General features: G+C 35.0%; 58 protein-coding genes, 1 tRNA gene and 1 riboswitch (2 of these 60 only partly in view). Of the genes, 33 read left to right on the top strand and 26 right to left on the bottom strand.

The genetic code is table 11. The features are described 5' to 3' along the window. A protein-coding gene (locus IV494_RS14125) for a type I restriction-modification system subunit M (protein WP_196080747.1) crosses the window boundary here: on the bottom strand, positions 1–71 show its 5' portion. It extends 2,398 nt beyond the left edge of the window; 71 of the gene's 2,469 nt are visible here — the first part of the coding sequence; the start codon lies at positions 69–71; its stop codon lies beyond the left edge, outside the window. A 141-nt stretch (positions 72–212) separates the two neighbouring features. After that, positions 213–908 (bottom strand): hypothetical protein, encoded by a 696-nt coding sequence (locus IV494_RS14120; RefSeq protein ID WP_196080746.1) that lies wholly within the window; start codon positions 906–908, stop codon positions 213–215. A gap of 105 nt (positions 909–1,013) precedes the next feature. Here IV494_RS14120 and IV494_RS14115 point away from each other — a divergent pair, with 105 nt between their 5' ends. Further along, on the top strand, positions 1,014–1,460 hold the full coding sequence (locus IV494_RS14115) for a DUF2493 domain-containing protein (protein ID WP_394368411.1): 447 nt from the start codon (positions 1,014–1,016) through the stop codon (positions 1,458–1,460). A gap of 49 nt (positions 1,461–1,509) precedes the next feature. On the opposite strand, the gene IV494_RS14110 is transcribed toward IV494_RS14115, so the two are convergent. The 4 genes from IV494_RS14110 to IV494_RS14095 all read right to left on the bottom strand — a co-directional run bounded on the left by IV494_RS14110 (position 1,510) and on the right by IV494_RS14095 (position 5,793). After that, positions 1,510–2,049: a YqiA/YcfP family alpha/beta fold hydrolase gene (locus IV494_RS14110; protein ID WP_196080744.1), complete on the bottom strand. Its 540-nt coding sequence runs from the start codon at positions 2,047–2,049 to the stop codon at positions 1,510–1,512. 60 nt (positions 2,050–2,109) lie between these two features. Continuing rightward, on the bottom strand, positions 2,110–3,030 hold the full coding sequence (locus IV494_RS14105) for a WYL domain-containing protein (RefSeq protein WP_196080743.1): 921 nt from the start codon (positions 3,028–3,030) through the stop codon (positions 2,110–2,112). Positions 3,031–3,238: 208 nt separating this feature from the next. Further along, entirely contained in the window at positions 3,239–5,137 is a 1,899-nt protein-coding gene (gene dnaK, locus IV494_RS14100) for a molecular chaperone DnaK (RefSeq protein ID WP_196080742.1), read from the bottom strand. 272 nt (positions 5,138–5,409) lie between these two features. Continuing rightward, positions 5,410–5,793 (bottom strand): c-type cytochrome, encoded by a 384-nt coding sequence (locus IV494_RS14095; protein WP_196080741.1) that lies wholly within the window; start codon positions 5,791–5,793, stop codon positions 5,410–5,412. A 135-nt stretch (positions 5,794–5,928) separates the two neighbouring features. Here IV494_RS14095 and IV494_RS14090 point away from each other — a divergent pair, with 135 nt between their 5' ends. From IV494_RS14090 to IV494_RS14055, 8 genes are all read left to right on the top strand, one after another. Continuing rightward, positions 5,929–6,432, top strand: coding sequence for a c-type cytochrome (locus IV494_RS14090; protein WP_196080740.1), 504 nt, complete (start codon positions 5,929–5,931; stop codon positions 6,430–6,432). Positions 6,433–6,466: 34 nt separating this feature from the next. Next, positions 6,467–8,464, top strand: coding sequence for a Sec-dependent nitrous-oxide reductase (gene nosZ, locus IV494_RS14085; RefSeq protein WP_196080739.1), 1,998 nt, complete (start codon positions 6,467–6,469; stop codon positions 8,462–8,464). A 150-nt stretch (positions 8,465–8,614) separates the two neighbouring features. Continuing rightward, the gene (locus IV494_RS14080; protein WP_196080738.1) at positions 8,615–9,199 is read left to right on the top strand and encodes a hypothetical protein; all 585 of its coding nucleotides are present in this window, start codon (positions 8,615–8,617) and stop codon (positions 9,197–9,199) included. A 41-nt stretch (positions 9,200–9,240) separates the two neighbouring features. Continuing rightward, positions 9,241–9,651, top strand: a complete 411-nt coding sequence (locus tag IV494_RS14075) for a nitrous oxide reductase accessory protein NosL (protein WP_196080737.1) — start codon at positions 9,241–9,243, stop codon at positions 9,649–9,651. A 7-nt stretch (positions 9,652–9,658) separates the two neighbouring features. Next, on the top strand, positions 9,659–10,885 hold the full coding sequence (locus IV494_RS14070) for a nitrous oxide reductase family maturation protein NosD (RefSeq protein ID WP_196080736.1): 1,227 nt from the start codon (positions 9,659–9,661) through the stop codon (positions 10,883–10,885). 68 nt (positions 10,886–10,953) lie between these two features. Then, the gene (locus tag IV494_RS14065) at positions 10,954–11,676 is read left to right on the top strand and encodes an ABC transporter ATP-binding protein (protein WP_196080735.1); all 723 of its coding nucleotides are present in this window, start codon (positions 10,954–10,956) and stop codon (positions 11,674–11,676) included. Positions 11,677–11,748: 72 nt separating this feature from the next. Then, the gene (locus tag IV494_RS14060) at positions 11,749–12,516 is read left to right on the top strand and encodes an ABC transporter permease subunit (RefSeq protein WP_196080734.1); all 768 of its coding nucleotides are present in this window, start codon (positions 11,749–11,751) and stop codon (positions 12,514–12,516) included. A 174-nt stretch (positions 12,517–12,690) separates the two neighbouring features. Next, the gene (locus tag IV494_RS14055) at positions 12,691–13,248 is read left to right on the top strand and encodes a fasciclin domain-containing protein (protein WP_196080733.1); all 558 of its coding nucleotides are present in this window, start codon (positions 12,691–12,693) and stop codon (positions 13,246–13,248) included. A 104-nt stretch (positions 13,249–13,352) separates the two neighbouring features. Here the strand turns inward: IV494_RS14055 and IV494_RS14050 are convergent, their stop codons facing one another. Both IV494_RS14050 and IV494_RS14045 read right to left on the bottom strand, forming a co-directional pair. Next, positions 13,353–14,567 (bottom strand): hypothetical protein, encoded by a 1,215-nt coding sequence (locus IV494_RS14050; protein WP_196080732.1) that lies wholly within the window; start codon positions 14,565–14,567, stop codon positions 13,353–13,355. After that, positions 14,567–15,163 carry a Crp/Fnr family transcriptional regulator gene (locus tag IV494_RS14045; protein WP_196080731.1) on the bottom strand — a complete coding sequence of 199 codons (597 nt, stop codon included), beginning with the start codon at positions 15,161–15,163 and terminating at the stop codon, positions 14,567–14,569. The genes IV494_RS14050 and IV494_RS14045 overlap by 1 nt, the downstream gene beginning before the upstream one ends. Before the next feature lie 109 nt (positions 15,164–15,272). On the opposite strand from IV494_RS14045, the gene ppk1 reads away from it, so the two are divergent. From ppk1 to IV494_RS14030, 3 genes are all read left to right on the top strand, one after another. Continuing rightward, entirely contained in the window at positions 15,273–17,336 is a 2,064-nt protein-coding gene (gene ppk1 / locus IV494_RS14040; protein ID WP_196080730.1) for a polyphosphate kinase 1, read from the top strand. Positions 17,337–17,382: 46 nt separating this feature from the next. Then, a riboswitch (cobalamin riboswitch) is annotated at positions 17,383–17,549 on the top strand. 30 nt (positions 17,550–17,579) lie between these two features. After that, positions 17,580–19,406, top strand: coding sequence for a TonB-dependent receptor plug domain-containing protein (locus IV494_RS14035; protein WP_196080729.1), 1,827 nt, complete (start codon positions 17,580–17,582; stop codon positions 19,404–19,406). Between the two features lie 10 nt (positions 19,407–19,416). After that, positions 19,417–20,469, top strand: a complete 1,053-nt coding sequence (locus tag IV494_RS14030) for an NHL repeat-containing protein (protein WP_196080728.1) — start codon at positions 19,417–19,419, stop codon at positions 20,467–20,469. Positions 20,470–20,568: 99 nt separating this feature from the next. Here the strand turns inward: IV494_RS14030 and IV494_RS14025 are convergent, their stop codons facing one another. Continuing rightward, positions 20,569–21,993 carry a CCA tRNA nucleotidyltransferase gene (locus IV494_RS14025; protein ID WP_196080727.1) on the bottom strand — a complete coding sequence of 475 codons (1,425 nt, stop codon included), beginning with the start codon at positions 21,991–21,993 and terminating at the stop codon, positions 20,569–20,571. Positions 21,994–22,215: 222 nt separating this feature from the next. Next, a complete protein-coding gene (locus tag IV494_RS14020; RefSeq protein WP_196080726.1) occupies positions 22,216–22,467 on the bottom strand; it encodes a hypothetical protein in 252 nt (83 codons plus the stop codon). Between the two features lie 218 nt (positions 22,468–22,685). On the opposite strand from IV494_RS14020, the gene IV494_RS14015 reads away from it, so the two are divergent. Genes IV494_RS14015 through IV494_RS14000 form a run of 4 tightly spaced genes read left to right on the top strand, consistent with a single transcriptional unit; the run spans position 22,686 to position 26,460 of the window. Next, on the top strand, positions 22,686–23,144 hold the full coding sequence (locus IV494_RS14015; RefSeq protein ID WP_196080725.1) for a GtrA family protein: 459 nt from the start codon (positions 22,686–22,688) through the stop codon (positions 23,142–23,144). A gap of 37 nt (positions 23,145–23,181) precedes the next feature. Continuing rightward, positions 23,182–23,907: a lysophospholipid acyltransferase family protein gene (locus IV494_RS14010; protein ID WP_196080724.1), complete on the top strand. Its 726-nt coding sequence runs from the start codon at positions 23,182–23,184 to the stop codon at positions 23,905–23,907. Positions 23,908–23,951: 44 nt separating this feature from the next. Beyond that, the gene (locus IV494_RS14005) at positions 23,952–25,400 is read left to right on the top strand and encodes an MFS transporter (RefSeq protein WP_196080723.1); all 1,449 of its coding nucleotides are present in this window, start codon (positions 23,952–23,954) and stop codon (positions 25,398–25,400) included. Beyond that, the gene (locus tag IV494_RS14000; RefSeq protein WP_230380194.1) at positions 25,363–26,460 is read left to right on the top strand and encodes a DUF3810 domain-containing protein; all 1,098 of its coding nucleotides are present in this window, start codon (positions 25,363–25,365) and stop codon (positions 26,458–26,460) included. Before IV494_RS14005 ends, IV494_RS14000 begins: the two co-directional genes overlap by 38 nt. A 354-nt stretch (positions 26,461–26,814) precedes the next feature. On the opposite strand, the gene IV494_RS13995 is transcribed toward IV494_RS14000, so the two are convergent. The 7 genes from IV494_RS13995 to greA form a co-directional block, all read right to left on the bottom strand. After that, positions 26,815–26,888, bottom strand: a tRNA-Met gene (locus IV494_RS13995). A gap of 55 nt (positions 26,889–26,943) precedes the next feature. After that, on the bottom strand, positions 26,944–28,227 hold the full coding sequence (locus tag IV494_RS13990) for a TlpA family protein disulfide reductase (protein ID WP_196080722.1): 1,284 nt from the start codon (positions 28,225–28,227) through the stop codon (positions 26,944–26,946). A 61-nt stretch (positions 28,228–28,288) separates the two neighbouring features. Continuing rightward, positions 28,289–28,513 carry a signal peptidase gene (locus tag IV494_RS13985; protein WP_230380189.1) on the bottom strand — a complete coding sequence of 75 codons (225 nt, stop codon included), beginning with the start codon at positions 28,511–28,513 and terminating at the stop codon, positions 28,289–28,291. Positions 28,514–28,530: 17 nt separating this feature from the next. Then, complete coding sequence (locus IV494_RS13980) at positions 28,531–30,564, bottom strand: T9SS type A sorting domain-containing protein (RefSeq protein WP_196080721.1); 2,034 nt, start codon at positions 30,562–30,564, stop codon at positions 28,531–28,533. Positions 30,565–30,653: 89 nt separating this feature from the next. Then, entirely contained in the window at positions 30,654–31,835 is a 1,182-nt protein-coding gene (gene clpX / locus IV494_RS13975; protein ID WP_196080720.1) for an ATP-dependent Clp protease ATP-binding subunit ClpX, read from the bottom strand. A 71-nt stretch (positions 31,836–31,906) separates the two neighbouring features. Beyond that, complete coding sequence (locus tag IV494_RS13970) at positions 31,907–32,296, bottom strand: HIT family protein (protein WP_196080719.1); 390 nt, start codon at positions 32,294–32,296, stop codon at positions 31,907–31,909. Positions 32,297–32,440: 144 nt separating this feature from the next. Next, positions 32,441–32,911 carry a transcription elongation factor GreA gene (gene greA / locus IV494_RS13965; protein ID WP_196080718.1) on the bottom strand — a complete coding sequence of 157 codons (471 nt, stop codon included), beginning with the start codon at positions 32,909–32,911 and terminating at the stop codon, positions 32,441–32,443. 100 nt (positions 32,912–33,011) lie between these two features. Here greA and IV494_RS13960 point away from each other — a divergent pair, with 100 nt between their 5' ends. The 5 genes from IV494_RS13960 to IV494_RS13940 all read left to right on the top strand — a co-directional run bounded on the left by IV494_RS13960 (position 33,012) and on the right by IV494_RS13940 (position 35,694). Next, positions 33,012–33,461 (top strand): hypothetical protein, encoded by a 450-nt coding sequence (locus IV494_RS13960; RefSeq protein ID WP_196080717.1) that lies wholly within the window; start codon positions 33,012–33,014, stop codon positions 33,459–33,461. 26 nt (positions 33,462–33,487) lie between these two features. Then, complete coding sequence (gene dtd, locus IV494_RS13955; RefSeq protein WP_196080716.1) at positions 33,488–33,937, top strand: D-aminoacyl-tRNA deacylase; 450 nt, start codon at positions 33,488–33,490, stop codon at positions 33,935–33,937. Between the two features lie 70 nt (positions 33,938–34,007). Continuing rightward, positions 34,008–34,514, top strand: a complete 507-nt coding sequence (locus tag IV494_RS13950; RefSeq protein ID WP_196080715.1) for a hypothetical protein — start codon at positions 34,008–34,010, stop codon at positions 34,512–34,514. Between the two features lie 10 nt (positions 34,515–34,524). Further along, positions 34,525–35,307, top strand: a complete 783-nt coding sequence (locus IV494_RS13945; protein WP_196080714.1) for an alpha/beta fold hydrolase — start codon at positions 34,525–34,527, stop codon at positions 35,305–35,307. A gap of 21 nt (positions 35,308–35,328) precedes the next feature. After that, on the top strand, positions 35,329–35,694 hold the full coding sequence (locus IV494_RS13940) for a DUF1304 domain-containing protein (protein WP_196080713.1): 366 nt from the start codon (positions 35,329–35,331) through the stop codon (positions 35,692–35,694). Between the two features lie 24 nt (positions 35,695–35,718). Here the strand turns inward: IV494_RS13940 and IV494_RS13935 are convergent, their stop codons facing one another. Then, a complete protein-coding gene (locus IV494_RS13935) occupies positions 35,719–36,726 on the bottom strand; it encodes a DHH family phosphoesterase (RefSeq protein ID WP_196080712.1) in 1,008 nt (335 codons plus the stop codon). A gap of 294 nt (positions 36,727–37,020) precedes the next feature. Here IV494_RS13935 and IV494_RS13930 point away from each other — a divergent pair, with 294 nt between their 5' ends. The 4 genes from IV494_RS13930 to IV494_RS13915 all read left to right on the top strand — a co-directional run bounded on the left by IV494_RS13930 (position 37,021) and on the right by IV494_RS13915 (position 41,486). Next, positions 37,021–38,418 carry a T9SS type A sorting domain-containing protein gene (locus tag IV494_RS13930; RefSeq protein ID WP_196080711.1) on the top strand — a complete coding sequence of 466 codons (1,398 nt, stop codon included), beginning with the start codon at positions 37,021–37,023 and terminating at the stop codon, positions 38,416–38,418. 465 nt (positions 38,419–38,883) lie between these two features. Then, on the top strand, positions 38,884–40,305 hold the full coding sequence (locus tag IV494_RS13925) for a T9SS type A sorting domain-containing protein (protein WP_196080710.1): 1,422 nt from the start codon (positions 38,884–38,886) through the stop codon (positions 40,303–40,305). A gap of 151 nt (positions 40,306–40,456) precedes the next feature. Continuing rightward, positions 40,457–40,615 carry a 50S ribosomal protein L34 gene (gene rpmH / locus IV494_RS13920; protein ID WP_074781389.1) on the top strand — a complete coding sequence of 53 codons (159 nt, stop codon included), beginning with the start codon at positions 40,457–40,459 and terminating at the stop codon, positions 40,613–40,615. Between the two features lie 160 nt (positions 40,616–40,775). Next, on the top strand, positions 40,776–41,486 hold the full coding sequence (locus IV494_RS13915) for a cell division ATP-binding protein FtsE (RefSeq protein WP_196080709.1): 711 nt from the start codon (positions 40,776–40,778) through the stop codon (positions 41,484–41,486). A 176-nt stretch (positions 41,487–41,662) separates the two neighbouring features. Here the strand turns inward: IV494_RS13915 and IV494_RS13910 are convergent, their stop codons facing one another. Both IV494_RS13910 and gltX read right to left on the bottom strand, forming a co-directional pair. Next, positions 41,663–42,619, bottom strand: a complete 957-nt coding sequence (locus tag IV494_RS13910; protein ID WP_196080708.1) for an acetyl-CoA carboxylase carboxyltransferase subunit alpha — start codon at positions 42,617–42,619, stop codon at positions 41,663–41,665. Positions 42,620–42,667: 48 nt separating this feature from the next. Beyond that, entirely contained in the window at positions 42,668–44,179 is a 1,512-nt protein-coding gene (gltX, locus tag IV494_RS13905) for a glutamate--tRNA ligase (protein ID WP_196080707.1), read from the bottom strand. Positions 44,180–44,263: 84 nt separating this feature from the next. Between gltX and IV494_RS13900 the strand changes: the two genes are divergently transcribed. The 6 genes from IV494_RS13900 (at position 44,264) to IV494_RS13875 (ending at position 50,387) form a co-directional block, all read left to right on the top strand. After that, complete coding sequence (locus IV494_RS13900; protein WP_196080706.1) at positions 44,264–44,608, top strand: phosphomannose isomerase type II C-terminal cupin domain; 345 nt, start codon at positions 44,264–44,266, stop codon at positions 44,606–44,608. A 63-nt stretch (positions 44,609–44,671) separates the two neighbouring features. Then, positions 44,672–45,493 carry a class I SAM-dependent methyltransferase gene (locus IV494_RS13895; protein WP_196080705.1) on the top strand — a complete coding sequence of 274 codons (822 nt, stop codon included), beginning with the start codon at positions 44,672–44,674 and terminating at the stop codon, positions 45,491–45,493. A gap of 42 nt (positions 45,494–45,535) precedes the next feature. After that, positions 45,536–46,960 carry a hypothetical protein gene (locus IV494_RS13890; RefSeq protein ID WP_196080704.1) on the top strand — a complete coding sequence of 475 codons (1,425 nt, stop codon included), beginning with the start codon at positions 45,536–45,538 and terminating at the stop codon, positions 46,958–46,960. After that, complete coding sequence (locus IV494_RS13885; protein ID WP_196080703.1) at positions 46,950–48,173, top strand: glycosyltransferase family 4 protein; 1,224 nt, start codon at positions 46,950–46,952, stop codon at positions 48,171–48,173. Before IV494_RS13890 ends, IV494_RS13885 begins: the two co-directional genes overlap by 11 nt. 4 nt (positions 48,174–48,177) lie before the next feature. After that, a complete protein-coding gene (locus tag IV494_RS13880; protein WP_230380186.1) occupies positions 48,178–49,305 on the top strand; it encodes a glycosyltransferase in 1,128 nt (375 codons plus the stop codon). Then, a complete protein-coding gene (locus IV494_RS13875) occupies positions 49,302–50,387 on the top strand; it encodes a glycosyltransferase family 4 protein (protein ID WP_196080702.1) in 1,086 nt (361 codons plus the stop codon). The genes IV494_RS13880 and IV494_RS13875 overlap by 4 nt, the downstream gene beginning before the upstream one ends. On the opposite strand, the gene rocD is transcribed toward IV494_RS13875, so the two are convergent. The 6 genes from rocD to pdxA form a co-directional block, all read right to left on the bottom strand. Then, positions 50,377–51,657, bottom strand: a complete 1,281-nt coding sequence (gene rocD / locus IV494_RS13870; RefSeq protein ID WP_196080701.1) for an ornithine--oxo-acid transaminase — start codon at positions 51,655–51,657, stop codon at positions 50,377–50,379. The genes IV494_RS13875 and rocD overlap by 11 nt on opposite strands. A 97-nt stretch (positions 51,658–51,754) precedes the next feature. Continuing rightward, positions 51,755–53,107 (bottom strand): acetyl-CoA carboxylase biotin carboxylase subunit, encoded by a 1,353-nt coding sequence (gene accC / locus IV494_RS13865; RefSeq protein ID WP_196080700.1) that lies wholly within the window; start codon positions 53,105–53,107, stop codon positions 51,755–51,757. 89 nt (positions 53,108–53,196) lie between these two features. Further along, complete coding sequence (gene accB / locus IV494_RS13860) at positions 53,197–53,691, bottom strand: acetyl-CoA carboxylase biotin carboxyl carrier protein (protein ID WP_196080699.1); 495 nt, start codon at positions 53,689–53,691, stop codon at positions 53,197–53,199. Between the two features lie 113 nt (positions 53,692–53,804). Next, a complete protein-coding gene (gene rpmF, locus IV494_RS13855) occupies positions 53,805–54,008 on the bottom strand; it encodes a 50S ribosomal protein L32 (RefSeq protein ID WP_039348787.1) in 204 nt (67 codons plus the stop codon). Positions 54,009–54,070: 62 nt separating this feature from the next. Then, entirely contained in the window at positions 54,071–54,595 is a 525-nt protein-coding gene (locus IV494_RS13850) for a YceD family protein (RefSeq protein WP_196080698.1), read from the bottom strand. 86 nt (positions 54,596–54,681) lie between these two features. After that, positions 54,682–55,773, bottom strand: a complete 1,092-nt coding sequence (pdxA, locus tag IV494_RS13845) for a 4-hydroxythreonine-4-phosphate dehydrogenase PdxA (RefSeq protein ID WP_196080697.1) — start codon at positions 55,771–55,773, stop codon at positions 54,682–54,684. Positions 55,774–55,881: 108 nt separating this feature from the next. Here pdxA and IV494_RS13840 point away from each other — a divergent pair, with 108 nt between their 5' ends. After that, a complete protein-coding gene (locus tag IV494_RS13840) occupies positions 55,882–56,478 on the top strand; it encodes a riboflavin synthase (protein WP_196080696.1) in 597 nt (198 codons plus the stop codon). Beyond that, positions 56,465–57,671 carry the 5' portion of a sensor histidine kinase gene (locus IV494_RS13835; protein WP_196080695.1) on the top strand. It continues 248 nt past the right edge of the window, so only the first 1,207 of its 1,455 coding nucleotides appear in the window; its start codon is at positions 56,465–56,467; its stop codon lies beyond the right edge, outside the window. Before IV494_RS13840 ends, IV494_RS13835 begins: the two co-directional genes overlap by 14 nt.

Here is a 57,671-nt window from a genome sequence, read left to right as displayed (position 1 = left end):
TCCATTCCGCCGCGTAATTCGTCACAACTCGCCCAAAGTGAGCGGTAGAGTTCTGTTTTTTTGATAGCCATTTAAAAAGTAAAAATTGAATTCTTATAGTTTATTTATAGAATTTGAAATTTAAGAAAAATTAAGATGGAATTCGAGGTCAAAATAATACAATAGTGTACAATTTTAACATCAGAAAAACCCGGCGGCTTTTATACCTAATATTAAATCTTTTTCTTGGTGAAAACATATTGCCATTTGTTATCGGTATACATCAAAGGATTTGAAGTCAACTTATATTTATCAGCAGGTAATACGTAACATACATCACCGTCGCTATCCAGAAGAAGGATTGAATTACCGACAATCTTTATGGTGCCAACAAAGTAAAAGGAGTCGCCATTAAAAGTGTCCCAACTTTCGGCGATGCTGTCTAATTTAAATTTTTGACCAATTTGTTCGGCGTAGGAATCAGCAAAATCGATGTAATCATACTGTATCGTTTTAACTAAACTTCCGACCTCTATACTGAAAACACCGGTTTTAATTTCCACTTCTTTGGTCCTCAAATGAATTCCTAATTTCTCTTCAAAATTTTTCTTGTCGGCTACACGGAACATTCTATTGCTTTGGTTGAGCTTTTCTACTAAAGCATCTGCCACGTAATCTACAAAATCTTCATCAATAAAATCCAAATGCAATTTGTACCAAGGATATTTGTCGTTCAGTTGGTCAAAAGCGCCATAAAAACTTTCGTGAATTTCCTGGCTTTCATTTCCTAAACCTGCCTCGAAAAGATCCTCTTCCGATGTTTCTAAAAAATAATCGAAACCTTCATTGTATCCTTTTTCAATACTACAAATTTTGATGCTTCCACCTTCCGCTAAAATTCTTAATCTTGTTTCTTTTTGATTTTCCATTTTTACTGATTTTAATGTTTATAATGATTAATTATCAGTAAAGATAATTGGTGATAACGCCAAAACGTGGCGTAGAAAAAAAATGAATAATTTCAACAAGTATCTATTTTAAGTGGAATCAGAGATTTTTTAAATCCTATTTCTAAATGGCCGTCAATCGTCTATTGGCACTGTTATTTTCGCTTAAAAGAAAGCATTATGAAAATAGCAATTATTGGTGGTCGGGATTTTAATGATTATGAATTACTTAAAAATGAATTGGCGAAATTCACTGAGGAAAATGAAATTTCGCTTCAGTGCATTGTATCGGGTGGCGCAAAAGGTGCCGATACTTTGGCGGAAAAATTTGCTGCTGAAATGGATATTGAAATGATTATTTTCAAACCAAATTTTGAAAAATATGGCCGTGGTGCTACGATTGTCCGCAATTCTAAAATAATTGAAAATTCAGATATTGTATTTGCGTTTTGGGATGGAAAATCAAAAGGAACGCTTGACAGTATTAAAAAAACGAAAAAACTGGAGAAAAAATTATTGATTATCAACTATTAGAATTTTGAAAACGAACCTAAAAATGCAGGATTTATTTGCCTGCATTTTTTTATGTTTGAGACTGAATATATTTCTCGATATGAGGAACATAGTTTTCAAATTTCAACAATCGATGGCTGTCATCAACATCGATTAATTCTACATTTTTTAATTTCTTCTGGTATAAAGGAATTAGATTTAAAACTTCATCTTTCTGCGTCGCAATAATGAGCGCTTCCTCAGGATTTTCTATTTTCCATAATTGCGAAATGAGATTTTTTGGAAATTCAATATCCCTAATTCTGTTCGAGATATCCAATAACGGACTGGTCAAAAGAAGAATTGTTTTTATATTATCTTGTTTCAGTTTTTCTCTTAATTGATATGCGAAGTTTGCTCCAGTTGAATCTCCCACCAAAACGATTTGATCAGTAGAGCCAGATTCTAGCCATTTTTTAGCCTCATTTAAAAGGGATAAAATATTGGAATTATTTTTCCATTCCACGAAATTATATTCGAATTGATCTTTGAAATATTCTTTAATATTTACAAATTTTCTGGAGTTTCGATCGGAACCAAGTCCATGGATGTAGAGGAGTTTTTTATTCATGATTATTATAAGTTGTTAATTCATTTACTAATTTTCGCAAATTTTTTTTGTTGCTTTAAGTTAATTATTTAATTGCATCGCTTGACCGAGGAACTCTAAATATTTATTTTTCACTTTATCTGGTTGCACAATCGTCAATCTTTCAGCGTGTGTCAATAACTCCTGGTAAAAATCGTAAGTCGGAATTAAAGTCAACTCAATTTGATATTCTTCGTTATTATCGATGAGAATTTTTTGAGAATGATGAATTGGTAATGATTTTACAAATCCCTTTTGATTTTGATTAAATGATAAAATGATTTTTTCAGGCTTTTCGCCGAGCGTAGAAACGATACCAAAAGAATTGACGAAAAGAGATTCAATATCGATTTCTTTCTTTGTGAAAGTTTTATTGTGAATATCGAGATCTGTAATTCGATCCAAACTATAAGTTTTAAGGATAAAATCTTTTCCGTCATCTTCATTCGCAAGAAGGTACCAACGGTTTCTGAATTCTTTAACAGCATAAGGTTGTAAAACTTTTTTATGAGAAGCAGTTTCCGAAAATTTCTTGTATTGCAAACTGATTGTTTTACAATTTTTGATGGCGTGAACGATCCCATCTAAATGATGAAGTCCAGATGCTTGTCTTTTTTCAAAAAGCATTATTTTGGAATGATCAACAGTTTGTTTGTATGCATTGATCAACATTAAATTTTCAAAAATACCTTGTGATTGCTCTAGATTTTCATCTTCTATAATTTGATAAGACATTGTTGATCTTTTGAACTGGGTTTCAATTCCAAAAACTTCAAAAAGTAAATTACGGTCTCTTTTAAAGGTTTTTTCACTAAAAGCCAAATCGTTATCGTACCCTTTTCGGTCATAATGTTGTGCTTCCAAATGATTTCTGACTTCTTCATAAGTAGCGCCAATATTCCTTTTGTCTTGAAGCAGATTTGAAATATACATCAATCTCAACATTTGATCTCTTTTTGCCATTTTGTTTGATTATAATACAAATGTATCAAATCAAACGGACGAAAGATGACTATTTAGTGTATTCGTAATTAATTTAAAATGGGAGGTGCTACAAAATACAGTTTTTATTAACTAATATATTAAATCATTAACGCGAGTAGAAAAAATTACTAAACAAAAAATTCCCCAGGTTAAACTCGGGGAATTTCTATTATAAAATTGAGAAGTCTTATTTCACTTCTTCGAAATCAGCATCCTGAACATCTTCTGTTCCTGAATTACCTTCTGGATTTCCCTGCGCTTGATCAGCTCCCGGTTGTCCTTGATTTCCTGCAGCGTACATTTCTTCTGAAGCAGCCATCCAAGCAGCATCTAATGCTTCAGTTTTCGTTTTTACACTGTCCATATCTTTTGCCTCGAAAGCAGTTTTTAATTCTGCGTGAGCAGTTTCTACCGCTGCTTTTTTATCTGCAGATAATTTATCACCGAATTCTTTCAGTTGTTTTTCTGTTTGGAAAAGCAATGCGTCTGCTTTATTGAAGATTTCAACTTCTTCTTTTCTTTTCGCATCAGAGGAAGCATTTTCTTCAGCTTCTCTTTTCATTCTTTGGATCTCATCATCTGAAAGTCCTGAACTTGCCTGAATTTTGATCGTTTGCTCCTTTCCGGTTCCTTTATCTTTTGCAGAAACACTCAAGATTCCGTTGGCATCAATATCGAAAGTTACTTCAATCTGAGGAACTCCTCTTTGTGCTGGTGGAATATCAGTTAGATCAAATCTTCCGATTTCTTTGTTGTCGTTAAACATTGGTCTTTCTCCCTGTCCTACTCTAATAGAAACTGCAGGCTGGTTATCACTTGCGGTAGAGAAAACTTCTGATTTTTTCGTTGGAATGGTTGTGTTCGCATCAATTAATTTAGTGAAAACTGAACCCATTGTCTCAATTCCTAAAGAAAGTGGCGTAACGTCTAATAAAAGAACGTCTTTTACATCTCCTGTTAAAACTCCACCCTGAATTGCTGCACCAATGGCAACAACCTCATCTGGATTAACTCCTTTCGAAGGTTTTTTACCAAAGAATTTTTCAACCTGCTCCTGGATAATTGGGATTCTGGTTGAACCACCTACCAAAATTACCTCATCGATATCTGAAATAGAAAGTCCAGCATCAGAAAGCGCTTTTTTACAAGGCTCCATTGAACGTTTTACCAGATCAGCAGACAATTGTTCGAATTTCGCTTTGGTCAAAGTTTTCACCATGTGTTTTGGACCTGTTGCAGTTGCAGTAATATACGGCAAGTTGATCTCAGTTTGTGGCGCAGAAGACAATTCAATTTTTGCTTTTTCCGCAGCTTCTTTCAATCTTTGTAAAGCGATAGGATCTGTTTTCAAATCAACACCTTCTTCCGTTTTAAATTCGTCTGCCATCCAGTTAATGATCACATCATCGAAATCATCACCACCTAAATGCGTATCCCCATTTGTTGATAATACTTCAAAAACACCGTCTCCCAGATCAAGGATTGAAACGTCAAATGTTCCACCACCTAAATCATAAACCGCAATTTTTTGATCTTTATGTGCTTTATCCATTCCATAAGCCAAAGCTGCTGCTGTAGGCTCATTGATAATTCTTTCTACGGTTAAACCAGCGATTTCACCTGCTTCTTTCGTCGCCTGTCTTTGAGCATCGTTAAAGTAAGCCGGAACAGTAATTACCGCTCTCGTTACTTCCTGACCCAAATAATCTTCAGCAGTTTTCTTCATTTTCTGAAGGATCATTGCAGAAATTTCCTGTGGCGTATATTCTCTGTCGTCGATTTTTACTTTGATGGTATCGTTTGGTCCGCTTACGACTTTATAAGGTACTCTTGAAACTTCTTTCGCATCATCTTTGAAATGTGTTCCGATAAATCTCTTGATCGAATAAACGGTTTTCGTAGGGTTTGTTACTGCCTGTCTTTTTGCAGGATCACCTACTTTTCTTTCACCATCTTCGGTGAATGCAACGATTGAAGGTGTTGTTCTTTTACCTTCTGAATTTGGGATCACAACCGGATCTTTACCTTCCATTACGGATACGCAAGAGTTTGTTGTTCCTAAATCAATTCCAATTATTTTACTCATAGTATGTATATTTTTTAGTTTTAAACTTTATTTGTTAATGCATTCTCCAAAAATATACCAAGCAAAAATTTATGACAAATTGACAGAAATTATTAAAAAGATCTTCATACAAATGAATGAAACTGCACTAAAATACTAAAACTTTTAGTACCGAAAAAACTTTTGGTCTTATCTAACCTGACAATTGGATCACCAAAAAAACCATTAATTAAAAACAAAAAAAAGACATCCTATACAATATAAGATGTCTGTTTGAAAGAATTGAGATTCTCTTATTTTTTTAGGGTAAGAATATATTCTACCATTTTTTTTGCGTTGTCGGGGCTCATTCCTTTGTGCGCAGTCATCGGGATTTCTCCCCAAACTCCTTTTCCGCCCTCTATAATTTTGGTTGCTAATTTGTCAACATCAGCTTCTGTATATTTAGCTGCAACTTCCTGGTAAGATGGACCTACTAATTTGGTATCCATTTTATGACAAGTTAAGCAGTCTGCCCCTTCAATAAGCGCCAAACCTTCATGTTTTCCTGCTGTTGCCGAATCCATCACTTTAACGGCAGGTTCTGGTAACATTACATTGCTTTCTTTACCTGAATCAACTTTTTTTCCGCAAGAAACAACTGCCAACATTGCGATTATCATTAAGTACTTGTTCATCTTTTTTAATTTGTTACAAAAATAGAAAATTTCTTGAATAAAAGTGAAGATAAATGTCATATAAACCGTATGACTCAGATCATACGCAGTTCTTGCCAAATCTTCCTACTTTTGAGTAATAAATATATTAAAGATATGAAAACATTAAAAACAATTGCACTCTCAGTGTTAACTATGGCGCTTTTCTCTTGTGGTGGTGACAAGAAAACAGATTCGATCCCATCCGGCTCTACAGCTTCGACACCAGCTGCGACTGATCAAAGCAGTGCAGAAATGGAAGCTACTGCAGCAAAATATGATCCAAACAGAGGTCTTGGGAAACATGAAAAAATCGACATCACTAAATTTGATCCTGCGATGGCTGCATCTGGTAAAAAGGTTGCTGAGGTTAAATGTACTTCTTGTCACAAACCTACCGATGAAAAATTAGTTGGTCCAGGTTGGAAAGGTGTTACCAAAAAACAAACTCCGGAATGGATCATGAATTTCATCTCTAATCCTGATCCAATGATCGACGTGGATCCTGAGTTACAGAAACAACTGGAACTTTGTTTGGTAAGAATGCCGAACCAAAGTTTGAATGATACTGAAGCCCGCGAAATTTTCGAATACATGAGACAGATCGACGGCGCGAAGTAAGATTCTTTAGCAAAAAAATTAATCAAATATCAATATGAAAAGTCTTAAATTATTCGGGCTCTCTACCATTGTTGCCTTAATTGCGCTGAGTGGTTGTAAGCCAAAAGGCACCGAAACCGCGGTAAGCGGTGATGCCGCACAGAAAGTTTATGTTGCCCCGGGAAAATATGATGAGTTTTATAACTTTGTCAGCGGAGGTTTCAATGGACAAGTAAGTGTGTACGGATTGCCGAGCGGAAGATTACTAAAATCGCTTCCTGTATTTTCTGTAAATCCTGAGAATGGTTACGGATTCAGTGAAGAGACCAAACCAATGCTTGAAACTTCTCATGGATTTATTCCCTGGGATGATCAGCATCACCTCGCATTATCTCAAACTAATGGTGAAGTGGACGGAAGATGGCTTTTTGCCAACGCAAACAATACACCTCGTGTTGCGAGACTGGATCTTAAAACTTTTAAAACAGTAGAGATTTTAGAAATCCCTAATTCTGCAGGGAATCACTCTTCTCCTTTCTTAACGGAAAATACCGAGTATGTCGTTGCAGGAACACGTTTCGCAGTTCCAACTGATGACAAAAATGGTGACGTTCCGATCTCGTCTTTCAAAGAAAACTTTAAAGGAGTAGTTTCTTTTATTGGAATCAATAAAGACAGTGGAGAAATGGATATCGCTTTCCAAATTGAAGCTCCCGGAATTAACTTTGACCTTTCACATGCAGGTAAAGGAAAATCTGGAGACTGGTTCTTCTTCTCTTGCTATAATTCTGAAAAAGCCAATACTTTACTTGAAGTAAATGCGTCCCAAAATGATAAAGATTTTATCATGGCGATCAACTGGAAGAAAGCAGCAGAAATGGCGAAAGCTGGAAAAGGTAGAAAAGTTGCAACAGAATATGTACACAACAAATGGGACGAAAAAACGCACAGTGCGACTTCTACCATGAAAAAAGAAGTTCTTGTTCTTTCTGTTGAAGATATGAAAGATGCGATGTATTTTATCCCTTGTCCTAAATCTCCACACGGTTGCGATGTTGATCCAACTGGTGAATATATTGTAGGATCCGGTAAATTAGCAGCTTTAATCCCTGTTTTCAGTTTTACTAAAATTCAGAAAGCAATTGCTGACAAAAACTTTAGCGGAGAATACGATGGAGTGAAAGTGATTAAATATGAAGCAGCATTGCACGGTGAAGTTCAAAAACCTGGTTTAGGACCACTTCATACTGAATTTGATGGCAGAGGAAATGCAATTACTTCGATGTTCGTATCGTCAGAATTGGTAAAATGGAATATCAAAGATTTAAAAGTTATCGACAGAGTTCCTACTTATTATTCTACTGGTCACTTGATGATTCCTGGTGGTGATACCGCAAAACCTTTTGGAAAATATGTGGTAGCTTATAATAAAATTACCAAAGACAGATACTTACCAACTGGTCCCGAATTGGCGCAATCTGCCCAGTTATTTGATATATCAGGAGACAAAATGAAACTGCTACTGGATTATCCGCTCTTCGGTGAACCTCATTACGCACAGGCTTTACCTGCAGCAATGCTGAAAGATCAGGTGAAATTCTTCAAGATCGACGATAATCACCATCCTTATGTAACTAAAGGAGAAAAAGAAAGTAAAGTTGTACGGGAAGGAAATAAAATTCATGTTTACATGACTTCGATCAGATCTCACTTTGCTCCGGATAATATTGAAGGCGTTCGGGTTGGTGACGAAGTGTACTTCCACGTTACAAATCTTGAACAGGATTGGGATGTTCCTCACGGTTTTGCTATTAAAGGCAACCAGAATGCAGAACTTCTGATCATGCCGGGAGAAACCTGTACGCTCAAATGGGTTCCGCAAAAAGCCGGAATGTATCCAATGTACTGTACCGATTTCTGCAGCGCACTGCACCAAGAAATGCAGGGATATGTGAGAGTCTCTCCAGCAGGAAGCAGCACTCCACTTACCTACTCCTTGAATAATAAAAAAGACAATGCTCAAAGCCCGGTCAAACAAGGTGAAACCAAATAGAAATTTATAACAAAGGGGCAGTTTTTACTGTCCTTTTTGTTTTTGATGACATGTGTCACTTTGTAACATATATTACATTAAAAACCATTTAAAGGATCGACCTTTACTAGAGAAAGTCATCAGAAAACCAGCCTTTTAAAATCTAAAAAAATGGAAAAAAAATTACTAAAAAAATTGACCAGAATTGCACTCGTTATTTGTGGAGTTGCTTTGGGCGTTTCTATCTTTGTTCCAATGTGGTCTATTTATCTGCAGGCTCCACAGTATCCGGAAGGTTTATCGATGTTTTTATGGTCGCATAAAATTACCGGAGATTACCAGATCATCAATGGACTGAATCACTACATCGGAATGAAAACCATCCATGAGGAAGATTTCTATGAATTTAAAATTTTACCTTACGCACTGGGATTTTTTGCATTTTTATGTTTCCTTGCAGCGTTTTTAAACACCAAAAAATGGCTTTACATTGCTACCGGTCTATTTATGATTTTCTGTTTAGCCTTTATGGTCGATTTTTACATGTGGGAATACAATTATGGTCATAACCTGGATCCTCATGCAGCGATCATCGTTCCCGGAATGTCTTACCAACCACCATTGCTCGGGTCAAAACAATTGCTAAATTTTGTTGCGTATTCTTATCCCAATATTGGCGGTGGCATCATGATCGGTGTTGCAGCAATTTTAGCTACCTTAGCATTTATAGAGTTCAAAAAGCCAAAAACGGTTTAAAGTTTAGGCTTGAAATCAATCAAACCTCAATTTAAAATATTATGAAATTTCCAAAAAGCATTTTACTTGCACTTCCTTTTCTAGCCTTAATGTCTTGTCAGGAAAGTGGCCCCAAAGATTTTCTTCTTGAAAAAGATCAGTGTGACAACTGTAAAATGACGATCACAGATCTGCCGTACGGCACAGAATTAATTACAGAAAAAGGCAGAGTGTACAAGTTCGATGATATCAGTTGCATGACAATGTACGAAAATTCGGAAGCAGACAAAGTGAAAAATTCAAAAAAATACGTCATCGATGCGCCTACCGGAAAATTTGTAGAATTATCTAAAGCAACCCTTATCAAAGAAGGAAATATAAAATCCCCAATGGGGGGAAATACGCAGGCTTTTGAAAACAAAGAAGCAGCCCAGAAAGCAGCAACAGCTTTGGGTGCAACGCTAACTAATTAAACATTTCATGTTCAAAATATTGCTCTTATTTTTTCCTGTTTTAATCTTTTCTACTGTTTTAAAAGTTGGGAAAAACGAACAATTCACCACTATCAAACAAGCTGTCGCCGCCTCGAAAAGTGGCGATAGTATTTTGGTAGAAAGCGGTGTTTATAAAGAAGGTAATATCAATTTAGACAAACCGCTCTCTCTCATCGGGATTGGATTGCCGGTTCTGGACGGTGAAATGAAATACGAAATTGTGTCATTCCGGGCCAATCATATTATGATGAAAGGTTTCAAGCTGATCAATTCAGGGGAAGATGAAATTGTAAATATCGGTGCAGTTCGGCTCTACGACAGTCAATACTCAACCATTGAAAATAATATTTTCGAGAATAATTATTTTGGAATTTATATTCAGCGTGGTTTTCGATGTTTAATTCAGAATAACCGGATCACTTCCAGAAGAGCGACTTCTCAGGAAAGAAGCGGCGACGGAATTCACGCCTGGGTAAGCGAAGAACTCTGGATCAAAAACAATTACATTGAAGGTCAGAAAGACGGGATCTATCTCGAAAAAGTCATCAAATCTTACATTTACCACAACTATTCGAAGAAAAATCTACGCTATGGTCTGCATTTTATGTTCGCCGACGACAATGTTTACGTTAACAATACTTTCGATAACAACAACGCAGGAGTTGCTGTGATGTACAGCAATAATGTTGGAATGGTCGGCAATAATTTTATTAATAACTGGGGCGATGCGAATTATGGTCTGCTTTTAAAAGACATCAGTTTCAGCAAAATAATCGACAATCGCTTTCACAATAATACAACTGCCATTTATCTTGATGGCGCCACAAAAATTGATCTTTTAAAAAATGATTTTGAAAATAATGGATGGGGCATGAAGATCAATTCCAACTGTATGGAAAATAAGATCATTAATAATAATTTTGTTAACAATGTTTTCGATGTCGGCACAAGTGGATCGATGGCGATGAATGATTTTAAAAGAAATTATTGGGATAAATATGAAGGCTACGACCTCAACAAAGATAAAATTGGCGACGTTCCATTCCATCCTTTGAGTTTATACGCGGTTTTGGTAGAAAGTAATCCGGCAGTAATGCTTTTATTCCGGACATTTTTTGTCGATCTGCTCGATAAAACTGAAAAAATAATCCCCAGTTTAACGCCCGAAAACTTCGTAGACCGGGAACCTTTAATGAAGAAATTAACGATTTAAAATTCTGAGAATGAATAAAATGAAGTCGCTAAAACGTTCTTCATTGTATTTTCTATTCTCTTACTGATATGATAGAAGTAAAAAATTTAACGAAAAAATTCGATCGCTTTACCGCACTCGATGATCTGAATTTATCCTTTACCGACGGGAAATCAATCGCTTTAATTGGTCCAAACGGCTGCGGAAAAACAACTTTAATTAAATGTATTTTAGGTTTAAATGTCATCGAAACCGGTGACATCTTAGTCGATGGCAAAAGTGTGAAAGACGATTACCTCTACCGCAGAGAAATTGGTTACATGCCTCAAATCGGGCGTTATCCGGAAAATATGACGATCGGACAAACCATCAAAATGATCAAAGACACCCGAAAAATGTCGGAAACTCATTTAGATAACGAACTTCTCGAAGCTTTCGAACTCGAAAAAATGTACGATAAGAAAATGGGCAATCTTTCAGGCGGAACAACGCAAAAAGTGAGCGCGGTGCTGGCTTTTATGTTTGATCCAAAAGTTATCATTCTGGATGAACCAACTGCCGGACTCGATCCCTTGGCTTCCGAAATTCTGAAAAATAAGATCATCCAGGAAAAAAACAAAGGCAAACTCATTATTATCACCTCTCACCTCTTGAGCGAGCTGGATGATATTGTGAGCGAAATTGTTTTTATCAACGAAGGCAAAATCATCGTACAGCAATCTGTCACTGACTTAATGACCGAACGCAAATCAGAAAAAATTTCCGAATCGATTGTAAGTATTTTGAAGGAGATGAAAAATAATTCGAAGTAATTACCAATTTTGAACAGACTTTAACGTCAATCTTCAACATGAAAATTGGATGAAAGTCAAAAATTTAGATCAATGAACAAAATAGCCCGCTTTATACTTTTTGATATTTTAAAAAACAAGATCGTTATTTTTTATACCATTTTACTTTTTATTATTTCATGGTCCGTTCTCGGTTTAGAAGGAAATTATACGAAAGCAACTTTGAGTTTGCTCAATGTTGTTTTGCTCGTTGTTCCTTTGGTAAGTATTATATTTTCAACGATTTACGTTTACAACAGCAGTCAGTTTATAGAACTGCTTCTGAGTCAACCGGTTCCCCGCGTGAAAGTTTGGTTTAATATCTTTTTGGGACTTTCCACTGCATTGGTTTTCGCCTTTTTAATTGGGTGTGGAATTCCTATTCTGCTCTACTCTTCTCTAGAAACTGGATTTTCATTAATAATTATCGGAGTGTTACTGTCTGTGATCTTCACCTCATTTGCAATGCTTTCTGCGATCTTGAGTCGTGACCGTGCAAAAGGAATCGGAATTTCAATTTTTATATGGCTTTTCTTCAGCATTATTTATGATGGAATTCTTTTGATGTTAATGTTCCAGTTTTCAGATTATCCAATAGAAGGAATTATGGCGACTTTAGCCGGATTGAATCCTGTTGGTTTATCCAGAATTTTTGTTCTGCTTCAACTTAACATTTCCGCGATGCTGGGCTATTCTGGCGCCGTTTTTCAAAAGGTTTTTGGTTCCGGTGGCGGAATGGGAATTTCTATGTTAATTCTTCTCATCTGGGCAACTGTTCCTTTCGTGCTCTCTTTAATTAAATTTAATAAGAAAGATTTATAGATCTTCTACTTCCTAAAAATTTCATCATTCAACAAAGACTGTTTCTCGTCACATAGTCTATTTAATTGTCGCAATTTCAAGTGATAAAAGTCACCAAACCACTTTAGATTGATATGACTGTAGTCATACGTTTTTTCTGTATTCTGCCGTAAATTTATATAAAATTAAAGCATAATGAAAAAGTCAATTCTAATTTTGGGCATGGTAGGATTTGCCCTTGTTTCCTGCAAAAAAAGTGAAACAGTAACTGCTGCTGATACTACAAATGCCACGGAAGCAGTGGGTCACGGACAGGAAGGAATACAAGATGAAGATTCTCAACCCAATGTGGTTCAGTTGGCTTCAAAAAACCCGGATCTGTCTACATTGGTAACGGCTGTAAAAGCTGCGGGTTTAGCAACATCACTAAGTAACGCCGGACCTTTTACGGTATTCGCACCTTTGAATTCTGCCTTTGATAAACTTCCTAAAGGAACAGTTGAAGGATTACTAAAACCCGATAAAGTTGATGATCTGTCAGATATTTTAGGATATCACACTTATGTTGGAGTGATCAAAGAAGACCAAATGTCGGATGGTCAAAGTCTGGGAATGGTGAACGGAAAAAATATAAAAATCACAATGATTGACGGGAAACCTGTCATCAACGGAAAAGCAAAAATTGTTGCAACAGTTCCCGCCTCAAACGGAATCGTGTATGTAATTGATGAAGTTTTGCTTCCGGCAAAATAAAGATCTGAGTTTATTGAATTTAATGTTGGAACGGCTTTCAAAATTATTTTGAAAGCCGTTTTTTTATGGGGTAAATCTAAATTACAATCTGCTGTTCTTTAAAATTAAGTCTTCTTAAAAGATTTTAAATTGACGAAGATCCAGAATATCGAAACAAACATTAAAACTGAAACAAGCAGAAGTATTTCATTTGCAAAGGGAATTGCAATATATTTGATAGAGAAAATACCCATCAAACCAAGGATAAACTCATTCAGGAAAATTCCTAATAAAAGAAGTTTCACGCCCAAAAGAAGCTTTTTTGTTATCGTAAAATAATTGGTCGCTAAGATCTGATTGACTAAAAATGTAGCAATACACATCAGTAAAACCAAATGCAGATAAGCGATGACAACGTTTCTAAAGCCAAATGCAAACTGATTGAGCGCCGGAATATTAGAACCTAGCTGAAGTGCAATTTTCACCGCAAAAGCAAATCCTGCGTACATCAAAACAAACCGATGCATTTTTGACCATTTCAAAACTAAATTGGTCCAGTTCTTTTTCACGAAAAGATAAAGCATTACTGCGCCAATCGTTTGTCCGATGGTCGCAACAACAATCACTGCAAAAATATAAACCGGCATTTTCATCCATAAAACAGATAATCCATAACCGATGACGCAACCGAAAAACAGAAGCCAGAAAATTAACTTATTCTGTTTCTCAGAAATCGCAGAACCCACTTGTTTCAGAGAAAATAGAAGAAAACCAATACAGGAAAAAATAAAGAATCCGTTGTACTGAAAGTGCAGATAATAATACTCCGAGGCGAGATAAAGATCCTGTGTGGCCGTTTTAGACATCATCATAAATCCTAAATTAAACACTCCGACCGAGGAAATAACCGCAAAAAACAGACCTGCTAAAAACCAGATCTTCGAAGTATCCTGAATTTTATTGGAATCTCTGATGAATAAAAAGAAAAAGGCAAAACTACAGAGCAAAGCTGTTGTAGAACCCGCGATCGACGCCCAAAAATAACCACCATAAATAAATGTTCCGAGCATAGAAAAAGAAGCGATCAGATTGATAATGATGAGTTTCTCATACTTTTTCAGATTAATTGCCGGATTGATCTTACTCAGATAATTCAGGATCAATACATAGATCGCATTGGTGATCCAGGCATAAAAAGCAAAATGCGAATGAGCTTCCTGTAAATGCTTCTGATCTAAAAAAGGCATTGAATATAAAATTTTGTAGCGCATCGTAACGCCCAGAAGTGCGACGATCAAAAAATTGAAAATTGAAAATTTCAGCCAGAAACTTCTTTGCATTAGTAATAAATTTTATGATTGATTAATTGTAACTTTTCTTCTCTCTCCATCTTTTTCACCGCCCGAATTACAGTTTCTACAGCCAATCCTGTGGAATTTGCCATTTCTTTTCTTGTGACATCAATGATAGTTTTTTGCTCAGGTTCCAGACCCAGAGTTCTCTTGTGAATTTTTAAAAACTGAAGAATTCTTTCATTCGGACTTAAGTGAACGATCGATTTCAGTTTCATGGTTTTTTCATAAGCCTTTCTTGCAATTTCTTTTGTAAATCTAAAGAGCAGTGGAGGATTATCTATCATGAATTTTTGAAATTGCTCCTCATTAAAACAGAAAACTTTCGCGGTTTCGCTGGCAATAATTGCATTTGCAGGATAGCGTTCGCCCAACAAAAACGGAGGTTCACCCAGAAACATATGATTCACCACGGTACTGATCAAAAACTCTTTACCTTCAGAATCGGTATTGTAAATTTTGATCTCTCCTTCCAGCAGATAATAAAGATTAACCGCCTTCTGATCTTCCCGAAAAAGAGTGTCTTTTTTCTTAAAATGAAGGACCGGAATTTTATTTTTCAACAAAATTTCTTTTGAGAACATAATTTTAGTTTGATTCAAATTTAACACTAAATTATTGTTCCACCTATGATTGCGATCACAAACTAATGCGCAAAATTCCTTATTTTTGGGGAAATCTAATTCAATTAAAATGTCGAATCAATTTAACCCAAGAGATATTACGTGGCTCGCTTTTAACGAAAGAGTTTTGCAGGAAGCGATGGATGTTGAGGTTCCTCTTCATCTTCGTATTCGGTTTCTGGGAATTTTTTCAAATAATTTAGATGAATTTTTCCGGGTTCGCGTTGCCGGACTAAAACGGGCGATGGATTTTAAAGAAAAATACATTACCGAATCTTTTTATCAGCCGCCAACAAAAATTTTGCAGAATATCACCGAAGTGGTCATTAAACAACAGCAAAACTTCGATAAAACCTGGAAAAAAATTCAGGTAGAAATGGCAGATGAAAATGTATTCATCAAAAATTCTAAAACCCTGAACGCTGAGCAAAAAAGATTTGTGGTCCACTATTTTGATGAAATGGTAGAAAGCAATGTCATTCCGATTTTGTTGAATGAAAATTCGCCAATGCCTTATTTGAGAGACAAATCTCTTTATTTGGGAGTCGCGATGCGTACAAAGCAATTTCAATACGAAAGCAAATTTGCCATCATCGAAATTCCTTCCCGAATTTTGGGCCGTTTTGTATTATTACCTTCCGACGACGACACCAAAAACGTCATGCTTTTGGAAGATGTGATCACGTATAATTTGCCTCACATTTTTTCCTATTTTGGATATGATGAGTTTGAAGCACATTGTTTTAAAGTCACTAAAGACGCCGAATTCGATTTAGACAACGACATTAAAACAACGCTTGCACAAAAAATTGAAAAAGGAATTAAATCCCGTCGAAAAGGAAAACCAACGCGTTTTGTTTTTGACAAAGCAATGGACAAAGCCTTGCTCGAATTTCTTATCAGAAAATTACATTTAACAAAAAAAGACAGCATTATTCCGGGAGGTAAAATTCATAATTTCCGTCATTTTATGGAATTTCCCGACGTTTTTAAGGCGTACAAAAAACCGGTAGAAAGAACTTCATTTGATCATCCTGATCTTGTTGGAAAAAGAGTGACTGATGTAATTCAAAAAACCGATATTCTGCTTACTTTTCCTTATCACAATTACACGCCGGTCATCGATTTGTTGCGGGAATCAGCGATGGATCCGGATGTAAAATCGATTCAAATTACAGCATATCGATTGGCGAGCAATTCTAAAATAATCAATGCTTTGATCAATGCCGCGCGAAACGGAAAAGAAGTTACCGTAATGCTGGAATTGCGCGCAAGATTTGATGAAGAAAGCAATCTGGGCTGGAAAGAAATTCTGGAACAGGAAGGTGTGAAAGTTTTAGTCGGAATTCCCAATAAAAAAGTTCATGCAAAACTCTGTGTCATCAAAAAAAGGGTGCATAATAAAACGTTGCAGTATGGTTTTGTAAGCACCGGAAATTTCAACGAAAAAACGGCAAAAATTTACGGCGATCATCTTTTAATGACTTCTGACAGAGTTATCATGGCCGACATTAATAAGATTTTCAATGTTTTAAAGAAACCAAAAGATAATATCATGCAGGCTTTAAAAGGGTGTAAAAAATTATTGGTTTGTCCCGAATTTATGCGTGAAAAAATCATTCATCATATCGACAAAGAAATCGAAGAAGCGAAAGCCGGACGGAAAGCTTTAATGATCATTAAAACAAATTCACTGAGTGATCGCGCTTTAATTGAAAAAATTTATGATGCGGCAAAAGCTGGTGTCGTTGTCAAATTAATTGTCAGAGGAATTTATTGCGCTGTGAATCAAAAAGAATTTAAGCAAAAAATTACCGCAATCAGTATTGTTGATGAATATCTGGAACACGCGAGAGTCATGTATTTTTACAGCAAAGGAAGCGAAGACATCTACATTTCTTCCGCCGACTGGATGACACGAAACCTGGATTACCGAATTGAAGCCGCTGCAAAAATCACCCAGAAAAACATTAAAAAAGAAATTAAAGACTTGCTCGACATTCAATTGAGTGATAATGTAAAAGCCAGAATTCTGGATAAAAAACTGAGCAATCAATATGTGGAAGGCGATAAAATAAAAATTCGGTCGCAAATTGAAACCTATCGGTATTTAAGAGCAAAGGAAAAAGTGTAAAGAGCCAAGTTAAAAGCTTAAAAAATTCACCATTCACTCATTCATATTTATTCCATACCTTTGCACTGCTTTTAGAAAAGGGAATTGTGTGCAAATCACAAACTGTCCCCGCAACTGTAAATCACCACTAGTGAAACTGCAATACAACCACTGAGCAATCGGGAAGGTGCAGTTTTGTGAAAGTCAGGAGACCTTACTGAAAGTATTAACTTATAAAATGCTTTCGGAGGAAAGGCTTCATTAATGACTAAAAAATACCAATTTTCGGCTGTTTTACTATTTTGTTTTTTCTTGGGTTTTTCTCAGGAGAAAGCAATCGACACGGTTTATATCTTCGACAATCAATTGAAGAATTCAAAGAAATTTCATAAAATTGAAACTTTAGATGAAGCAGATCTGTTGAAAAACACGACGAATCTTTCTGAAGTTCTGCGTTTTCAATCGCCGGTTTATATTAAAGAAAACGGTCGTGGCATGGTGTCTTCACCATCTTTCCGTGGAACTACGGCACAACAAACTGCTTTTATCTGGAACGGAATTAATATCAATTCTACCTTTTTAGGACAAGGTGATGTCAATAATCTCAACCTTCTTGGTTACGATCAACTGGAAATAAAATCTGGCGGCGGAAGTGTCATTTACGGAAGTGGCGCGATCGGCGGAACGATCCATTTGAATAATGAATTGTCCTTTAATAAAGGTTTTCATTCTACTTTATTCCTCGAAGGTGGTTCGTATAATACGTTCAATTCATTTTTAAAGACTTCTTACAGCAACGATAAATTATCGGTAAAAGTTTCGGGGAATTTTGTTAAAAGCGATAATTATTACGAAGTTCCGGAGAAAAAATACGTCAACTTAAATGGGGAATATGATAACCGAACTTTTAATTTAGGAGCCGCTTACAAACTCGATCACAGAAATACGATTTCCTGGCAAACGCAGATCTACGACGGCGTTCAACATTACCCTGTTTCTTCAGAAGATTTTACGAAAACAAAATATTTTTCTGATACTTTCCGGAGTTTAGTTGCCTGGGATTTTAAAAATAAAAAAATTCAAAATAGCTTTAAACTCGCCTATTTGCAAGATGAATTTCAATATTTCGATCATATTGAAAACCCAAAAAGCAGTGGCGGAACGGCGGATATTTATTTGGCAAAAAATGATCTCAATTATATTTATAATGATAAAATTGCTTTTAATATCATTGGTGAATATCAATTCAATAAAGCAGAAGGTTACAAATCCGGGATCAGTTCTGTTTCAAGAAAAGCAGGTTCAGCAGCAGGTTTACTAAGATGGAATCCTTCACAAAAATTCTATTTCGAAGCCGGTATTAAAAAAGATTTTGTAGAAAAAATTGAAACTCCCCTTCTTTTTTCGTTTTCCGGAAAAATGAAAGTAGGCGATTGGTATCAAGTTGCTTTGAATGCTTCGAAAAATTTCAGATATCCGTCTTTCAACGATCTGTATTGGCAACCGGGCGGAAATTTAAATCTACGGTCAGAAATTTCTTATCAGGGAGAATTAGGAAATAATTTTAAATACGGCGATCTCAAATTAAATGTCACTCCTTATTACATCAACATTAAAGATATGATCCGTTGGTTGCCCAATTCGAAAGGAATCTGGTCGCCGATGAATACGAATAAAGTGGAATCTTATGGAGTAGAATCCCAGTTTGATTTTGAAAAATCTTTCGGAAAAAACAAAACTAAGTTTTCTCTCGGTTATATTTTTACCCATTCAAAAAATGTGGAAACCGACCGGTTTTTAGCCTATGTTCCACAACATAAAATTTACGGAAACGCGAATTATCGATACGATTTCTTAGAATTTTTCGTTCAGGGAATGTTTAATGGATGGACTTATACTTCAGATGAAGAAAAACTGAAGGACGCAATTAAATCCTATTTCGTGATGAATTCAGGAATCAACATCACTGTTTTGAAACATTATCAAATCGGTTTTAAAGTGAATAATATTCTCGATGAGATCTACGAAACTACCGCTTATTATCCTTTACCAAAAAGGAATTACAGCGCCAACCTTTTAATTAACTTTTAAAAATAAAAATATGAAATTTTCTAAAATTCTTGCTTCAGCTTTTGCGCTGACTTTACTGTTCAACATTTCTTGTCGCACAAATGACGATCCCATCAAGGAAGAACTCCCAAGAGGCGCGTACGAAAACGGAATCATCATCACTAATGAAGGTGGATATTCTACGCCAACTTCTTCGGCTTCTTTTCTTCCAACCGACTTATCAAAGCAGGAAGACAATATTTTCGCAAAAAATAACGATAATGCGGTTTTGGGAAATGTTTTCCAGTCGATCGGGTTTAAAGGTGATTTGGCTTATCTCGTTTTAAACGTTCCTAATAAAGTGGAAATCGTGAACCGTTATACTTTCAAAAAAACTGCAACGATCACTTCTAATTTGAGCACACCGAGATACATTGCGTTTACTCCAAACAATACTTATATCACCAATCACGATTTTTTTACCGTGAAAAAAGTAAATATTTATGACAACGCGAATAATTTTGTAAAAAGCATTGATTTTGATCGTTATGCTGAAAAAATATCAGCTTCAAACGGTTTTATTTACGTTCAAACGGATGGTTTAACTTACGATTCATCTTCCAACGAATTGGCGACCGGACATACGATCTCCAGAATTAATCCTGCGACCAATGCGGTAGATAAAACCATTACTTTATCTGATGATCTGGTTATTCGTGATATGATCGCCGATGATACTTATGTGTATGTAGTAACTTCAGATTATACGAACTCTAATATTTACAAAATTACTTCTGCGACCGGAAATGTACAGAAAATCGAATTGCCTGGAATTGCAGGAGCGCAAAAGCTAGCTTTGGATAACAGCAAATTATATTTCATGACTTCCGGGAACAAAATTTATAATTTAACGGCGACTACGGCAAACGCTATGTTTACAGCAACTGCAAGTTATGCTTACGGATTTAATGTAATTGATGGAAATGTTTATGTTTCTGATGGTTCATTTACCGGAGACAGCACCGTGAGAATCTATAATTCTACAGGAACCATAGTGAAAACTTTGAGCACAGGAATCGGGACCAATGGTTTTTATAAAAACTAAAATTTGAATTGTAAGTATTTCAAAAAGATATTCTCATTACGAAAAAGAACGAATTTTTAAGTGCGTTCTTTTCTGTTTTGAATAGAAAGTTATTTCCGTTTAGATTCCAGTTTTTAATCCAAGAAGTTCGCCTTCTTTAATGACGAAATTTCTCGCCTCATCTTTATCATTTGCAATTTCGCCTTCCAGAATCGCTTCTTTTACTTTTTCCTTTAAAATTCCGATTTCCCGGCTCGGTTTTATTTTAAAAAGCTCCATAATTTCTTCTCCTGAAATCGGTGGTTGAAAATTTCTGACCTGATCTTTCTCTTCTACTTCTTTTATTTTAATGGCAACTTCTTCAAAATTTCGTTTGAACTTGGCCTGTTTTGAAGAGTTTTTCGTCGTGATATCTGCTTTATTCAAAATAAACAAATCCTCCAGATCTTCACCGGCATCAAATAAGAGTCGTCGCAGCGCAGAATCTGAAGTTCCGTCGTCAACCAAAGCGATCGGTCTTGAGGAAAGTTTGACGAGTTTCTGAACATATTTCATATCTGTTCCAAGCGGTAGTTTTAAACGGTAGAAAAGATTTTTTACCATTTTTGAACCCAGAAATTCGTGACCGTGGAAAGTCCAGCCAATTCCGTCCACAAATTTTTTCGTCGGCGCTTTTCCGATGTCGTGCAACAAAGCTGCCCATCGGAGCCAAAGATTATCGGTGTTCGCAGAAATATTATCTACAACTTCCAGCGTGTGCCAGAAATTGTCTTTGTGCGTTTGTCCTTCAACTTCTTCAATTCCTTTTAATGCAGTTAATTCAGGAATGATCAGTTGCATCAAACCGGTTTCTTCCATCAATTTTAAACCTAAAGAAGGTTTTGCAGAAAGCATGATCTTATTAAATTCAACCATGATGCGCTCCAGAGAAACAATTTTGATTCTTTCTGATTCATTTTTGATGGCATTCAAAGAGTTTTCTTCAATCTTAAAGTTTAAGGTCGAAGCAAACCGAATTGCACGCATCATTCTCAAAGGATCATCGGAATAAGTTTGACTTGGTTCTAATGGAGTGCGGAGAATTTTTTTCTTAATATCTTGAACGCCATCAAATGGATCGATCAGATCGCCAAAATTTTCTTTGTTTAAAGAAAGTGCCAAGGCATTGATGGTAAAATCGCGGCGTTTTTGATCATCTTCCAAAGTTCCGATCTCTACAGAAGGTTTTCGGGAATCTTCAGCATAGCTTTCTTTTCGCGCGCCTACAAATTCTAAATCAAGACCCTCATGTTTGAACATCGCAGTTCCATAATTTTTGAAAATGGAAACCTTAAGTTTTGGATTGAGTTCTTTTGCGATCGATTTTGCGAGTTCTATACCATTTCCTTCAGTGACAAAATCAATATCGGTGGGACTTTGACGCTTCATCAATAAATCACGAACGTAACCCCCGACAATAAAAAGAGTTTGATTATTTTTAGCCGCAACTTCGGAAAAAATCTTAAAGTTTTTGAAATTTTTATTTTGCGTAAGATTGATATTCATAAGCTGAATTACCACAATCGAATGATTGAAGTTTTAATTTTTGCAAAGATAAGTAAAAGAGATGCGGGATTAAAACTGAAAACTCAATCCAAAAAGATTTGATAAAATAAAAATTAGATTTTTAGACAAAAATAAACGCCTGGTTTATGAATTTCCGAGCGTTTTTAGAAAATAAATATTCAAAAAGTATAAATTGATCAAACAATGTATACTGTAAACTCTTTAGATTTCTTTATTGTCTTTCTCCAAAAGCCAATCGCCAATTTCATCTTCCAGATATTCGGTTTGTATTTTAACAGCATCCATAAAATCATCGGGAATATTCGAGGTATCGCTATTCTCCAGATTATATAGTTCATTCGACATTAATTCGTATTCCTCATAAATTCTTTTGAATCTAGGACTGTTTCTCTCTAATTCTTCAATTTTTTTCTGTTGAGGAATGAATTTTCTGAAAGGTCTCTGTGTTGTCATGATTTTTTTTTGATATTACTGCTTTTTTTGTAAAATTTAAATCTGCTTATCGGTATTTAAAAATAAAATCACTTCTGTAACTACCTAAAAATGAAAATATTATAATAACCTTCTGCTTTAAGACGAAATAAAAGTAAACAATAAAATGAGACAAAAAAAAACTTTAACAAGATTTTCTGATTGTTTAACATATAATTTTAAATTTGCATTTATTAAAGATGAAAGAACTTTTACTAAAACAAAGACAGATATTGCTTTTCGCTTTTGCGGGAGCGCTTAGTGCGATCGTAGAGATCGGAACTTTCAAAATATTCAGTGTTCATTTACCGCATATATTTTCACAGGAAACAAATTTTCATGGGATCCACTTTCCTTTGAGCAACATCTTATCGACAAGTTGTGGGATTTTCACCAATTATTTTTTGAGCATCTGGTTCGTCTTTGCCCGTGGTAAACATTCGAAAAATAAGGAGTTCGCTTACTTTATGGGCATCTCTTTTTTATCAACAATAGTTAGTTTAAGTTTTTTCCAGATCTTCTTCCGATTTGTATTCTTAGATCATATTGATCTGGGCTTCTTTGTATTCAGTCAGGAAATGTTGAGTAAGATCGCCGCAATTATACTGGTTTCTGTCCTCAACTACACTGTGAAGAAGAAAATTATTTTTAATGGTTAATCACTTAAAGACTAGCTTTGCTTTTTTAAAAAATTAAATGAAAAAAATCCTCAATTATATTTGGCGTGGTTGGATGCTGATCTTAGGCGCTGTTCTGACCACCGTTATGGGAATTCCTGTTTTAATTTTATCGATCAGAAAAGAGCATTATAAATATGCGTACAAATTCATTCGTTTCTGGGCGATCGGAATGTTCTACGGAATGGGATTTCGCTACGATCTGAAAAAACTCACCGATAAAAAAATCGATAAAAACACACAATATGTCTTTATTGCGAACCACACTTCGATCATGGATATCATGTTGCCCTGCATTTTGATGCCAGATCATCCGCTTTGCTATGTCGGAAAAAAAGAACTTGTGAAAATTCCAATTTTCGGAACCATCTATAAAAGAATTTGTGTCATGGTTGATCGAAGTTCTGCGAAAAGTCGCGCGGATGTGTACCGGAGATGCGCCGAAAGAATGGAAGAAGGGCAAAGTATCGTTATTTTCCCGGAAGGTGGTGTTCCCGATGATGAGTCGATCGTTTTAGATGAATTTAAAGATGGTGCTTTTATTTTAGCCTCAAAATATCGGGTTCCAATTGTAGTTTTCACCTTTGTTGGTTTAAAGGAAATGTTTCCTTTTGATTACTCAAGAGGTTTTCCCGGAAAAGTACAGGTTTATTTCAATGATATTTTAGGATCTGATCACTCTGTAAAAGACCTCAAATCGCTTTCTCATGCTGAGATAAAAAAAGTTTTGGAAAAATCCCTTTGAGAATTTAAATTAGTTATATTTGTTTTTAAAGAAACTATTAACAAATGTCTACAACTTACACAAAACAAACTAACTGGGGTCAATTCGTACCGTTGGTAACTGTATTTTTCTTCTGGGGATTTGTTGCGGCGAGCAACGATATTTTAATTCCCGTTTTTAAAAAAGCTTTTGATCTTACTCAAAGTCAAAGTCAGTTGGTATCGGTCGCATTTTATGTTGCGTATACCGTTGGTTCCCTCATCTACATGTTTATTTCGAAAGCTATCAAACAGGATCTGGTGAATAAAATCGGCTACAAAAACGGTTTGATTTTAGGACTTTTAATTTCGGCTTCCGGAACTTTACTTTTTTATCCTGCAGCCAATTTGGGCTCATTCCCATTAATGATCTCCGGATTATTTATTCTGGGTCTGGGTTTTTCATTACAGCAGATCGTAGCAAATCCACTGGCTATTGAAGTTGGTCCAACTGAGACGGGCTCACAAAGATTAACGATGGCGGGAGGAATTAATAATCTTGGTACAACTATAGGACCTTTGATCGTAGCTTTTGCAATTTTTGGCTCAGCAACTGCCTCAAATACCGAAGCAAGTATCGAATCTGTAAAAATCCCTTACATGGTTTTAGGAGGTGCGTTTATTTTAGTCGCAATTTTACTTAAATTTTCTTCGTTACCACAAATTACACCAACAATCGCAGAAGTTACTGATGACGCTGTTCCTGGCGAACATAGAGATTCTGCATTGAAATATCCACAACTGGTTTTAGGGATGATCGCGATCTTCGTCTATGTAGGTGTAGAAGTTTCAACCGCGAGTAATTTGCCAGCTTACATGGAAAAATCCTTAGGATTCACTACTAAAGATATTGCGCCTTATGTTTCTTTATATTGGGCTTCATTAATGATCGGTCGGTGGACCGGAGCTGTGGAAGCATTCGATATTAGCGCAAGTTATAAAAAGATATTACGATTTCTGGCCCCTTATCTGGCTTTTGGAGTTTTCCTTCTGGTCAATGCGATCGCTAAACATGATCTGTCCCATTTTTATATTTATGGTTTGGTTATTTTGGTCATGATCGCTTGTGATATTGCGAGTAAAGGAAACCCGGCGAGAATGTTACTGATCTTCTCCTGTATGGGAATTTTGTCTCTGGCAACGGGAATGATGACTTCGGGAATGACTTCAGTTTATGCATTTACAAGTGTTGGATTATTCTGCTCTACTTTGTGGCCATGTATTTTTGCACTAGCGATTAATGGTTTAGGAAAACATACGAATCAGGGATCAGGTTATTTGATTATGATGATCATGGGTGGTGGAATTATTTCCTGGTTGCAGGGAACTCTTGCCGATATGACAAATATTCACGTTAGTTACGTAGTGGGAGTTGTTTGTTTCGCTTATCTCGCATTTTATGCAGTACGAGTTACAGGAATTTTAAAAGCGCAGGGAATTGAACTGGATCAAATTAAAAGTGAAGGTGGACATTAAACAAAAACCCACATATAAAACAAAAGGATTTTGGGCGGGTATTTTACTTGCCCAATTTCTTTTGTTCTTCATCTTCTCAAAAATTGAATTCGTTGTAAATCTCTTCAGTAGTTTTTTTGAATTGCAGAAAGGTTATCACCAAGCAATATTTTCATCGCTTGCATTTTCAGTGGGCGATATCTTCTATATCATCCTTGGAATTGGCCTCCTCTACTTTGTTTTTAAAATTATAAAGAAGAAAAGCAGAAACATCTTTCTTCTGAGATTCTTAATTGCGGCAAATATTCTCTATTTCAGTTATCAGCTATTTTGGGGCATGCTTTATTTTCAGCAACCGATTATTAAAAATCTTCCGAAAGGAAATATCACCTTAAAAGAAACCCAGGATTTGACCTTAAAATATCTCAATCTTTGTAAGCAAACCCGCCAATTGGTTAAAGAAGATAAAAATGGGGTTTTCATGGTGACTAATCTGGGCAGCATCAAAAATGAGATTCTACAGAATCAAAATTATCTGCCAGATTTCTTAGGTCATAAGAAAGCCGTAAATATTAATGCTTTTAAACCCAGCCTGTATGAAGGAGTCATGAGTTATACCGGGATCTTAGGTTATTACAATCCATTTACTGCAGAAGCGCAATACAACGCTGAATTGCCCTCCACTTATCTTCCGTTTACCTTGGCGCACGAAAGCATTCATCAATTAGGTTTTGCACGGGAACAGGAAGCAAATTTCACCGGATTTCTCGTTGGTAGAAGTGCGACGAATCTTGAATTAAGATATAGTACTGAATATTTTGTTCTGAAATCACTACTGAATTCTCTGGCAGAAAAAAATCCTGAGTTTGCAAAGAGCGTACTCCAAAACTATTCCGCAGAGATGAAGCGGGATCGTAGGGCTGAAAAAGATTTTAGAAAAAAACATGAAGGATTGCTAGATGTGCTGTTTGGTTATACCAACGATTTATTTTTAAAAAGCAACCAGCAAGAAGGCAGTATTACTTATTCTTATTTCGTTGATCTATTGATTCGTTTCGAAAGAACACTACCAAAAAAATAAAAAAAAAGAACCGCATAATGAAATGCGATTCTAAAAACACAAATGATGAAAAAAAATTTGCTTACACGACAACTTGCGTCATCATTAAAGCGTTGTAAAAGTACTACATTTTTTTTATTTAGCAAAACTTTTGATAAAAAAAATAGGTAATATTTTCATTATTAATATACGTTTAATAACAGTACTTTGAAAAAATTACCAGCACAACAATGATTAATCAAATCTATTGTCATTTCGGTAATTATAAAGTTAAAAATTAATGGTTATTTGATGAAATACTAAAATGACATTTTAGGTCTGAACCGCTGTTTAATTTTAAAATAAAAAAACCCAAACAATTGTTTGGGTTTTTAGTAGCGAGGACGGGAATTGAACCCGTGACCTCAGGGTTATGAATCCTGCGCTCTAACCGACTGAGCTACCTCGCCTTTTTTTCGGTGGTGCAAATATAAAAATATTTTGTGAGGTAGCAAAAATTTTAATTTAATTTAATTTCAAATAAGAAAACACGTCTTTAGCGTGATCGGGTTTAGCAATAATTTTGTTGTTTGCGTCGAGTATGTAGTACGACGGAGTAGCATGAACATTATATTTGTTAGCATATGAACTGTACCAACCTTTGAGCTCCGAATCATTGATCCACGGCAAGCTTTTCACCTTATTTTCATATGATGCCTTTTCACTATCCAAAGAAAGTCCAATTATTTGTATATTTTGTGCCTGTAAAGCGCTGTATTTCTCCAAAAACTTCGGAAGTTCAGCTTCACAATGCGAGCAGGTAGACGCCCAGAAAATAATAATTTTCTTAGCAGCTTTCACTTCAGAAAGTGATTTTGCCTTTGTGTTGGTTGGCTGGTTAAATATTTGATCCGGAAACTGCGCTCCAATTTCTGTATTTTTATTTGTGGCGATGGTAGAAGAAAGTCTTTCATTGATCGTACATTTTAAATTGCTGGCTTCTGTAAGATATTTATCTTTTAGATCCTTCATTTCGTAAAGGTCAAAAATTTCAATAAGTTCAGACAGCACGGTCTGTCCTCGAGGTGTCTCTACATTCACCGCGGCCAGTAATTTGTCGATATCTGAGGAAACGTTCGAACTAGGACCGATATTTAGATAAGCAACTAAAATAGGTCTCATAAGCGATGAGGTTTCTAAAAGGTCATTTGACTTAGTCAGAAAATCGATAATTTCCTCATGCGTTAATGCTTTCTTTCCAGCACTCTTTTCTAAGAATCTTGCGTAATTCGTTTTATAAAAATTAACAAACGGGTATTTAACACTTATATCTGAATTATTGGATAAACGAAGGATCTCGGTTTCAATTGCTTTTCCAAAATCGGAATTATCTTTGTAATATTCCTTCATCTGAAATAATGCAGGCAGAATAAATTCTTTTTTTTGCTGCACATCCTGCAAATTATTCATCACAAAATTACTGTCGTCAAGGTATTGAATATTGGTAACCTTAGAATTTTCAACATCAAATTTTAACTTTACATTTTTATTTTCAGAAATAAAGTTAATTGATACATTTTGTTCAGGGAAGTACAGCTTCATCATTCCAGAATAAGGCTTTGTGACATTAATTTGCCAAGTGTTCCCTTTTCTGACCTCTTTGGTTTCCAACAGGTCTTTTGAACCACTTAATGTATAAAGATATACCTCTTTTGGAGTAAAAGTCGCCGGAGCTTCGATCTCAATTTTGAATTGAGCTGATAATGAGTTCAAAAGGATTAAACTCAGTACTGCTAAAATTTTCTTCATAGCGTAAATATAAAAAAACCCACCGAATTTTCGATGGATTTCTTATAATTTTAATAAATATTTAAGCTATTGTTTTATGCTGTTTTCTTGCAAAATAGATGATCAAAAGAAAACCGACCAATGCCAGAATGTAAACATACATATCGATTGGTGAAGAGGGCGCACCTGGACCAGTACCACCACCACCACCAGGAGGCGGAGCGGGAACATCATCAGGAATACCCGCTTTATAAAGCGTTCCTATAATGAGGAATAAAAAGAACAAAGTTTTATTAATAATTTTCATAATGTGTGTTTTTAATATTATCTGATAATTTTGGAACTAACTTTTTCTCCTTTTTCCGAAACAGCAGTCACGATGTACGCAGAATTCATTTTCGATAGATTTATCTCGAAATCTTTATCAGTCAAAACATCTTTTTGAGAAATAATTAATTTCCCACTCATATCATACACATTAATATCTGATTTTTTCCATTGAGGATCAAAGCGTACTACGAACATGTTAATGGCTCCATTGTAAACAACCTTAGTTCTGGAAGGTTTCGTACTTCCACCTGTTCCTAATACTATATTTGATTTTCCATAATATAGATTATATTGGTCTCCAAGTACAGGAATTACTTGATTCTGTGCAATTTCAGAAATAGCTCCTGTCGCTGATTTATAATAAAATCCAATTCCGGTTGACAAATTATGTTCGCCATCTGGAATTAATTCAGCATTTTCTCTAACTTCAAATTTTAAAGATTTAATACTGCTGCTATACAATGCTAAAGGAAGTGCTTTTCCAAGAAAATCGGTTTCATTTGCTTCATTGATATATAACCAATATGAATCTTTATAATTCATATCATAACCACCGTTTATATCTTCCTCATAAGTTCCTAAAATATTTTCATTCCCCAATGTTGATTGCACCGTTGGTTGTGTAGTGTGACCGGTAGTTGCAGTTGGGTAAACCGCAAAATAAGTTCGAGCGAGCTCCTGACCATTTTCATCTAAACCAATTACACCTAATTGCTTTACAGTACTGGTCGTATTACCTGCATTTCCAGATGATTTTAAAGCATTTACATCATAATCGGTACCCGTCATTCGTCGGGAATTTTTAAATCTCCTTAAATTGTCAAAATATAAAGTTTTATCACCAACACCAGCATTAACAACTTCTGGATTATTATTTCTTAATTTTATTACAAATGTTTGCATTGGCTTAATGATCAAACCAACATCTCCTACTGGGAAACTTGCATTAGGATTACCAACAACATCAGTAAAGTTTATGAATTTAGCACCTACAGAATAGGTACTGCCATTTGATAAAGAAACTACGGTACCTGGATCATAACGAACTCCCTGTATTGACGGAATATTATTACCGTCAGTAGTTGCACCTGCTTCCACTTTATTGATGAAACCCAGATCTAAATTTGTGAAATATGGGTTTCCAAATTGGTAAATGTTTCTACCATAGTTTCCTGCCCATGGCGTTGTTGCTTCCCAATCATCTTGAAGATATGTATTGTATTTTTCATTATAGGAATTATTATTATTCCCTCCTGTTCCAAAAATTACTCCGTTCGCAGCATTTTTCAACGACTCCGTTATTCCATTAGCAAATGCTTGTCCTCTTAAGGTATAAACGACACCTTTTCTGTTTGGATTCGTAATAAACGCAGGATCTGACGGATCAGGATTTGAAGGCATCAAAGCAGGCGGATTGTCTGAATCAAAGGAATTCGAACCCAACATATAGTAGGTCGTATTTTTCGGAGTTGTAGCAGATACACTCAAATTGTCTGAAACAGCAGTTATGTTGTTCCACGTTAAAATTTCATTTTTGGAGTATCTAATGTCAGCAAAAGTTTTTCCGAATGTTCCAATCGATGATGTACTGCCTGAAAGGCTGGAAAGTAGTTTATTTCTGAATGGCAATGCAATCTGCTGGTAAGTACCGTGTTTAGGAGTACGATATTCTTTATCAACGATCGCTGTCATATTACCTTGAGCTAACCCGTTAATAAATAGCTGACCGTAAGTAGAAGTTGCTGAACTTGATGGAGTATTAAGTCTAAGGATGATATTTCCTCCGTCTAATTTATCGCCTCCACCTGTGGCTAAAGTTTTGAAAAGATCAGAACCTGATCCAACAATCATGACATTTCCATGTACATCGTAAATACCGTTTTCTACAGTTTGAACGCCACCTCCGTTATAGACCAAAGCGTTTTCTCCTACGTAAAAAACCGCATCCTTATTTGCACTGAAGATGACTTGGGCACCAACAGATAAACTTAGCGCCATAAGCGCTACAGTTAATAGATTTTTTTTCATTATTGTGTGTTTTGTGTTTTCCTGAAAATAATACAGTTACAAATGTATTCATAATTTTTAGTATTTCAATGAAATTCCTAAAATAAATACTAGAAAATTACATTATCAGTAGTTAACGTGATCTTCTTTTGCTTCGTAATATCAAACATAAAGTCTTCTAAAACTTTTTCAGTTGTTCCTCTCAATCCTCTCGCTCCCAATCCTTTATCCATGGTTTCGTCAACGATCATATCGATTGATTCATCGGTAAATTTCAAGGTAACCCCATCCATCTTAAATAGCTCAACAAACTGATTAACGATAGAATTTTTTGGTTCTTTCATAATTCTGATCATCGTCTCTTTATCGAGTTTCTCCAGATAAGTTACAATAGGAAAACGCCCTAAAAGCTCGGGGATCAAACCGAATTTTCTCAAGTCGATCGCATTGATCTGACGCAGCATATAATCTTCGTCTTCAACTTTATTTATTTTTTCCATGCTGAATCCAATTGCTTGTTTATTCAGCCGTTTTTCAATAATATCTTTAATTCCATCAAAAGCACCACCGGCGATGAACAGTATATTTTGCGTATTTACCTGGATGTATTTTTGATCAGGATGCTTTCTTCCTCCTTGTGGCGGCACATTTACAATACTTCCCTCCAATAATTTCAGTAATCCCTGCTGAACTCCTTCACCGGAAACATCTCTTGTTATGCTTGGATTATCAGATTTTCTTGCAATTTTGTCGATCTCATCAATAAAAACAATCCCTTTTTCGGCTTTTTCTACGTCGTAGTCAGCAACCATTAATAAACGTGACAAAATACTTTCTACATCTTCTCCAACATAACCTGCTTCCGTAAGAATGGTGGCATCAACAATACAGAATGGAACATTTAATTCTTTAGCAATTGTTTTTGCTAAAAGTGTTTTACCGGTTCCTGTTTCACCAATCATGATGATGTTGGATTTTTCTATTTCCACTTCCCTGTTCTCATTCTTGGCATGTAAAATACGTTTGTAATGATTATAGACTGCAATAGAAAGTTGCTTTTTAGCCTGATTTTGTCCGATGACATAGAGGTCCAGAAATTCTTTAATTTCTCTGGGTTTCTTTAAATCTGCCATGCTTTCTGCCGGGGAAAATTTTGAATCTGAAGCGCCTTCCGCTACAATTGCATGCGCTTGCTCGATACAGTTTTCGCAGATAAATCCGTTGTTTCCGGAAATCAGCATTTGTACTTCAGTTCGTTTTCTTCCACAGAAAGAACATTCGTTTGAATTCATATAAAATAATAAGTTAAGAGTTAAATTAAAAAATTTTGTCAAAGCATAATCACTTTGACAAAATTGTATTTTTAGGAATTAAGAATCGAGTTTTGAATCTCGAGATATTCTTCATTGGAAAATTTTAAACGTACGTTTTTAAAATTCATATCTCCCATCTCGGTGATTGGAATGAGGTGAATATGTGCGTGGGGAACTTCTAATCCGATCACTGATACCGAAATTCTTTTGTCAGGATACGTCTTTTCCAGTTTTTTTGCAACTTTTTGTGCAAAACTCCAAAGATCTTTAAAATCTTCATTTTCCAGATCAAAAATGAAATCAATTTCCTTTTTCGGAATAACTAAAGTGTGCCCTTTCACCAAAGGCATCGCATCCAGAAAAGCTAAATATTTTTCGTCTTCCGCAATTTTATAGGCAGGAATTTCGTTTTTTATAATTTTTGTAAATATGGAACTCATGATTTTGGTATTTGTAATTATTATCTAGAAATTATCTAAACTACACGACCACCTCGATTTCTATGATGTTGTAAAATTACAATTTAATTAAAAAAATGATTGTTAAAGAATTCGTAAAACTTTGTTTAAAATTACCTTCGATTATTAAATGGAAATCTCGAGTACCTCAAACGAAAGTTTATTTCCGTTTGGCAAAACAATATCTGCCGTTTCACCAATTACTTTACCCAAAAGTCCTTTCGCAATTGGCGTATTGATTGAAATCTTCCCAGCTTTCAGATCGCTTTCATTATCAGGAACTAAAGTGAATTTCTGCTCTCCTTTTGTCACCATATTTTTCAAACGCACGGTGGTCAAAATAGAAACTTTGGAAATATCTAAATTGGTTTCATCGATTACTTTTGCATCTGCCATTAAATTCTTCAGTTTAGAAATTCTCATCTCTAACATTCCCTGTGCTTCCTTTGCAGCATCGTATTCTGCATTTTCAGAAAGGTCGCCTTTATCTCTAGCTTCAGCAATTTGCTGTGTAATTTTTGGTCTTTCGATGGTTTCCAGCAGTTCCAGTTCAGCTTTCATTTTATCTAATCCATCTTTGGTAACATAACTTGCCATAAATTCTTATATTTAACGTTAGTATAAAAAAATAATCCGACATTTGTCGGACAATGTTTTTTTGCGTTGATCGTTTTACAAAGATATAAATTTATTTTAAATGAAAAGAAATATTTCAATCTTACTTTTCCCAATATTACTCATTTTCAGCGCCTTAAATCTTAATTCATGCAGCAGTCGCGAAGAAACAGTCAGCTGTTTTCCCAAAGTTCCGGTCAATGTTGTTTTAAACCTTAATCTTCCTGCTTATTACGATCTACAAAATGTAAATGGATGGATTTATGTCAACCAACAGGAATCTGGAACACGCGGTTTAATTGTCGTGAGAACAACCAACGGGTTTAAAGTATATGACAGAAACGCTCCTCACATTTGTCCGGATAACAACACGACTTTGGTAGTCGAAAATAATATCAAAATAGTTTGCCCAAAAGACAATGCAACTTGGATCCTCATTACTGGTGAACCTACAAATGTCGCCCAAATTGCGCCAAAAACGTACCGATACAATTTCGATTCAAATTCCGGAATTCTTTCTATTTTCGATTAATTTTTTTTCCTAAATCTTATTTTTTAATGAAAGCAGTTATTCAAAGAGTTTCTGAAGCCAGTGTAAAAGTTGATGATGAAATCGTGGGCCAAATTTCAAACGGTTTGCTTTTGTTAATTGGCGTTGATGAAGAAGATGAATTAAACGATGCGAACTGGCTTGTTCAGAAAATTTTGAATCTCAGAATTTTTGGTGATGAGGATGGCAAACTAAATCTGTCGATTCTGGATATTTCCGGTGAAATTCTTTGCATCAGTCAGTTTACTTTAATTGCAGATTATAAGAAAGGAAACCGCCCTTCTTTCATAAAGGCAGCTAGACCAGAAAAAGCTATTCCGTTATTTGAATATTTTAAAACTGAAATTTCAAAATCAAATTTGAAAATTGAGAGTGGCATATTCGGTGCAGACATGAAAGTCTCTTTATTGAATGACGGTCCGGTAACCATCGTGATGAATTCTAAAACGAAACTTTAAATTAAATTTCATTCCACTTTAAAAACAACTCTTATTTTATTTAAATTTGAGGAAAATACTATTATTATATATGAAGCGAACTATCCTTTTAATTTCTGCAGTAACAGTAATGTCCTGTTCAAAAAAAGATGCTGATCAAACAGAAACTCTTTCTCCGGAAGCTAAAAAAATCGAATCCATAAATATGGTCCGAAAAAAAATGAATGACAGTATTGAAATTTTAAATCAGCAAAACATCTTCAAAGATCTGAGTGGAAACCATCAGCTTAAATTCACTTCTGATGAAACGTCTGCATTTGCTGGAACGGCAAACTTCGAAAAAACCGGTCGTGATTTATACAACCTTACCGGAAATGCGAAATCAGGCAAAAATATTTTAGAAATTAAGGGCACTATAAAAAGAGTTTCTGAAAAACATCTTAATTTTGAAGGAGAAATCACCCAAAAAATTAACGGAGTTGTTTTTAAAAGAACTAAAAAGACAACCTTTTTTGATGAAGGAAAAGGAAAATTCTGGCGCTTGCAGAATAAAATTAATGGTTCCGGATTTGCTGACTATATCGACATTTACTTTTAAAATTATTCGCATGTTGAACTACGAAATATCCGGAAAAGGAAAAGAAAACCTTGTCTTGCTGCATGGTTTTATGGAAAATCTGCTTATTTGGGAAGATTTGGAAGTGGGTCTTTCAAAGGATTTCACACTTATAAAAATTGATCTGCCTGGACATGGTCTGTCTAAAATTTATGCCGAAATTCATTCGATGGAATTGATGGCGGAAGAAGTAAAAAAAGTCACAGATCATTTAAAATTGAAAAAATTTCATCTCCTCGGTCATTCGATGGGAGGTTATGTTTCGTTGGCGTTTGCTGAAAAATTTCCGGAAGTTTTGAAAAGTTTGACTTTGTTTTTTTCCACTTATTTTTCAGATAACGAAGAGAAAAAACAACAACGGCAGAAAAGTCTTCGGATCATCAAAGAAGCCTTTCCAACTTATGTAAGTGCGGGAGTTCCCAATCTATTTAATCCAAATGAAAAAGATATTTTGGAAGGGAAAATGAATCTCGCAAAAGAAATTGCTCTTTCTACAAAAAATGATGGAGTTTCAGCCGCCGTAAAAGGAATGATAGAAAGAACCGACAAAACATCGGTGCTGGTTAATTTTGAAGGTAAAATTTTGGTACTTGCAGGCAAACATGACAATGCTGTGAATGTAGAAAAAACCATTAAAAATCTACCAGAGAAAACAAACATTAAATCCTATATTTTAGATTGCGGCCATAATGGACATTGGGAAAAACCGACAATTTGTGCAGAAATCATTAATGCTGAACTCCTTCACAATCTACCGAAACATCTTCTTTTCTAATTTTAAAACCTTGAAAATCCCATGGAAATTATTGCAAAAATATTAATTGCTCTTGTTGCTATTGAACATCTTTATATTTTATATATGGAAATGTTTGCATGGGAAACGCTGGGTAAAAAAACATTCAAGGGCGCATTGAAAGACGAACTTTTCACGCCTACGAAAAACTTAGCTGCAAATCAGGGATTATACAATGGGTTTTTATCGGCAGGTTTAATCTGGTCTTTGGTAATTTCTGATGAAATGTGGTCTAAATATGTCGCAATGTTTTTTCTGAGCTGCGTAATTGTTGCGGGAATTTACGGCGCATTCACCGCTTCGAAGAAAATATTTTTCGTGCAGGCTTTGCCAGCAATTTTAGCTTTGATATTTGTTTTGGCAAAATAAATCTTATTTCAAAGCTGAATCTTATTAAAAATCTTCCTGCTCAATTTTCTCTTTAAAATCGACAATTGTTTCTTCAATGGTTTTCATGTATTTTCCACCGGCTGCGTTAATGTGACCGCCTCCGTTAAAATATTTTCGGGAGAACTGATTGACATCAACCTCATCTTTGGAACGGAAAGAAATTTTGATAAAATCATCATATAAATCTTCCATAAAAAATGCGGCAACTTGCGTTCCCATAATGCTTAAACCGTAGTTTACAAAACCTTCGGTATCTCCTTTCTGGAAACCAAATTCTTTCAATTCATCCCTTTTCAACCAAAGAATGGCAACTTTTCCGTCTTTCACTACTTCAATTCTACCTAAAATCAAAGCCAAAAGATGAAGTCTTGAAACCGTATTGGTATCCCAGGTATTAGAAGTGATCATGGCTGGATCTGCGCCCTTTTCAATTAAATTGGCGACAATTCGGTGCGTTGTTGCACTCGTTGACCGAAAACGGAAACCTCCTGTATCAGTCATAATACCGGTGTAAAGACATTCAGCGATATCTTTATTTACTAAGTTTTCTTCCTTTAATTCCTGAATAAAATGATACACCATTTGCGAAGTCGCTGGGATCGTAACATCAGAATACACATAATGAAAATCATCAGGTTGTTGATGGTGATCGATCAATATTTTTTTCGCTCTTGCCTTTTCAATCCAGGGCCCCACTAAATTACCGCTTCTGTGAGAAGCATTAAAATCTAAAATAAAAATAACATCAGCGTTATAAATTGCTTCTCCGGCTTGCTTTCTTTTATAATCTGCAATAATGATCTGTTTGGATTCGGGCATCCATTTCAAAAATTTTGGAAAATCGTTCGGAACGATAACATCAGCTTCTAAACCTTTCTGTTTTAAGAAATGTTTCAGACCCAAACTGGATCCAACAGCATCTCCATCGGGATTATAATGGGTGATAATGACTATCTTTTTCTCTGGTATTAACAGTTTTTGAATTTCGGAAATTTCTGTAGAAGTAAACATTTAGTACAATTTTTTGGAGTCGCAAAGGTAATCTTTGTTTTTGACAAATTACAGCCGGGCAAAAATTTCAATGTTCGATTTAGGGTGTTTTAGCTTAAGGAAATAGGGTGTTTTCACCACTCTATTGAATGAAATAAGGGAGAGATTTGCAATATTAATATTCCTCAAGATATTTTGAAGAAATTGTCATTCGTCGATTATTTTCGTCGTTGGTCGATTTGATATTTCATTATTGAATTGAAAATTAAAGCTTTGCATTACTAATTTAATATAAACCAATTAAAACTTTACACCATGAAAAAAATTACTCTGTTTCTCTTAACAATTTGCAGCATTCTGATGTTTGCTCAAAAAGACGGCACCGATAATAAAATGCCGACCCCCATGACTGTTACTAAAAATATTCAAAAATTGCCAACCAAAATTTTCAAAACTTCGAGAGAATATAGTAATGATTTTGCACTACTCAATAATTTGGATCCCCGCGTTTATGGACAGGTTCCCTTTATTAATTCAATAAGATCACAAAAATTTGATGCTGCAAATGCCACGTATGACTGCACGGCAGCAGATGATTTCACAGTTCCGGCGGGACAAATATGGGAGATAAAAAACATTGCTGCTGATGGTTATATTCTGACAGCAAAAAATCCTGATTCTTATAATGTCATTATTTACGCAAATAGTGGCGCCAATTTACCGGGAAATATTATCAGACAGGAAAATATACAACCTTCGGCGGGAACACAAAGTCCTAATTTATCTTTAGGCACCAGCTTGCTTTTAAATCCAGGAAGATATTGGATTTCTGTTCAGGCAGTTGCAGATTTACCGGGTGACTGGTTTTGGCAAACCTATGCCGACAGTTCTACACTCGGCTCTCCTTTTGTTTGGATAAATCCAGGAAATGGTTTTGGTACAACTTGCGCTGCAAATTGGGGAGTAGGTTCCGTATGTTCACCAGGATCTGCTAAAGATTTAAGTTTTACATTAAATGGTAATATCCTATCATCTTGTAAAACATTTACTGATAAAATTGTTTCTACCGATCCTACCCAAACTCCTAGAGTAACGCGAGACGGAAATCCTTCGGTTTGCGGTACCACAAAAGTTTATCCCGGTAATATAGGATCTGGAAATTATCATTATAAAAAATATACGATACAAAATACTGCTGCATCAGCTCAGTGCGTTAATATTATCATAACAAATCCAGAAGCAAATCAGATGTTTGTAGTTGCTTATAGCGGTACTTTCAATCCTGCAAATTTATCACAGAACTACTTGGCAGATATAGGTTCCAGTCCATTTAGTGGCAGTTCATCTAATATGGCATTTACGATGCCCGCAAGTTCTACAGTGGTTTTGGTAGTTAGTGAGGTTGTGGTTAACACTACCTTTATCAACAATTATACATTAAGTGTAATAGCTGGAAACTGCGGAAGCATTTTGAAAACTGGCGAAGTTACCAGCTCCAACGTGAGTATTTATCCAAATCCTGTAAGAACATTACTATATGTGAATGGGATGAAGATGAATGAAGCGAAAGTATATGACGCAAGTGGAAAATTAATCCCAGTGAAAAGTACAGAAAATCAGATCAATGTTGAAGGACTTACTAAAGGGAATTATTTACTTCAAATGAAAGACAAGTCTGGAAATGTACACCAAGATAAGTTTATCAAAAACTAAACGATCATTTCAATTAAATAAAGTCTGCCTATCGTATAGGCAGACTTTTTAATTTTTCACTCAGATTTGAATGATGGGAATTTAGCAACAGTCTTCAATTCTCAAACTATTATATCATCTTCTTTCATAAACTTCCACTTAGAAACAAATAACTTATTTGCTGCACCAATCTGTAAACTTTCCTTGTGTTATTTGGTGCAATTTTGAATTTTAAAATAGACTTACCGTTAAAACACCCTACTAAATTGGGTCATTTCACCTTACAAACAAGGGTGAATTCACATCATGAAAATTCAATTAAAAGTGGGAAGTTTGATATGTTAATTTTTCCAGGTAACTATATTTAAAATGTAAAACCGCTGCGAAATTGGCTGCTCGGGTAATTTTTATCTATTTATCATATTTAAAGTGAAGAATTGCACCTATAATTAATAAAATTTTCTTAACCAAAAAATAACATTTATCATGAAAAAATTTACTCTTTTGTTGCTCACAGCTTGCAACTTGCTTATGTTTTCGCAAAACACCCGAAACTCGGATGTTCAGAATACAACACAAAAACCGCCTGTTGTTTACAACACGCCAACGAAACCCTATGTAACTTTGGCAGCTTACAACGCCGCATTTAATTCCCAAAATATAAATGCTCCATTGCTGTACGGACAATTTCCCCCAATTGGCACCAGTACGATAACCTCGCAACAGTTTGAAGCAGCAAATGCTCAGTATAATTCTAACGCAGCGGATGATTTCACAGTTCCTGCAGGCAAATCCTGGCAAGTTAGCGCCATTTATGTGAGAGGATATTCAATTTCACCAGTATACCCTACTTCGTACAAAGTGACTTTTTATACCAACACGGGATCAAATTTACCCGGAACCATAATTCGAACAGAAAATGTAATCTTGGCTGCAGGATCCAACAGTCCTACTTTACCCCTTGCTACTGCGCTATCACTCGCGGCAGGTAAATACTGGGTTTCTGTACAGGCTGTATTAGATTTTGCAGGTGGCGGACAATGGTATTGGGAAACTTATTCTGATTCATCTACCTTAAGTTCACCTTATGCATGGACAAATCCAGGAAATGGTTTTGGAACACCTTGTAACACGGTATGGAATACAGGATCTATTTGCATTCCAGGACAATTAAAAGATCTTGCGTTCAGTCTTGATGGCATTGAATCTAATTCTACTGCGGCCACCTGTAAAACATATGTGGCAAGAATTGTAAGTACAGATCCTACAGAGACTACCAGACTTTATAGAGACGCGGTCCCATCTGTTTGCGGAACTGCAAAAGTTTATCCAACTCCAGCATTTGCAGGTAATTATCATTATAGATCTTATACTATACAAAATACACTACCAACAACAAATTGTGTAACCGTAAATCTAACAAACACCGATGCAGTTAATCAAGTGCATTTAGTAGCATACTCTGGCACATTTAATCCAGCGAATATTGCTCTAAATTACATGGGTGATTCCGGAACAAGTAGTGTTGGTGGCTCAGTAGCAACTATGAGCATTACAATGCCTGCAAATTCAACAATGGTGATCGTGGCAAACGAAGCTACTGCAAATAGTACATTCACTGGCGATTATACTCTTGATGTTCTATCTACAAACTGCGGAGGAATTTTGAGAACTGGAGAAACAGGAGGCAAAAGTGTTAACGTTTACCCTAATCCTGTAAAAACAGTATTATTCGTAAATGGAATGAAAGTAAATGATGCTAAAGTTTATGATGCAAGCGGAAAACTAGTTCCAGTAAAAACTTCCGAAAATCAAATTAATGTAGAAGGATTGACAAAAGGTAATTACCTTCTTCAAATGAATGATAAAGACGGAAATACCACTACTACTAAATTTATTAAAAAATAAAAACCTCACTTAAAAATAAAGAAGAGATTTACCTTTAGAAGTAAATCTCTTTTTCTTTATAAAAACAGGAGATATAGTTTGTAGAAAATAAAAAGTTTCTTATATTTGCAATCTGAAAAATAAGATATAGTTTTTACTAAAAATATTAGCAATGAGCAAGAGAACGTTTCAACCATCGGAAAGAAAAAAGAGAAACAAACACGGTTTCCGTCTAAGAATGTCAACACCTAACGGTAGAAGAATCTTGGCAGCGAGAAGAGCGAAAGGCAGAAAGAGTTTAACTGTAAGTGCACAGCGCGCTAAGAGATAATCTCAGGAATTATCATATACGAAATATGCTTGAAAGTAATTTTTCAGGCATTTTTTGTTTGTTAAAATTTGCCAATATTTAGCAGAAAAAGAAAGTTTTCTCTACTTTTGGTTTGCTGTAAATGCAGTTCCAATTTTATCAACTACAATCAAACAAAAATATGCCCCATTCTTCTCAAGACGGCCAGGACGTAATACATCTGACCAATGCGAAAATCGCACAGAAAAATTTCACAGTTTTAAATGAAGTTAATCTTCATATTAAGAAAGGAAGATTCTGCTATCTGATCGGCAAAACAGGTTCGGGAAAAAGTTCTTTATTGAAAACGCTCTATGGACATATTCCTTTAACTGCTGGTCAAGGAAACGTTGCTGGATTTGATTTAGAAAACCTTCGAACTTCTGACGTGCCAAACTTAAGACGAAAATTAGGAATTGTTTTTCAGGATTTTCAGTTATTACCGGACAGAACTGTTGAAAAAAATCTACGGTTTGTTTTAGAAGCAACAGGTTGGACAGATAAAACAAAAATGGACGACCGGATCAATGAAGTTTTAGCAAGTGTTGGAATGAAATCTAAAAAGCACAAAATGCCGCACGAACTTTCAGGGGGTGAACAACAACGTATCGCCATCGCGAGAGCACTGTTGAATCATCCTGAAGTAATTTTAGCTGATGAACCTACTGGTAATTTGGATCCAGAAACCTCAAATGAGATCATGACTCTTTTGAAACAAGTCGCATTTGAAAATAATTCTGCTGTAGTGATGGCAACTCACGATTATCACATGATTCAAAACTTCCCGGGTGAAGCGATCCGTTGCGAAGACGGGAAAGTTACAGTTTTAGATACTGCGGAACTTTTCGAATAATTTAAAAACTGTTTTATAAAATATAAAATCCTGTAATTAATAACTACAGGATTTTTCTTTTTATAAATACGCCAAGTTTTGGCTAATGGGAACAAAAATTTAGATAAAAAAAACGGGCTAAAGCCCGTTCCTGTTGTTTCCTATTTGCGATGATCTAAAATTTTAATATTTTACTCTTATCCTTTAAATTGACCCATCGCAATAAATTTATCCTGTCTTTGAGTTTCCAGTTCTTTTCCTGTAAATTTAGAAAAAGCTTTGATATTTTGAAGTATAGAAACTTTCAAATGATCATAAGCAACTTGTGGCTCATATTGTGCTCCACCAAGAGGCTCTTCGATGATTCCATCAATAAATTTTTCTTTCAAAGCATCTGCGGGAGTTAATTTCAACGCATTGGCTGCATCTTCTTTATGATCCCAGTTTCTCCAAAGAATTGATGAGCAGCTTTCGGGTGCAATTACAGTATACCAAGTGTTTTCAAGCATATACACTTTATTTCCAACACCAATTCCTAATGCACCACCACTTGCACCTTCGCCAATAATATAAACGAAAATCGGCGTTTTCAGCATGGTCATTTCAAAAATATTTCTGGCAATAGCCTCACCCTGTCCGCGTTCTTCAGCTTCTAAACCAGGATATGCTCCAGGTGTATCAATTAAAGAAATTACAGGAATTTTAAATTTTTCCGCCAGTTTCATTAATCTCAAAGCTTTTCGGTAACCTTCCGGATTACTCATTCCAAATCTGCGAAATTGTCTTTCTTTTGTAGTTCGACCTTTTTGAGTTCCGATGATCATTACTCTTTGTCCGTCGATTGTTGCCAAACCTCCGATCATTGCAGGATCATCTGCAAAATTGCGGTCGCCGTGCAATTCTAAAAAGCTGTCTTTATCCGTAATTCCTTTAATAAAATCTAAAGTGTAAGGACGATCTGGATGACGGGAAAGCTGAACCCTTTGCCAAGGCGTAAGATTCAGGTATATCTCTTTCTTTTTTTCTATAATTTTATCTTCGATCTGTGAGCAAGCGAGTTTAACATCTACGCCACTCTCTTCGCCAACCAATGAACAGGTTTGATACTGATCCATCAATTCTTTCACAGGAAGTTCAAAACTTAAATATTCCATTTTTGTAATTAAAAATTATCTTTCAAATTTAGGGAAAAATATAAGAAATCAGGAAATATTATTCACTGCATTTCTTAATCTTGCGATACTTTCTTCCTTCCCAAGGATTTGCAAAATGTCTGGAACATCCGGACCTTTTAATTCACCAACCAAACTTAATCGAAGAGGCATCATCACTTTTCCCATTCCCAATCCCTTGCTTTCTGCAAAATCGTGAATATCTTGTTTTAATGCTTCAGCCGCGAAGTCGGAATTCTCCAACTTTAAAATAAAATCCTTTATCACTTCCGAAGTCCCTTCATTCCATGTTTTTTTCACCGCTTTCTCCTCATATTCAGTTGGAGCTTCAAAGAAGAATTTTCCTTCGTTAAAAATATCTTTAACAAAAGTTGCCCTTTCTTTCATTAATGAAATGATCTGCAATAATTGAGCATCGCTTGAATTTTCAAGATTAATGCCGTCAATAGTCCTTAATAAACCTAAAACATCTTCGTTAGATTTTACTTTCAAATATTCGTGATTAAACCATTCTGCTTTTTCCTTATTAAATCTGGCGCCGGCTTTATGCACTTTATTCAAATCGAATTCTTTTACCATTTCATCAACCGTTAAAATTTCTCGGTCATTTGCCGGGCTCCAACCAAGAAGTGCAACCATATTGATGAATGCTTCCGGAAGATAACCTTCTTCTCGATATCCTTTAGAAATATTTCCGGTTTCAGGATCTTTAAAATTTAAAGGAAACACAGGGAATCCAAATTTATCGCCATCTCTTTTACTCAATTTTCCTTTTCCTTCAGGCTTCAGAATTAAAGATAAATGCGCAAATTCAGGCTTTTCCCAACCCATGGCTTCATATAATAAGTAATGCAAACCAAGAGAAGGCAACCATTCCTCACCGCGAATAACATGAGAAATTTCCATTTCATGATCATCAACAACATTGGCAAAATGATAAGTCGGCATTCCATCGTTCTTTACCAACACTTTATCATCTAATGTATTTGTATTTACTGAAGATTTTCCCCGAATAATATCTTCCAGATTTAAAATTCGATCTACGGGCATTTTGAAACGAACAACATAAGGAACTTTTTCGTCAATTAATTTCTGAACGTCTTCTTTAGATAACGTCAGAGAATTTTTTAACCGATTTCTTGTGATATAGTTGTAGGCGAACACTTCACCGTTTTTTTCAAACTCGTTGCGAATTTCATCCAAATCTTCCGGCGTATCAAAGGCGAGATAAGCAAAATCTGTCTCAAGGAGTTCAACCAAATGTTTGTCATAAATATCCCTTCTTTCAGATTGTCGGTAAGGCGCAAATTTGCCACCATGTTTCGGACTTTCATCGGGAACAATTCCACACCATTCCAATGCTTCTAAAATATAATCTTCTGCACCTTCTACAAATCTTGCAGTATCAGTATCTTCGATTCTCAAGACGAAATCTCCGCCTTGATTTTTCGCAAAAAGATAATCGTATAAAGCGGTTCTTACTCCTCCTAAATGTAAAGGTCCGGTCGGACTTGGTGCAAAGCGCACTCTTACTTTGTTCATTTTCCTTAAAATTTAAGTTGCAAATTTAAAGAAAAAATCACCGTTTAATAAAAATACTTATTTTTGTAAATAAATTAAGCAACTATGTTAGAAATTGGCGAAAGACCATGGGGCAAATATTACGTTCTGGAAGATGAACCACACTATAAATTAAAAAGAATTGAAGTTAATCCAGGCCAAAGACTTTCTTACCAATACCACCATCATCGCCAGGAATTTTGGACAATCGTAGAGGGTGAAGCAGTTGTAATTCTTGATGAGGTGGAAAATCATTTGAAATATGGAGAAAGCATTCATATCCCTTTAGGTTCAAAGCACCGTATTGAAAACAGAAGTTCGCAAATAGTTGTATTTATTGAAGTGCAAACAGGAACTTATTTCGGGGAAGATGATATTGTGAGATTAGATGATGATTATGAAAGAAAGTAAATTTCTCTCTTTATACATTTAATAAAATGATAATATTTAGGTAGCCACTGAAAATCAACCGAAATGAATTGTAAAATCTGTCAGCACGAAAGTAATTTTATTTTTGAAAAAGATATCCTGCTAAAATACCCTGTAAAATATTATCAGTGTACAAACTGTGGATTTTTACAAACTGATAAAGTTTTCTGGCTGAAAGAAGCGTATGAAAACGCGATTACATCTTTGGATATTGGAATTCTCAATCGTAACGAATTTTTAAAAAAGGAAGTAAGCAATATTATAGACATCTGTTTTCCGGAAGCTGAGATTTTCCTGGATTTTGCTGGTGGTTATGGACTTTTTGTAAGATCGATGCGTGACAAAGGTTATGATTATTTTCGGCAGGATTATTTTTGTGAAAATATTTTTGCCAAACATTTTGATTTAGATGATATATCTGAGACTCGATTTGATATTGTGAGTGCGTTTGAAGTTTTTGAACATTTGGACGAACCTCTGGAAGAAATTGAAAAAATTTCAAAATATTCTGAGAACATTATTTTTTCTACTGATCTTGTTCCTTCAGATAATAAAGAGATAGAAAACTGGATCTATATCGCACATGAAACCGGACAACATATCGCTTTCTACACCGAAAAATCTTTGCAAATTATCGCAAAAAAATTAGGTAAAAATTACTATAGAAAAGGGAATCTTCATGTTTTTACCAATAAGATTTTCACACCAAATCAAATAGATTCAGCACTTGAAGATCAATCAAAAAAGCGTTATTTATTTGGCTTGATCAAGAAAACACCCAAAAAATTAAAGAAAAAAAAAGAGAGTTATCAGCACAGAGATTATTTGAAGATCAAAGAGATTTTAAAAAGAAATAGTGAACTTTGAACGCTATAAAACTTATCTTTGAATAACTTGAATAGATTCAATATGAAGTTTGATAATTACAAAGCAATATTAAAAGAAATAGGGATTTTTACTCCTATTTTTTTTGTTGCGAATTATTTTTTACTCTCACTTATTGTCAATTTATTTTTAGGTGCAAATCCGAAGCAATCTTTTCTCCCGATTTTTCTTCTAATAATTACTTTCCTGATCAGCCTTTTCTACAGCAATAGAATTCCTGAAAATATTTCGCAAAAGAAAATCCTGTTATTAGTCGATCTCATTTTATTGGTGAATGTTATTATTTTAATCACCGGAAAAGTAAATGCAGAAGGACAATTGCTTAAAATCTTTAAGGAAAAAGCCGGGACCAATTTGAAACTTCTATTGATTATTTTTGTCTCTCTTCTATTAATTTTACGAATATATTATCGGAAAATTAATTTCTCTTTTTCTAATACAATATTTACGGTTGCATTCTTCTTATTCCCGCTTCTTTTAATTCCAGTTTTATATCCTGCTCCTTTTATTGACGTTTATATTATTTTAAAGCAGGGAATTATCGACCTCTCTCAAAATACAGATCCTTACTTGCGAACATTTCCCGATATTTACAACGGAATGTACGATTATACCTATCAAAAGCAAGAAATAAAATTGGTTTACTGGCCTCTAAATCTATATCTTTTATACCCCTTTCAAATGATTTTTGGTGATTTACGGTATGCTTATCTATTTTTTCTAATGATAAGTTGCCTAATCTTATACTTCTTAATAAACAGAAATAAAGTAGTATTTTATATCAGCTTCATCCTTTTATTTACGAATCCTTACACTTTTTATATGATAAAATATGCATGGATCGATACTTTAGCATTTCCTTTTTTCGTTCTCTATTTTTTATTTTTCAAAAAGAAAAAATTCCTGTTTGCTTATTTGATTTTGGGAATCTTGATGTCCCTAAAATTGTACTTTATTTTCTTACTTCCAATATCGATACTCTATCTTTACAATGAAACCAAAACTTGGAAACGACCAATTCTACTAGGATTTATTAGCATTTTTATATCTGCACTGTGTTTCTTGCCTTATTTAGTAACAAATTATGAAGCACTTTTCTACAGCATTATTTATTTTAAAAACAGCTTACCACGATTAGATTCATTGTCGATAACCGGTTATTTATACCAGTTTGATTTAAATTTAAATGTATTGAATTCCCTCATATCAATTCTAATAATTATCTTTATCCTCTTCAGAATTTGGAAGAAAAAACGGTCATCTGTACTTTTTCAAATTCAGGATTTAAGCATCTTATTATTCTCCCTATTTATTTTTGGGAAACAAGCTTTCGGAAATTATTATTACAATTTAATGTTTCTTGCGATTATTTACCTTTCTATTTTGGCGGCAGAAGAAAAACCAACTGATAAAAAAGCTTTATTAAAAACAAATTTGAATGAAAATTAAATTAATTTTTGACATCGAAGTAATTGCGAATTCCTATAAACACAATGAAACCGGTATTTTCCGAGTTGCTTATGAAATGTTTAAACAATTTTTCCGAAGCAAAGAAGTAGAATTATTATACTCCAATTTTAATTTTAATGACCATAGATCAACCGAATCGAAAATAGAAAAATTTTTTAGCGATCATTCCGTCGAAACTCGGTTTGTTAATCAGTGCAAAAGAGTCAAATTTATTCCGTTTCGAAAAGAAAAATTATTTCGTTTGTGGTATGAAAAAAATGGGATCAGAAATTACAAGATCACTTATAATAAAGAAATTATTTCAGAGGCAAATATTTACCATTCTTTTTATTATCCGATACATAGAAGCTTAGACGATTATCCTCATGTGAAAAAAGTCGTTACTGTTCATGATCTAATTCCTATTTTGTTTCCTCAATATAATGATAATACTGAGTTATTAAAAGAAACCGTAAAAAGTATCGGAAAATATAATTATGCAATCTGTGTTTCTGAAAATACCAGACAAGATTTATTAAAATATGCTCCAGATCTTGATCCAAAAAAGATCTTTGTTGCTTTATTAGCAGCTTCTCCAGAAATATTTTATCCCTGCAAAGACCCAATTAAATTCATTGAAGTTAAGGAGAAATACAATCTTCCGGATCAATACTTTTTAAGTTTAAGTACTTTAGAACCCCGAAAAAACATCGATTTCCTTATCAGATCTTTTATAAAAATGATCACAACACATAAGATTTCTGACATGAAATTAGTTTTAGTCGGCTCAAAAGGTTGGGATTATAATAAAATATTTGAGGAGCATGAAAAAGCCGAACAATTAAAGGACAGAATAATCATTACTGGCAGAATTCCCGACGAAGATTTAGCGAGTATTTATAGTGGTGCGAATTCATTTTATTATATGTCTTTGTATGAAGGATTCGGCCTTCCTCCGTTGGAAGCTATGCAATGTGGTGTTGCAACCGTAACTTCGAACACGTCTTCTCTTCCAGAAGTTGTTGGCGATGCCGGAATTATTTTAGATCCAACAGATGAAAATAGTCTTTCTGAAACAATGTGGAACTTCTATTCTGACGAAAATTTAAGAAAAACTTACGCCCAAAAAGCAATTGAGCGAGCTAAGGAATTCTCTTGGGAGAAAACGATGCAACAACATCTAAATATTTACAACCAAATTCTGAAAAATTAAAGTTTTGAAAAAGAAAGTTTTATATTTCATGCCTGATAATCCGATTGCTGGAAAGGCTGGAAACACAACCAGACTTCGGTCAATGCTGTCTTATTTTAATGATAACAATTCGATAGATGTTACTTTTGTTTCCTTAAAAGACTGGGGAATTTGGAAAGATGAAGAGATAAATTCTTTTGCCAATCAATTTCCAAATATTAAACTGCAATTGTTAGAAAAGAAGTTTAAAAAGAATTTTTTCAAATATATTTTTCTTTACAAAATCCCATATTTTTTTAAGAATAATTCGATTGATATCTCTAGTTATATTCTGCGAAAAAACTTTGCGAAAATTGCTAATGCAGAAAAATTAGATGTTATTATAGTGAGTTACGCATCTTGGGGACAAATTATCGATGATGTAAAAGGTAATCCTTATTCAATTATTGACACTCACGACTTTATAACTGCGCAAAAAAGTAGGAGAAAAAATGAAGTCGGTCGATATTTTCAAGACGAAATTCAAATTCTAAAGAAATTCGACGAGATCTGGACCTATTCTGTGGAAGAAGAATATATTTTCGAACAGTTCACCGACAAAAAGGTGACTTTAATTCCAGTCTCTTTTCCTTTAAACTTTAATGAAGAACACTCCAGTTTTAAGTACGATGTGATTTACGTCGCAAGTAATAATCCACACAATATTGCTGGAATTAACTGGTTTTTAAAGGAAGTTTTACCTCTTTTAAAGGACATAAAAATTCATATTATTGGAAAGATTTGTACCCAAATCGGCGATTATGAAAATGTAGTGAAACATGGAATGGTTGATGATCTCAATGATTACTATAAAAATGCTAAAGTTGCCATTTGTCCGATGTTGAGCGGAACAGGCATAAAAATTAAAGTAATAGAAGCACTTTCTTACGGCATTCCTGTCGTTACAAACAGAAGAGGTGTTGATGGACTGGTGAATAAAAAAGAAAACGGGTGTCTGGTAACAGATGATCCAAAAATCTTCGCAGAAGAAATCAAGCATCTTTTAGAGGACGAAATTTTTTATAATCGAATTAAAAATGAAGGAATTTCTTATTTTAAAAATAATCACGACCCAAAATTAGAAGTAGAAATTATGAATACTATTTTCAAATGAAGAAAAAAATCCTTCTCGATTTAGAACGTCTTCGTTATCCTTATTCTGGGATTGCAAATGTTTTTCGGAATTTAGCCAAAGGTTCGGCGAATAAAAACCAACAGTTTGACATAACTTATTTTGGAGATTTTTCAGCCTTAGACTTTCAACTTTCAAATAAAATTGAGTGGAAAAAGTGGTATAAATTTTACGAAAATTTTAGTGATAAATTTGATATCATCCACGTGAGTCATCAGTTGTCGTCTTACTTTCAGAGAAACTATAAAAAATCTATAAAAGTAGTTACTCTTCACGATCTTAATTTTCTGCATGAAAATCTTTCAGAAAAGAAGAAAAAAAAGATGCTGCGAAAAGTAAATAACAATCTAAAAAATACTGATTATTTGGTTTGCATTTCAGAATATGCCAAAAAAGATGTTCTTGAAAACAAACACCTTCTTACTTTCAATAAGTTGAAAGAGATCGTAGTCATTCACAATGGCGTAGAACTTCCTGAAGATAGAACTTATGATTTGGGGAAATTTTCATTTTTAAGCCGACAAAAATACATTCTCAATATTGGAGTTTTATTCGATAAAAAAAATCAGCTTTCGTTGGTAGAAATGCTTCCTTTCATTGATGTTGATCTGGTGTTGATCGCGTCAGACGAAAAAAATCCGTACGCAGAAAATTTGCGAAATCGCATAAAAGAATTGAATTTAGAAGAAAGAGTTCATTTCCTGAAAAACATTTCAGAAGAAGAAAAATATGCACTCATTCAAAATTGCAGTGCAATGTGTCATCCAAGTATTGCAGAAGGTTTTGGGATTCCGCCGATTGAAGCGATGGCTTTTGGGAAACCGGTTTTTCTTTCAATGTTTACAAGTTTGCCAGAGATTGGTGGCGATGTTGCCTTTTATTTTGAAAATTTCGAACCTCAAATAATGGCAGAATTCTTTAAGAAAAAGATGAAATTCTACGCGGAAAATAAACTAGAACAATCATTAAAAATAAAAAATTGGACAAAACAATATGATTATAAAGTAATGTCCAATAATTATCTTCAGTTTTATGAAGAGATTTTAAAAAAATCTACTTCTTAAATTCCATAATCGTTTTCTCAATAATAGCAACGCATTCAGCCATTTGTACTTCGCTAATTACCAAAGGTGGCGCAAGACGGATTATATTTCCATGAGTAGGTTTTGCAAGCAACCCGTTTTCTTTTAACTGTACGCAAAGATTCCAAGCAGTTTCACTTTCAGGTGAATCATTGATGATGATCGCATTTAACAAACCTTTACCACGAACTTTTACAACTAAATCGGTCTTTTCGATAATTCGGTTCATTTCTTTGCGGAAAATATCACCTAATTTGCGTGCATTTTGAATTAAATGCTCATCAGTAACAACGTCTAACGCAGCCATCGCAACTTTTGCAGCAATCGGATTACCACCAAACGTAGAACCATGTTGACCTGGTTTGATGACCTCCATGATTTCATTATCAGCTAAAACTGCAGAAACCGGATAAGCTCCTCCTGAAAGAGCTTTACCTAAAATCAAAATGTCTGGTTTGGTGTAAGTAGCTTGTTGTTCACATTGATTTTCGCAAGAACAGTTACCACAAACTGCTAATAAACTTCCTGTACGGGCAATACCCGTCTGAACTTCGTCTGCGATAAATAACATTCCATTTTCGTGACAAACAGCTTGTGCTTTCGCCATATAATTTTCGTCTGGCGTATAAACTCCAGCTTCACCCTGAATAGGTTCTACCAAAAATCCGATAACGTTTTTATCTTTCGCTACTTCTTCCAAAGCCTTGATATCATTGTAAGGAATACTGATAAATCCACCTGTATAAGGACCAAAATTGTCACGAGCGTTGTCATCGTCAGAAAAAGAAATAATGGTCGTTGTTCTTCCATGGAAATTTCCTTTGCAAACAACAATTACAGCTTCGTTTTCGGAAATACCATTTTTTTCATAAGCCCATTTACGGCATAATTTAATGGCTGTTTCTACCGCTTCTGCACCGGTATTCATCGGCAAAACTTTATCAAATCTAAAATATTCGGTTACATATTTTTCGTAAGGTCCTAATACATTGTTGTAAAAAGCACGTGAAGTTAAAGCCAAAGTGTGCGCTTGAGCAATCAATGCATCCACGATCTTGGGATGAGAATGACCTTGATTCACGGCTGAATAAGAGGAAAGAAAATCGTAATATCTTTTCCCCTCAACATCCCAAACATAGACTCCTTCTCCTTTTTCTAAAACCACAGGAAGCGGATGATAGTTGTGAGCGCCGTGTTCGTTTTCTAAATCAATATAATATTGAGAATTTTTTAAGACTGCTGTTTCTGACATATATTTACTTTTTGCAAATTTAATGATAATAATTCGAATCTTATAACACAAAAAAATGCCTCAAAAAAGAGGCATCTATTATTAAGGAAAGTAACTTTTAATAATTAAATTTCTTGTCCATCACAAAATCTTCCATGAATTTTGTGGTGTAATTTCCAGCAAGATATTCTTTATCTTCCATCAATTGTCTGTGGAAAGGAATCGTAGTTTTTACACCTTCAATATAAAATTCTTCTAAGGCACGTTTCATTTTCGCGATCGCTTCATCACGGGTTTGTGCTGTTGTGATCAACTTTGCGATCATTGAATCGTAATTGGAAGGAATCGTATAACCTGAATAAACATGAGTATCAACACGAATACCGTGTCCGCCAGGAATATTGAGTTCTGTAATTTTACCCGGAGAAGGTCTGAATTCGTTGTAAGGATCTTCTGCATTAATTCTACATTCAATCGAATGAAGTTTCGGCAAATAATTAATCCCGGAAATCGCTGTTCCTGAAGCTAACAAAATCTGCTCACGGATCAGATCATAATCAACAACTTGCTCAGTAATTGGATGTTCTACCTGAATTCTGGTATTCATTTCCATAAAATAGAAATTACGGTCTTTGTCAACCAAAAATTCGATGGTTCCTACTCCTTCATAAGCGATATATTCTGCGGCTTTCACTGCAGCTGCACCCATTTTCTCCCGAAGTTCATTCGTCATAAATGGTGAAGGTGTTTCTTCCGTCAGTTTTTGATTTCTGCGTTGTACCGAACAGTCTCTTTCAGATAAGTGACAAGCTCTTCCGTATTGGTCACCTGCAATTTGAATTTCAATATGTCGAGGTTCCTGAATCAATTTTTCCATGTACATTCCACCATTTCCGAAAGCAGCGGTTGCTTCCTGAACTGCAGAATCCCAAAGTTCGTGAAGTTCTTCAGCTTTCCAAACGGCACGCATTCCTTTTCCACCACCACCTGCAGTAGCTTTGATCATGACAGGATAACCCATTTCTTCTGCTAAAACTGCGGCTTCATCATATCCATCGATCAAACCTTCAGAACCGGGAACGCAAGGGACACCAGCTTCTTTCATGGTCTTTTTCGCATTGGCTTTATCACCCATTCGATCAATTTGATCTGGAGTTGCGCCGATGAATTTAATTCCATTCTCCTGACAAATTCTGGAAAAATTAGAATTTTCTGAAAGAAAACCATATCCCGGATGAATTGCATCTGCATTGGTAATCTCAGCAGCGGCAATAATATTTGAAATTTTAAGATAAGAATCTTTGCTCGCAGGCGGACCGATGCAAACTGCTTCATCCGCGAAACGTACATGAAGACTGTCTTTATCAGCTGTAGAATAAACTGCAACCGTTTTAATCCCCATTTCTTTGCAGGTGCGAAGAATCCGCATTGCAATTTCGCCGCGGTTGGCTATTAATATTTTTTTGAACATCTTTTTGATATTTTAAATTTTAAATTCTGAATTTTAAATTATTTTAAATGAGTCTTCACCTAAAATCTATAATTTATAATTTAAAATCTTTAAGAAGGATCTACTAAGAATAAAGGCTGATCGTACTCTACAGGAGTCATATCATCTACCAAAATTTTCACGATTTTTCCTGAAATTTCAGATTCGATCTGGTTGAATAATTTCATTGCTTCAATTACACAAACTACTTTACCCATAGAAACCTCGTCGCCAACATTTACAAAAACGTCTTTGTCTGGAGATGGTTTTCTGTAGAAAGTCCCAATCATCGGAGATTTAATAGTAACAAATTTGCTGTCATCAGAAACATCTGCTGCTGCCGGAGTATCTGCAACTGGTGCTGAAGCTTGAGCGGGCGATGCAAAGCCCTGTTGTTGCTGTTGTGGTGCAGAATGGTAAACAGCAGGTTGCTGCATATAAGTCATTTCGTTTCCTCCAAGTGGAGTTTTAATAGTGATTTCGAAATCTTTCGTTTTGTATTTTACTTCGGAAACTTCCGCTTTAGACACAAATTTTATAAGATTTTGGATGTCTTTAATGTCCATATAATTGGTTTTGTTTATTATGTCAAAGATACTAAAAAACAACAAAAAACCACTCAAAATTGAAAAAATCGAGTGGTTTTAGTATAAAATTGAAGTTTTTCTAAGTTTTACGCTTAGTTTTCTTCGATAGCTTCTACTGTTTTTTCCATTACTACTTTACCTCTGTAGTACATTTTTCCTTCAGACCAGTGTGCTCTGTGGTACAAGTGCATTTCACCTGATGTTGCATCTTTTGCCAATTGAGGAACTACTGCTTTGTAGTGAGTTCTTCTCTTATCTCTTCTCGTGGAGGATTGTCTTCTTTTAGGATGTGCCATTTCTTATATTTTTAATTTGATGAGCGATGAGTCGTTGATTGCTCAATCCTCATCATTTTAAACTATTTATTATTATCTTTTAAATTCTTCAGTGCTTCCCATCTCGGGTCGCTTTTCGGTTCTTCTACTACTTCGTCTTTTGGACTGAACTTTTCTAATATCTCTAAATCTTCTTTTGAAATATTTGGAGAAACTTTTTTCATCGGGATCGACAACATTACATTTTCATAAATCAACTGCGCTATATTGAACGCGTGATCCTTGCTGGGAATTGTAATTACATCAATTTCGCTGTCATCATATTCTTCTCCGAATTTCACCAAGACCTTCATTTCGTTTTCTATCGGATGATCAAATTGGTCGTTTGTGATGTCACAAACTAAATTAACCATACCTCCTGTCTTTATCCAAAATTCTAAAAAAGTTGTGTGTTTTTCCATTAAAACATCAGCAACGATCTTCGGTTCTGTAAATTCCTGTTCAGTATCGAAAAGTTGAAAGAACTCCTTATCTATCTCAAATTTGAATTCGTGTCTACCGTTTTTCAGTCCCGAAAACACGATGTCGTAGTTTCTTAGTCTGTCCATAAAATGAGTGTGCAAAAATATGCAAATTTTTTAATATTACAAATGATTTCTTAAACAAATATTTTAGAAATTCTATTTTCTAATTTTTAATGATGATTTTCTCTCGGTAAATCCTCGTCAAAACCATTTGAAGAAGCATTTCTTCTTGGCTGCATTCGGTTATTCATCAAATCATTATATTCTTGTCTGTTCTTAAATATTTTGATCGCCATGAAGATCGCTTCGCTAAAGCTTTGCTCGTCTGCGATATTTTGCCCCGCGATATCATAAGCAACTCCGTGATCGGGAGACGTTCTAATATATGGCAATCCAGCGGTGAAATTCACTCCTTCCTCATATGCAAGTGTTTTAAATGGCGCTAAACCCTGATCGTGATACATCGCTAAAACAGCGTCGTAATTTTTATATTTATTAGGTTGAAAAAAACTATCTGCCGGAAAAGGTCCGAAAGCTAAAATTCCGTTGTCAAAAAGTTCACGAATTGCAGGTTCGATGATCTCAATTTCTTCATTCCCAATTGCACCACCGTCTCCAGCATGCGGATTTAAACCTAAAATCGCAATTTTGGGTCTTTCTACCTGAAAATCTTCAATCAAACACTGGTTGAGCATTTTGATCTGCTTTTTAATTTTTTCTTTTGAAATATTTTCAGCGACCTGGCTAATCGGAATATGATGGGTAGAAACAGCCACTTTCAAATCTTCAGTGACCAAGAACATCAATCCTTTTTTACCAAATTTCTCTTCTAAATATCCGGTGTGCCCTGCGTGAGCAAAGCCGTGTTTCAACATTTCTTCTTTGTTGATCGGCGCTGTAACCAAAACGTCTATTTCGCCGTTCATCAAAGCATTGGTCGCAGCTTCTAATGATTCAATCGCCATTTTGGTAGATTCTTCCGTAGGTTTTCCCAGATCTACATTCACATTATCTTTCCAAAGGTTGACCATATTAATTTTATCACTTTGCGCCTGAGAAGTTTCGGTGATATAATGAAAATTATGGTTGAGTTTAAAAATGTTTTTCTGATAGGTAAACAACTTTCCGGAGCCAAAAATAATTGGAGTAAAAAAATCGGTAATTGTTTTGTCGTTGAGCGACTTCATGATGATTTCGGGACCAATCCCATTGAAATCTCCAATAGAAATTCCCACTCGTACTTTATGATGTTTCAGACTCATTTTTAATTATCTTTGAAAATTAATAGAATTTCACAAATTTAGGAAAATAGAAATAACTATCCCATTTTATTTCTAAACTTAATATTTTTCACCAATAAACCTTTTTTTATGTTCACAGGAATTATCGAAGCTACGGCTATGATCCAAAAAATTGAGAAACGCGCTGAAAACATTCATATCACCTTAAGCTGTCCCTTCACGGATGAATTAAAAATTGACCAGAGTTTAGCACACAATGGTTGTTGCCTTACTGTTGTAGAAATCTCGGGTGATGAGTACAGCGTAACCGCAATTGCCGAAACTTTAGAAAAAACCAATTTAAGTGAATGGAATGTTGGAACTGAAGTCAATTTGGAACGTTGTTTGAAGTTCGATGGTAGGCTCGATGGACACATAGTTCAAGGTCATGTCGATAAAACTGGAACTGTAAAAAATATTGAAGACCGGGATGGAAGTTTTTTTATCACCATTCAATATGACGAAACGGATGATTTTACTACCGTTCCGCAAGGTTCAATTACGGTAAATGGAATAAGTTTAACGGTTGCAGATAGCGGAAATTCACAATTTTCGGTTGCAATAATTCCCTACACCTGGGAATTTACGAATATGAAAAACCTGAAAATTAGCGATATGGTTAACCTCGAATTCGACATTATTGGCAAATATGTAACAAAATTGATGAAAAAAAATGTCGTTCTCTAAATACAAAGGTTATAGCTTAAGAAACAAAGTGTTCGGCGGATTTCTGCTGATCTGCTTACTGAGTATTTTAGGCTCTTCTATCCTGTCATTCTTTATTTTAAAAAATAATGCGGTTGAACAAAGCCGCACCGATATGCAGAAAAAATCGGAATCGATGATGTCTGCACTGGATTATGGAGTGAGTCATACTCAAGTTCAAACATCAGATCTGCCCTCTATTTTAAATAATGATATTTTTGAAATTGCTGATATTAACAATCAGGACATTGTTATTTATGATTTAAAAGGAAATCTTTTAATATCCAATAAAGACAGCCATCTTATTGCGGAGAAAAAACTACCGCTCGAAATCGTTAACCGCGTATTGAAAAGTGATCGAAGAGTCGATTTTCAAAAATATGATAAAAAGACCGATGCTAATATCACGTCTTCTTATATGATTCTCAAAAACAATATGCTGGAACCCATTGCTATTGTATATTTTCCATTTTATCATAATGATGGTTCTTACTTTAATGTCTTCAACAAATACGTGAACTATATTCTCATTGTAAACTTATTTATCATTGCCTTCGCAATCTGGTTAAGCTGGATCATCTCGAACAATTTAACCAAAGCAGTCACCAAATTTTCAGATTTAGTGAACCGCGTTACTCTTTTCGACAAGGATCCACAAGCAATTCGCTATTACGAACGTGATGAATTAAGTCAGCTGGTCAAAGCGTACAACAAAATGATCCTTCAGATCAAGGAACAGAAAGAGCGTTTAAGCTTCAAAGAAAAAGAAGAAGCGTGGCGGGAAATGGCAAAACAGGTTGCTCATGAAGTGAAGAATCCTTTAACACCAATGAAACTGACCATTCAAAATTTTGAAAGAAAATTTGATCCGAATGACCCCGATATTCGCGAAAAAGTGAAACATCTGAGTAAAACAATTGCAGATCAGATCGATCTGGTCGCTAAAGTTGCGAGTGCCTTTTCCCAGTTTGCACAACTCCCCGAAAAAAATAATGAGGTTTTCAATCTCAATAGAGAAATAAAGAACATCATTAATATTTTCAGTGATGAAAGAATTTATTTCCACGCTAACAGTGAAAATATAATGATAAAAATGGATAAGATTTATTTATCCAGAATTGTTACAAATCTCGTTGCAAATGCCCGCCAAGCGCGACACGATGACCGGGAAAACA

Source organism: Kaistella gelatinilytica, assembly GCF_015679325.1.
GTDB classification, from domain to species: domain Bacteria; phylum Bacteroidota; class Bacteroidia; order Flavobacteriales; family Weeksellaceae; genus Kaistella; species Kaistella gelatinilytica.
This window is presented reverse-complemented; position numbering and strand designations above follow the sequence as displayed.

Excerpts from the sequence above, each read along its gene's own strand:
- IV494_RS14120 (WP_196080746.1), bottom strand. The coding sequence starts at position 908 with ATGGAAAATCAAAAAGAAACAAGATTAAGAATTTTAGCGGAAGGTGGA.
- IV494_RS14110 (WP_196080744.1), bottom strand. The coding sequence starts at position 2,049 with ATGAATAAAAAACTCCTCTACATCCATGGACTTGGTTCCGATCGAAAC.
- IV494_RS14105 (WP_196080743.1), bottom strand. The coding sequence starts at position 3,030 with ATGGCAAAAAGAGATCAAATGTTGAGATTGATGTATATTTCAAATCTG.
- dnaK (WP_196080742.1), bottom strand. The coding sequence starts at position 5,137 with ATGAGTAAAATAATTGGAATTGATTTAGGAACAACAAACTCTTGCGTA.
- IV494_RS14095 (WP_196080741.1), bottom strand. The coding sequence starts at position 5,793 with ATGAACAAGTACTTAATGATAATCGCAATGTTGGCAGTTGTTTCTTGC.
- IV494_RS14090 (WP_196080740.1), top strand. The coding sequence starts at position 5,929 with ATGAAAACATTAAAAACAATTGCACTCTCAGTGTTAACTATGGCGCTT.
- nosZ (WP_196080739.1), top strand. The coding sequence starts at position 6,467 with ATGAAAAGTCTTAAATTATTCGGGCTCTCTACCATTGTTGCCTTAATT.
- IV494_RS14080 (WP_196080738.1), top strand. The coding sequence starts at position 8,615 with ATGGAAAAAAAATTACTAAAAAAATTGACCAGAATTGCACTCGTTATT.
- IV494_RS14075 (WP_196080737.1), top strand. The coding sequence starts at position 9,241 with ATGAAATTTCCAAAAAGCATTTTACTTGCACTTCCTTTTCTAGCCTTA.
- IV494_RS14070 (WP_196080736.1), top strand. The coding sequence starts at position 9,659 with ATGTTCAAAATATTGCTCTTATTTTTTCCTGTTTTAATCTTTTCTACT.
- IV494_RS14065 (WP_196080735.1), top strand. The coding sequence starts at position 10,954 with ATGATAGAAGTAAAAAATTTAACGAAAAAATTCGATCGCTTTACCGCA.
- IV494_RS14060 (WP_196080734.1), top strand. The coding sequence starts at position 11,749 with ATGAACAAAATAGCCCGCTTTATACTTTTTGATATTTTAAAAAACAAG.
- IV494_RS14055 (WP_196080733.1), top strand. The coding sequence starts at position 12,691 with ATGAAAAAGTCAATTCTAATTTTGGGCATGGTAGGATTTGCCCTTGTT.
- IV494_RS14050 (WP_196080732.1), bottom strand. The coding sequence starts at position 14,567 with ATGCAAAGAAGTTTCTGGCTGAAATTTTCAATTTTCAATTTTTTGATC.
- IV494_RS14045 (WP_196080731.1), bottom strand. The coding sequence starts at position 15,163 with ATGTTCTCAAAAGAAATTTTGTTGAAAAATAAAATTCCGGTCCTTCAT.
- ppk1 (WP_196080730.1), top strand. The coding sequence starts at position 15,273 with ATGTCGAATCAATTTAACCCAAGAGATATTACGTGGCTCGCTTTTAAC.
- IV494_RS14035 (WP_196080729.1), top strand. The coding sequence starts at position 17,580 with ATGACTAAAAAATACCAATTTTCGGCTGTTTTACTATTTTGTTTTTTC.
- IV494_RS14030 (WP_196080728.1), top strand. The coding sequence starts at position 19,417 with ATGAAATTTTCTAAAATTCTTGCTTCAGCTTTTGCGCTGACTTTACTG.
- IV494_RS14025 (WP_196080727.1), bottom strand. The coding sequence starts at position 21,993 with ATGAATATCAATCTTACGCAAAATAAAAATTTCAAAAACTTTAAGATT.
- IV494_RS14020 (WP_196080726.1), bottom strand. The coding sequence starts at position 22,467 with ATGACAACACAGAGACCTTTCAGAAAATTCATTCCTCAACAGAAAAAA.
- IV494_RS14015 (WP_196080725.1), top strand. The coding sequence starts at position 22,686 with ATGAAAGAACTTTTACTAAAACAAAGACAGATATTGCTTTTCGCTTTT.
- IV494_RS14010 (WP_196080724.1), top strand. The coding sequence starts at position 23,182 with ATGAAAAAAATCCTCAATTATATTTGGCGTGGTTGGATGCTGATCTTA.
- IV494_RS14005 (WP_196080723.1), top strand. The coding sequence starts at position 23,952 with ATGTCTACAACTTACACAAAACAAACTAACTGGGGTCAATTCGTACCG.
- IV494_RS13990 (WP_196080722.1), bottom strand. The coding sequence starts at position 28,227 with ATGAAGAAAATTTTAGCAGTACTGAGTTTAATCCTTTTGAACTCATTA.
- IV494_RS13985 (WP_230380189.1), bottom strand. The coding sequence starts at position 28,513 with ATGAAAATTATTAATAAAACTTTGTTCTTTTTATTCCTCATTATAGGA.
- IV494_RS13980 (WP_196080721.1), bottom strand. The coding sequence starts at position 30,564 with ATGAAAAAAAATCTATTAACTGTAGCGCTTATGGCGCTAAGTTTATCT.
- clpX (WP_196080720.1), bottom strand. The coding sequence starts at position 31,835 with ATGAATTCAAACGAATGTTCTTTCTGTGGAAGAAAACGAACTGAAGTA.
- IV494_RS13970 (WP_196080719.1), bottom strand. The coding sequence starts at position 32,296 with ATGAGTTCCATATTTACAAAAATTATAAAAAACGAAATTCCTGCCTAT.
- greA (WP_196080718.1), bottom strand. The coding sequence starts at position 32,911 with ATGGCAAGTTATGTTACCAAAGATGGATTAGATAAAATGAAAGCTGAA.
- IV494_RS13960 (WP_196080717.1), top strand. The coding sequence starts at position 33,012 with ATGAAAAGAAATATTTCAATCTTACTTTTCCCAATATTACTCATTTTC.
- dtd (WP_196080716.1), top strand. The coding sequence starts at position 33,488 with ATGAAAGCAGTTATTCAAAGAGTTTCTGAAGCCAGTGTAAAAGTTGAT.
- IV494_RS13950 (WP_196080715.1), top strand. The coding sequence starts at position 34,008 with ATGAAGCGAACTATCCTTTTAATTTCTGCAGTAACAGTAATGTCCTGT.
- IV494_RS13945 (WP_196080714.1), top strand. The coding sequence starts at position 34,525 with ATGTTGAACTACGAAATATCCGGAAAAGGAAAAGAAAACCTTGTCTTG.
- IV494_RS13940 (WP_196080713.1), top strand. The coding sequence starts at position 35,329 with ATGGAAATTATTGCAAAAATATTAATTGCTCTTGTTGCTATTGAACAT.
- IV494_RS13935 (WP_196080712.1), bottom strand. The coding sequence starts at position 36,726 with ATGTTTACTTCTACAGAAATTTCCGAAATTCAAAAACTGTTAATACCA.
- IV494_RS13930 (WP_196080711.1), top strand. The coding sequence starts at position 37,021 with ATGAAAAAAATTACTCTGTTTCTCTTAACAATTTGCAGCATTCTGATG.
- IV494_RS13925 (WP_196080710.1), top strand. The coding sequence starts at position 38,884 with ATGAAAAAATTTACTCTTTTGTTGCTCACAGCTTGCAACTTGCTTATG.
- rpmH (WP_074781389.1), top strand. The coding sequence starts at position 40,457 with ATGAGCAAGAGAACGTTTCAACCATCGGAAAGAAAAAAGAGAAACAAA.
- IV494_RS13915 (WP_196080709.1), top strand. The coding sequence starts at position 40,776 with ATGCCCCATTCTTCTCAAGACGGCCAGGACGTAATACATCTGACCAAT.
- IV494_RS13910 (WP_196080708.1), bottom strand. The coding sequence starts at position 42,619 with ATGGAATATTTAAGTTTTGAACTTCCTGTGAAAGAATTGATGGATCAG.
- gltX (WP_196080707.1), bottom strand. The coding sequence starts at position 44,179 with ATGAACAAAGTAAGAGTGCGCTTTGCACCAAGTCCGACCGGACCTTTA.
- IV494_RS13900 (WP_196080706.1), top strand. The coding sequence starts at position 44,264 with ATGTTAGAAATTGGCGAAAGACCATGGGGCAAATATTACGTTCTGGAA.
- IV494_RS13895 (WP_196080705.1), top strand. The coding sequence starts at position 44,672 with ATGAATTGTAAAATCTGTCAGCACGAAAGTAATTTTATTTTTGAAAAA.
- IV494_RS13890 (WP_196080704.1), top strand. The coding sequence starts at position 45,536 with ATGAAGTTTGATAATTACAAAGCAATATTAAAAGAAATAGGGATTTTT.
- IV494_RS13885 (WP_196080703.1), top strand. The coding sequence starts at position 46,950 with ATGAAAATTAAATTAATTTTTGACATCGAAGTAATTGCGAATTCCTAT.
- IV494_RS13875 (WP_196080702.1), top strand. The coding sequence starts at position 49,302 with ATGAAGAAAAAAATCCTTCTCGATTTAGAACGTCTTCGTTATCCTTAT.
- rocD (WP_196080701.1), bottom strand. The coding sequence starts at position 51,657 with ATGTCAGAAACAGCAGTCTTAAAAAATTCTCAATATTATATTGATTTA.
- accC (WP_196080700.1), bottom strand. The coding sequence starts at position 53,107 with ATGTTCAAAAAAATATTAATAGCCAACCGCGGCGAAATTGCAATGCGG.
- accB (WP_196080699.1), bottom strand. The coding sequence starts at position 53,691 with ATGGACATTAAAGACATCCAAAATCTTATAAAATTTGTGTCTAAAGCG.
- rpmF (WP_039348787.1), bottom strand. The coding sequence starts at position 54,008 with ATGGCACATCCTAAAAGAAGACAATCCTCCACGAGAAGAGATAAGAGA.
- IV494_RS13850 (WP_196080698.1), bottom strand. The coding sequence starts at position 54,595 with ATGGACAGACTAAGAAACTACGACATCGTGTTTTCGGGACTGAAAAAC.
- pdxA (WP_196080697.1), bottom strand. The coding sequence starts at position 55,773 with ATGAGTCTGAAACATCATAAAGTACGAGTGGGAATTTCTATTGGAGAT.
- IV494_RS13840 (WP_196080696.1), top strand. The coding sequence starts at position 55,882 with ATGTTCACAGGAATTATCGAAGCTACGGCTATGATCCAAAAAATTGAG.